Origin of the sequence: Pseudomonas sp. StFLB209 (assembly GCF_000829415.1) — a bacterium.
In the GTDB taxonomy this organism is placed as follows: domain Bacteria; phylum Pseudomonadota; class Gammaproteobacteria; order Pseudomonadales; family Pseudomonadaceae; genus Aquipseudomonas.
The window spans coordinates 2,501,283-2,558,953 of sequence record NZ_AP014637.1; the positions used below are offsets into that span (position 1 = coordinate 2,501,283).

A 57,671-nucleotide genomic window follows, 5' to 3' on the forward strand; every position below is an offset into this window, starting at 1 on the left:
GGCCAGGCCTTCGGTGCCGCCGCAGGTCAGGTCGGCATGATGATGTTCGGTCTGGTGCTGTGGGCTGCCGGTATCAGCAGCATGATCGGTGCCTCTTACACCTCGATGTCGTTCATCACCGTATTTTCCAAGAAGATCACCGAGCGGGCCCGTAACCTGGCCACCGTCGGTTTCATCATCATCGCCCTGATCGCCTACATGATCCTGGGCAAGCCGCCGGCTGCATTGCTGGTGTTCGCCGGTGGTTTCAACGGTCTGATCCTGCCGCTGGGCCTGAGTATCTTCATGTATGTCGGCTGGCGCCGTTCCGACCTCATGGGTGGCTACCACTACCCACGCTGGTTGCTGGTGCTGGGTGTGCTGACCTGCCTGCTGTCGTGGTTCATGGCCTTCAAGTCGGCCCGGGCGATCTTTGCCTTCATCGGCGCGGCCTGATTCAAGCGGAGAACAGAAAATGCGAGCGATCGATCTCAACAGTGACCTGGGTGAAAGCTTCGGCGCCTGGAGCATGGGCGACGATGCTGCGATCCTTGAAGTGGTCAGCAGCGCCAACGTCGCCTGTGGTTTTCATGCCGGTGACCCGGCCGGCATTCTGCGGACCCTCAAGGCTGCGGCTGACAAGGGGGTGGCCATCGGTGCCCATGTGGCCTATCCCGACCTGGTCGGTTTCGGCCGGCGCAACATGGATGTGCCCTCGACCGAGCTGACCGCCGATGTGATCTACCAGATCGGCGCGCTGCAAGGGTTGGCGCGCAGTGTTGGCGCACAGGTGAGCTACGTGAAACCTCATGGCGCGCTGTACAACACCATTGCTCATGACCGGCGCCAGGCGTCGGCAGTCATCGATGCGCTGGTACGCCTCGATCCGGCGCTCAAGCTGGTGTGCCTGGCCAACTCGCCGCTGCTCGACTGGGCGCAGCAAGCAGGTCTGGCATGCGTGTCCGAGGCCTTTGCCGACCGCGCCTACACCGCCGAGGGTACGCTGGTGTCACGCGCCAAGCCTGGTGCCGTGCTGCATGATGCCGAACTGATTGCCCAGCGCATGCTGCGCCTGGTCAACGAAGGTGTCATCGAGGCCGAGGATGGCAGCACCATCGCCCTGCAGGCCGATTCGATCTGTGTTCACGGTGACAGTCACGATGCGCTGACCATCGCCCGTACGCTCAAAGACTGCCTGCAGCATGCGGGCGTGACCATTCGTGCATTCAGCCAAGGCCAATCATCATGAACGCATTGCAACAAGCCCGTCAGTCTGCCGTCGCCGCCCGTGCCCGCTACCGTGGCGGAGAGATTGCACCCACCGCAGGCCAGGCGCCGGGCCTGACCCAGGCCAACATGATCTCGCTGCCGCGTGAATGGGCTTATGATTTTCTGCTGTTCGCCCAACGCAACCCGCAGGCCTGCCCGATCCTCGACGTGACTGAGCCGGGCAGCTACAGCACCGTGCTGGCCGAGCAGGCTGACCTGCGTACCGACCTGCCGCTGTACCGGGTCTGGCGCGATGGCCGCCTGGTTCAGGAGTTGCCCGATGCCACCGAGTTGTGGGCACAGCACACCGACCTGGTGAGCTTCCTGATCGGTTGCAGTTTTACCTTCGAGACCGACCTGCTCGAAGCCGGTATCGACGTACGCCACATCAGCGAAGGCTGCAACGTGCCGATGTATCGTACCAACCGCCAGTGTCGGCCAGCCGGTCGCCTGCAAGGCGAAATGGTCGTGTCGATGCGCCCGATCCCGGCCAGCCGGGTGGCGGAAGCGGCGAAGATCACCGCTCGCTACCCTGCGGTACACGGCGCGCCGGTGCATGTGGGCGAGCCGGCCCTGCTGGGTATCGAAGACGTTTCACAACCGGATTTCGGCGATGCGGTGTCGATCCGGCCCGGTGAGATCCCGGTATTCTGGGCCTGTGGTGTGACGCCGCAAGCCGTGGTCATGGCATCTCGCGTACCCTTTGCCATTACCCACGCGCCAGGCCATATGTTTATCACCGATGTGCCTGACAGCCATTACCACGTATAGGAGAGGCTCATGCGTTTCTATCCGGTCAACCTGGATGCGATCCTGGTTGAATTGGCAAACCTGGACGAGACCCTTGCCCTGTTCGATTCGCTGCAGCAGCAGCCGATCGCAGGGGTAACGGAAATCGTCCCGGCTGCCCGGACCCTGCTGGTGCAATTTCGTCCCGGCAGCATCCGCCGCGAGGTACTGGCCGCGCAGATCGCCTCGCGCGATATTCACGGCCCGGCGCGCCAGGCCGGGCGGCTGGTCGAGATCCCGGTGCATTACAACGGTGAAGACCTGGCCGATGTCGCTGCAGAACTGGGGATCAGTGTCGAAGAAGTCATCCAGCGCCATATCGGCAACGATTACAACGTGGCCTTCTGCGGGTTTGCGCCAGGGTTTGCCTACCTGAGCGGTGGCGCGGGTTTTGTGGTGCCGCGCCGCAGCACGCCGCGTACCCGCATTCCGGCCGGTGCCGTGGCGCTGGCCGGCGGCTTCAGCGGTATCTACCCGCAAGCCAGCCCGGGCGGCTGGCAGATCATCGGCGTTACCGGCCTGAAAATGTGGGACCTGCAGCGCGATGAACCGGCGCTGCTCAAACCGGGTTACCGGGTGCGTTTCTGCGACGCTGGTCCCTTGCCGCCGGAACGTGTGTCGGTCGCTGTGGCCGAGCGTCAGCCTGCGGCGGCGGTCAGTGGCGATTGCCTGGAAATTGTTACGCCGGGTCTGCAGACCCTGCTGCAGGATCTTGGCCGACCCGGCCGGGCCGGCGAGGGTGTTTCCGCCTCCGGCGCCATGGATCGCGGTGCGCTGCGCGCGGCCAACCGTGCGGTCGGCAACGAGCCATCCACGGCTTGCCTGGAAATCCTCATGGGCGGCCTGAACTTCACCTGCCATGGCCAGGCGTTGGTTGCGATAACCGGGGCCGAGGTCGAGGTCGAGCTGCGCAGCGCCGACGGCCAGTTGTTGCGCCCGGCGCTCTACAAGCCCTTTGCCTTGCAGGACGGCGATCAGGTCAGCATCGGCTCGCCCAGTGCCGGCTTGCGCAACTACCTGGCCATCCGGGGCGGCTTCAGCGTGACACCGGTACTTGGCAGCCTGTCTACCGATACCCTGGCGCATGTCGGGCCGGCAGCGCTGGCGGCTGGCGATCGGCTGGGCTTCGAGCGCACGCCGGGTGGTCTGGCGGTGTCGCTGGACGAGCAACCGGCCTTCGCCATGCCGCGCCGTGACCAGCTCATCACCCTGGATGTGGTCATGGGGCCACGCAGCGACTGGTTCACCCCGGCCGCGCTGGAACTGCTGGCCGAACAAACCTGGCAGGTCACGCCGCAGTCGAACCGCATCGGCATTCGCCTGGCCGGCGAGCAGACCCTGGAACGGGCGGTGGGCGGCGAGCTGCCCAGTGAGGGCACCACAGTCGGCGCCATTCAGGTCCCGCCCAGTGGCCAGCCGGTGTTGTTTCTCGCTGACCATCCGCTGACCGGCGGCTACCCGGTGATCGGCGCGGTCGCCACCTACCACCTGGACCTGGCTGGCCAGATCCCGGTCAATGCCCGTATTCGCTTCAACCCGCTGGGCGCTTTCGAACACGTGCTTCCTGCTACTTCAGACGAGACCCGGAACAAATGAAAAAGGTCCTGATTGCCAACCGTGGCGAAATCGCCGTCCGTATTGCCCGTGCCTGCCGTGATTACGGTGTCGCTTCGGTGGCGGTGTACGCCGACGCCGATATTGATGCCTTGCATGTGCGCCTGGCCGATGAGGCTTATGCCCTGGAAGGTGAACGCTCCACCGACACCTACCTGTGCATCGACAAGCTGCTGGCGATTGCCGCCCGCGCCGGTGCCGATGCCGTTCACCCAGGCTATGGCTTCCTGTCGGAACGGGCGGACTTCGCTCGCGCCGTGATCGACGCTGGCCTGACCTGGATCGGCCCGGACCCTGCGACCATCGACGCGTTGGGCGACAAAGTCGAGGCCCGCCGGATTGCCCTGAGAGTCGGCGCGCCACTGGTGGCCGGTACCGAGAACCCGGTGGCTGACGCCAGTGAGGTGGTCGCCTTCGCCGAGCAGCACGGTCTGCCGATCGCCATCAAGGCGGCGTTCGGCGGCGGTGGTCGTGGTCTGAAAGTCGCCTGGCAGCTTGAAGAGGTGCGTGAACTGTACGAGTCGGCGGTGCGTGAAGCCACGGCGGCGTTCGGTCGCGGTGAGTGCTTCGTCGAGCGTTTCCTGGATCGTCCGCGGCACATCGAGGCGCAGATCATTGCTGACCGGCATGGCCGTGTGGTGGTGGTCGGCACCCGCGATTGCTCGCTGCAGCGGCGCAACCAGAAACTGATCGAAGAAGCGCCGGCGCCTTATCTGGATGCCGGGCTGCGTCAGCGCATTCACGATTCGGCGCAGCGCATTTGTGCCGAGGCCGGCTATGTCGGTGCTGGCACCGTGGAGTTTCTGCTCAGCGCCGACGGCACCCTGTCGTTCCTGGAGGTCAACACTCGCTTGCAGGTGGAGCATCCGGTTACGGAAGAAACCAGCGGTATCGATCTGGTCATCGAGCAGTTGCGGGTTGCCGATGGCCTGCCGCTGTCGTTCGAAGGCACGCCAACGCCGCGCGGGCACAGCTTCGAGTTTCGGATCAACGCCGAGGACGCCGGTAACGGTTTCCTGCCGACGCCGGGCGCCATCGAGCGCTTCCAGGCGCCATCGGGGCCGGGGGTACGTCTCGACACGGGGGTTGGCGAAGGCTCGCGGGTGTCGCCGAATTTCGACTCGATGATTGCCAAGCTGATCGTTACCGGTGCGACCCGTGAACAAGCCATCCAGCGCGCCCGGCGTGCCCTGGCCGAGTTCAAGGTGGAGGGTGTGGCCACTGTGCTGCCGTTCCATCAGGCGGTCATGGATCACCATGACTTCACCGCGCCGCAGACCTTTGCGGTGCATACCCGCTGGATTGAAACAGACTTCGCCAGCCAGATCAGCATCGCCCCGCGGCCGGCGGCTGGCGCCGATGCAGGGGTGGTGCGCACCTTCATCGAAATCGACGGCAAGCGCCATGATCTGGGCTTGCCCGCCGCGCTGTTGCGCGGGGTGAGCGTCAATGCGACGGGCAGTGCCAGCCAGGATGAGGTCGTTCAGCAAGCCGTTGATCCACGTGCGGTACTCGCGCCGGTTGCAGGTAACCTGCATGCCTGGGTGGTCGAGAACGGCACTGCCGTCGAAGCCGGGCAGGTCATCGCGGTCATGGAAGCGATGAAAATGGAAACTTCAGTCTTGGCACCCTGTGCCGGCGTACTTGAGGTGAGTGAACAACCGGGTCGTTATATCGATGCCAAGTCGGTGATCGGGCGCATCGCAATGAACTAGCCGGTAAATGGCTGGTGTAGGAGCGGCTTTAGCCGCGAAGCCTTCGCGGCTAAAGCCACTCCTACGGGTTGTTCCTTATAAAACAATTATTCGTAATCTTGTTTGATGAGCGCTGCGTTCGCAAAGAAGCTATCGCAGCTAAAGCGGATCGCCGCCCGGCTGCGGCGTGCGGCTGCATGAAAGTAGTCAGAGTTGTCGCAATAACCATAAAAACAAACTTCTTCAATTGACGCTGCCATTATCAGGAGCATGACGTGATGTCGATCAATAAGAGTCTGGTGCTTACTTGCGCCTGCGTTTCCCTGTTGCCATTGAATGCCTCGGCAGACTTTATCGCCGATAGCAAGGCCAGTGTTGAACTGCGCAACTTCTACTTCAACCGCGACTTTCGCAACGGCCCGCCGACCGCCCAGCGCGACCCGGCGGCCGAATGGGCGCAAGGGGCGATCCTGCGGCTGGAGTCGGGTTATACCGCTGGCACTGTCGGCTTTGGCCTCGATGCCATGGGTATGCTGGGTATCAAGCTCGATGGCGGCGACGGCACCGGCGGCAGTGGCCTGTTGCCGGCCGACCTGAGTTCACGCAATGGCCGTGGCTCGCAGGACGAATACGCCAAGCTGGGGCTGACCGCCAAGGCCAGAATCTCCGAAACGGTGCTCAAGGTCGGCTCGCTGGCGTTTCGCAGTCCGGTGGTGTCGAGCAACGACACCCGCTTGCTGCCGGCCACCTTCGAAGGTGCCATGCTGACCTCCAAAGACATCGACAAGTTGACCCTGCAAGGCGGCCAACTGACTCAGATCAAGTTCAACAGTTCTTCGAACTATCAGGACTTCAGCGGTAACCGGGTGGGCGGCAGCAGCGATGCCTTTAACTTTGCCGGCGCCACTTACAGTTTCAGCAAGACGCTGAGTGCCAGCCTGCACTATGGCAATCTGGAGGATATTTATCGCCAGTACTACGGGGGGGTGATCTATGAAGTTCCCCTGGCTGCACAGCAGTCGCTGAAGTTTGATCTGCGGTATGCAAAAAGTACCGAGGATGGCAACTTTCGGGCGCTGGATAACCGGGCGGCCAACGGTTTGGTCGCGTACACAGTGGGCAGTCACGTATTGACCGCCGGCTACCAGCGTATGTCAGGTGATGATCCGTTTCCGTACATCGCCAACAGTGATCCGTACCTGGTCAACTTCGTCCAGATCAATGACTTTGCCAATATTGAAGAACGCTCCTGGCAGCTGCGTTACGACTACAACTTCGCCGCGTTGGGCGTTCCCGGCCTGACCTTCATGAGCCGCTATGTCAGCGGCGACAACGTGCGGGTGGCAGGCAGCAACAGCGGCAAGGAATGGGAGCGCAACACCGATATCGGCTATGTGATCCAGAGCGGCTCGCTGAAAAACCTCGGCTTCAAGGTGCGCAATGCCACGGTGCGTTCCAACTTCGGCAATGACCTGGACGAGACCCGCCTGATCCTCAGCTACACGCTGCCACTCTGGTAACAGGTTGCGGCGCGGCTTCAACGGGGTGCCTCTAAAAACGCTGCGATGGCAACGCAGGTCGTTTTCAGAGGTGCCCAACGCTCTGCCAGCAGGTGGAGCTATCTGATAACTCAGGAGCGAGCGTGATGAAACGTCTCAGGTTTAGCCAAAAGATTATCCTGATCGCCTCGCTGGTGATCATGTTGGTGTTTGCAGCCTTTTGCGCCGTCAATGATGTGCGCTTGCGTGACGACAGCCTGCAACGCATTGAAAGCGGCACCCGCAACCTGGCCGGCTCCATGGCCCATGACATCCAGAGCTGGCTGGACGGCCGGATGATGCTGATCAAGGGCGTCGCCGAGTTTCTCGAGCGTGATCCTTCGCCGGCCGGCCTGCTCGAAGTGCTGCGCAGCCCGGTATTGATGGACCACTTCGTGGCCAGTTATGTCGGCACTGCGGCGGGTGCATTCCTGATCTACCCACCCCGCGAGATGCCCGCCGACTACGACAGCCGACAACGCCCCTGGTACAAGGATGCGCTTGAGCACGGCGCAGTGATGACCGAGCCTTATGTAGGTGTCGGGATCGATTACCGGATCATCAGCCAGGCGGTGCCGATCCGGGCCGGCCAGCAGGTGCTGGGTGTGCTGGGCGTCAACCTGAGCATCGAGAACATTGCCAAAACCCTCAACTCACAAGACTTCGAAGGCAATGGCTATGCGTTTCTGGTCAACCGCCAGGGCAAGATCCTGGTGCACCCCGACAAGACCTTGATCGGCAAAACGCTCACTGACCTGTTTCTGGGCCAGGCGCCGCCGCTGAGCGACCAACTGACTGAAGTCAGTAGCGCCGATGGTGAAAAGCTCAGCTTGTTCGTGCCCATCAAGGGGCTGGCTTCGCAGGACTGGTACGTTGGCATCGCCCTCGATAAACCGGCCGCGCTGGCCAGCCTCAGCGCCTTTCGCAACTCGGCGATCATCGCCACGGTCATTGCGGTGCTGATCAGCCTGATACTGCTGGGCCTGGCCTTGCGGTTGCTGATGAGGCCGCTGCGTCAGATTGGTCATGCCATGGACGATGTGGCCGAGGGCGAGGCCGACCTGACCCGCCGCCTGGCCATTGTCTCGCACGATGAATTCGGCCAGTTGGCGTCAGGTTTCAACCGCTTCGTCGATCGCCTGCATGCCTCGATCAGCGACGTGGCTGCCAGCGCCAATGCCCTGAAACAAGCCACCGGCAGCGTGCTGGGGGCGTCCAATTCGTCGGTGGCCAAGGCCCGCAGCCAGGCCGGTTACACCACCAGCGTAGCGGCGGCCATCGAGGAACTGGGCGCCACGGCGCAGAACATTGCCGGCAGCGCCTCGGCAGCCTCGCGCGAGGCGTCGGCAGCGCGCCAGCAGGTCCAGACCAGTTGCGCCCTGGTGGACGACACCGTGCGCGCCATGCGCAGCCTGCAGGACAACATTGCCCTGACCCGGACGCAGATCGAAGAACTCAACGAACGCAGCGCCAATATCGGTACGGTGCTGGAGGTGATTTCAACGATTTCCGGCAAGACCAACCTGCTGGCCCTCAACGCTGCGATCGAGGCTGCCCGGGCCGGCGAGGCCGGCCGTGGTTTTGCGGTGGTCGCCGACGAAGTGCGCAGCCTGGCCCACCATACCCAGACCGCGACCGAAGAAATCCGCGGTGTCATCGAAGCGCTGCAACAAGGCGCGACCCAGGCTGCGCAAACCATGCTGACCAGCCACGAAATCGGCCAGCGCAGCGCCAACGTGGCCAGTCAGGCCGGCGCCAGCCTGCAAGCAGTGGTGCTGCGGATCGGCGAAATCGACGACATGAACCTCAGCGTGGCGGCGGCCACGGAAGAGCAATCCACCGCCGTTGACCAGTTGAACCGCGACGTACACGAGATCAACCAGCTCAACCAGCAAAGCGCCGCCAACCTCGACGACACCCTGCAAGCCTGCGCCCGGCTGGACGCCGAAGCAGGGCGCCTGCATGCGATTGTCGATACGTTCAAGTTGTGAGGGGATGAGATTATTTGCTTGCCTCTCGGCAGCCCTGAGTTCGCCCGCAGGGCGGACCCAAGCCAGGAGCAATACCTACTTTGGGCGTAACCAAAGTAGGTCGCCCGTCGGGGCGAAACCCGCAGTCCAGACAACCGCGGCAATAATATACACAGCAAGTCCAGCCGTTCGCGGCTAAAGCCGCTCCTACGGGGTTGTCAGCGTTTGGCTTCAGGCAGCTGCGGATCATCATCCTTTGGCAGCTTCTCCAGACTGACCGGAGCCACCTCACTAGCCGTACTCTCATGCGGATTGACCGGCACCAGCTTCAGCTCCCCGCCATGAGTATTCTTCAGGTAAACCTCCATCTGCCGGAACGAGATATTGATCTTCTGCCGCTTGAACTCACGATTGATAAAGCGGTTGATCTCATCGAGCACCGGGTTACGGTCGCCCAGATCACGCACATGCATGCGCAACTCATGATCCAGCGTGCTTTCACCAAAGTTCAGGAAGAACACGATCGGCTCGGGTTCCTTGAGCACCCGTGGATTCTCACGTGCCGCCTGCAACAGCAAGGTGCGCACCAGGTCCAGATCCGAGCCATAGTCGACCCCGACCTTCAGCGTCACCCGAGTGATGGTGTCGGTCAGCGACCAGTTGATCAACTGGCCAGTGATGAAGGTCTTGTTCGGGACAATGATGTCCTTGCGGTCAAAATCGGTAATGGTCGTGGCGCGGATCCGGATCTTGCTTACCGTGCCCGACAGGTTGCCGATGGTGATGGTGTCGCCGATCCGCACCGGGCGCTCGAACAGGATCATGATGCCGGAGATAAAGTTGGCGAAAATCTCCTGCATACCGAAACCCAGGCCGACCGACAGCGCAGCGACCAGCCACTGTAACTTGTCCCAACTGACCCCCAGCGTCGACAGCGTGGTGACGAACCCCACCCCGGCGATGGTGTACGACAACAAGGTGGTGGTGGCGTAGGCGCTGCCCTGGGCCAGATCCAGGCGTGACAGCACGAACACTTCGAGCAGGCCCGGCAGGTTGCGTGCCAGCACAAAGGTGATGGTGACGATCACCAGTGCGCCGAGCATGTCGCCGAGGCTGATCGGCACCATGCTCATGTTGGCGCCGGTACCGCTGGTGTATTCGTACAGGGTCACGTTATCCAGATAGGCAAAGACCGTGATCAGGTCGGCCCAGACCCAGTACATCGCGCCAATAAACGCGGCCATCAGCGCCAGGCGGATCAACCGCAGCGACTGCTGGTTGACCTGCTCGATGTCCAGCTTTGGCTCTTCGATCGGCACATCACTGTCGCCGTTGTCCCGCGCCGCCTGACGTTTGGCCATGGCGCGCTGATAGGCCAGGCGCCGCGCCGCGACGTTCAGGCCGCGAATGAACGCCGCTTCCACCACCAGCCAGAGCAACAGCAGGTACAGGGTGTCGATCAGCCGGTCTGTGAGTTTCAGGGCGGTGTAGTAGTAACCGAAGCACACCGCCACGAACAGCGCCGCCGGCAGGACGGTAAACGCCAGGCCCAGGGTCTTGCGAAACAGCGAGGCATTGTGGTGGGTGGGGCTGGCCAGCAGCAGGCGGCCCAGCAGCAGGGTCATCAGTGCGTAGCAACTGAGCACCACGCCAATCCCCAGCACGTCATCGGCCAAGGCGGCTGGCTGGTGTTCGGCCACTGCCACCACCGCGACCAACGCCAGTACCACCAGGCCCAGCCGGCGTACCCAGCCGCGCAGGAACTCGACCTGGGAAGGCTCCCAGCGAAAATGCAGTTGCGCCACGCCGTCAGGCGCCAGTACCCGGTAGGCGGTATAGAACATCAGCCAGGTGATGCCGATCTCCTGCAAGGCCAGACCCAGGCTGGCGTTCTGGCCGCGTGCATCGATTTGCAGGGCATAACCACACAGCATCAGGGTCAGTGCGACCGGCAGGGCCAGGAGAATGTTGATCAGCAGGGCCGCCGGGGTTTTCCATTGGTTGTCGCGGCGAAAGTGACCGATATCGGCGTGCAGATAGCCGAGCTTGTCGTACAGCGCCTTGCGTTTCCAGATCAGTGCGCCGATCAGCAACAGCAGCGGCAGAAACAACCAGGGGCGCTGGGTAAGGCCGTCGGACAGTTCGCTGACACTGGACGCCCACGGCAGTGTCGACACCTGCTTGGTCAGGCGCGGCCCGATGCTCTGGAACCATTCCAGGTCCAGCGGCTTGTTGCTGGGGATCCAGAACATCTGCTCATCGAGAGTGGCGCGCAGGCTGGTGCCGGTGCTGATCAACTGCTTCTGGTTGAGCTGCAGGTTGATCGACTCGTTGAGCATGGCGGCCAGCAGCCGGTTCAGGCGTTCAAGCAGATCGCTGCGGGTCACTGCCAGGTCCATCAGGGTACGGCGCAAGGCCGGCGTGACCTGTTCTGACGGCTGGCTGGCGAGCAGTTTCTCGACATAGGCCAGCGGCGTGCTGATTTGTTCACGCTGCTGGTTGACCTCGAACTGATACAGGCGGATATCGGCGATTTCATCGGCCAGGTTCTTGTCCACCTGCAGGTGCGGCAGGGACTGCTTTTGTTTGTAGAGGATCTTCGACAGCAACAGGCTGCCGCTCAGGACATTGATCTGCTCATCCAGGGCCTGGTCGGTCTGGGTCAGATTGTCCAGTTGCTGTTTGGTCTGCAGGTTGCGCTGGGTCAGCTCGTTGAGCCGCTCGGTGCCGCGCAGCAGGTAGTCAGAGAGCTTGAGGTTGGCGGCGCTTTCGCTGGCCAGCAGGCTGCTGCCACCGGCCTTCTGCGCTTCGGCGGCCAGTTCTTCGACGGTCTTTTGCGACTGGGCGCGGCGCTTGTCGTTGATCAGGGTCTGCAGGTCCTGGATTTCCTGATCCTGGCGCTGCACCTTTTCGGCCAGCAGGTCATGTTGACTGTTGCCCAGGTCCTGCAACTGGCTGTTGCCGGCCAGTTCCTGGCGGCGCAACTGGCTGAGCGCATTGAGCGAAGCGATCTCGGCGTTATACAGGTTGCGCTGATCGCCGCTGAGCGGCTTGCCGCCTTCCTTGCCGTTTTTGAGCAGGGTATTGAGCTGCTGCGTGCGGGTCTGGTTGTGGCTGATCTCTGCCTGAGCGCGCTCGGGACGGGTCTGGGCGGTGAGGATCAGGCTGTTGGCGTCGTTCAGAGCCTTTTGCAGGTCACTTTGCTGGGTACTGCGCTCGCTGAGCAACTGCTCCAGTTGCGGCACATCCAGATTGGCGTAGCGCTGGGCAATCGGCACCACCTTACTGGCTTTGAGGCGTTCGAGTTCACGCTGATTGTCGATAACCTGCTTGGGTGCCTTGTCCAGTTGCTGCTTGAGCGCCGCCAGCTTCTGCTGGCTGTCGTCTTGCGCGTCGAGCAGCGCCAGGGTCTGTTCCAGCACCTGCTGCAGGGCTTTCTGGTCGGCGTCAGGCAGCTTGCGCTCGGCGATCTTGTCCAGGCTTTGCTGGACGCTGTCGCGGTTGGGCGGGTCGGCGGCCAGGGCCGTAAAGGAATGGCTAAGGCACAGGCCGAGCAGGGCGGCCGCCAGGAAGGCGCGCAAGGAAAACATAGACACCGATCACTTGCAAAAACGGACAGGCGCGCAGTGTAAAGCAATGCCCCCGCGCACGGGAGCACTGCCTATCGCCTATCAGAGAAACAGCGCAGGACCGGGACGGGTGCCTTCGGGGAACTTGACTCCGACTTTCAGCAGCCGGTCGCCGTCCATGACGGCAGCGGTCCACAGGGTGCCGTTCCATTCGATCTGGTCACCGACGATCACCGGGCCGCGGTTTTTCTGCACGATGAACTGCCACAGCGGCATGTTCGGGTCCAGGCCGTCCAGTTTCAGGCCGTACAGCGCAGCGACCGCGCCCAGTTGTGCATCGCCTTCGAGTACGAAGTCACCGAAGAAGCGCAGGTCCTGGCCACGTTGCGGCGCCTGGCTGAACAGTTTGCCCAGCGCCGGCAAGTTGTGTTCGTGACCGATCACACACAACAGGTCATCGACTTCCAGGGTGGTACTGCCGGATGGATGGAGCAGTTGCTGGCCGCGAAACAGCGCCGCAATCCGTGTGCCTTCAGGCATTTTCAGCTCGCGCAGGGCGGCGCCGATGCACCATTTTTCTGCGCCCAGACGGTAGACGAACAACTCCCACTCGCTGGTGACGTGGACTTCCAGGGCCGAGCGGGAAATCGGCGCAGGATCCGGCGGCACCGTGACTTTGAGCAGTTTGGCCATCCACGGCAGGCTGGTGCCTTGCAGCAGCAGCGAGACCAGCACGATGAAGAACGCGAGGTTGAAATACAGTTGGGCGTTGGGCAGCCCGGCCATCAGCGGGAATACGGCCAGAATGATCGGCACCGCGCCGCGCAGGCCGACCCAGGCGATAAAGGCCTTTTCCCGGCCATGGAAGGCCTTGAAGGGGAGCAGGCCGACCAGCACCGACAGCGGCCGGGCCACCAGGATCATCCACAGCGCCAGGCCCAGGGCCGGCAGGGCGATGGGCAGCAGGTCATGCGGGGTGACCAGCAGGCCAAGCACCAGAAACATACCGATCTGTGCCAGCCAGGCCATGCCGTCAAGCATGTGCAGGATACCGTGGCGGCTGCGCACCGGGCGGTTGCCCAGCACCAGGCCAAACAGGTAAATGGCCAGGAAGCCGCTGCCATGGATGGCGTTGGTCAGGGCAAAGATCGCCATGCCCCCGGCAATGACCAGAATCGGATACAGGCCGGCGGCCAGGTTGATGCGGTTGACCAGTTGCAGCATCAGCCAGCCGCCACCCAGGCCCATCAGGCTGCCAATGCCGAATTCCTGAATCAGATGACCGAGCAGGCCCCAATGCAGCCCGGTCTGGCCGCTGGCAAGCATGCCGATCAGGGTTACAGTGAGAAACACCGCCATCGGGTCGTTGCTGCCCGATTCGATTTCCAGGGTGGCGGTCACCCGTTCGTTCAGGCCCTTGCCGCCAAGCAGCGAGAACACCGCAGCAGCGTCGGTAGAGCCAACGATGGCGCCGATCAGCAGGCCCTGCATGATGTTCAGGTCAAACAGCCAGGCGGCGACCATACCGGTCAGTGCCGTAGTGATCAGTACCCCGACCGTGGCCAGCGACAAGGCCGGCCAGAGTGCGACCCGAAAGCTCGAAACCCGGGTGCGCAGGCCGCCGTCGAGGAGGATGACTGCCAATGCCAGGTTACCGATCAGGTAGGCGGCGGCGTAGTTGTTGAAGATGATCCCGCCGCCGTCGACCCCGGCGACCATGCCCACGGCGAGGATAATGACCAGGATCGGGATGCCCAGCCGGGACGACAGCGAGCTGACCAGAATGCTTGCGCCGACCAACACCGCGCCGATCAGGAACAGGCTGTTGATGGTTGCGGCATCCAAGGGCAGTACTCCATGAGGGTAAGAATTAAGGCGCTTCTTGCGTAGCAAAACTCACTTATGCAGTCAGCGTGCCAACCGATTTAACCTGTTGAATTACATGGCTGTCAAAGGCTTGTCTGTATATCGAATGGGAAATGGCCTGTAGTTGACATCCTCCCCGTCCTAAAGGGCGGGGATTCCCACAACTGGACGCTCATGCCCGAGCGCGAGAATGTTCTTTGCGGCGTTGACGTCGCGGTCGTGGGTGGCACCACACCCACAACAAGTCCATTCCCTTATTCCAAGCCCTGCGATACCTCTCGGCCTCGAGTCCGGCAATTGCTTGCAGCTCGAACAGGTTTGGGTGGTGTTTATCTCGCTAACAACCTTGAAAACCGTGCCTGCGTGATCGCATTTGTATTCCAGCATGGTTTTCAATTGGCCCCAGCCGGCGTCCAGCACCGACTTGGCCATCCTGGTTTTCGCGAGTTTCAGTGAGTTCACATCGCCCACCACAATGACGCCACAACGCGCTACCAGCGCGTTGCTGAACTTATGCAGGCAATCCTTGCGGCGGTTCGCAATTTTGGCGTGAATCGCCCGCACACGGGCCTTCTTGCCAGCGCGCTGGGCCGTGCCCAGGGCGCTCTCCAGATCCCGGTAGAACCTGCCGCTTTCAAGGCGATCACCGTCGCTGCAGGTGGCGGTGGTTTTCAACCCAAGGTCGATACCCACGGCATCCTGGCCCGGCGACAGCTGGCGGTCGACCTCGACCACGACGTTGAAATACCAGCGCCCACGGCTGTCCTCGTTGAAGCTACCGGATCTGAATTTAAAACCCGCCAGGCCGTAGCTGTCCCAGACCTTGAAGTGCTGTTTGTTAAAGACGACCTGGCCGTTTTTCCAGACAGCAGCGCCGGCCTTGAGAGGTACCCAGCCCAGGCTGCGCCGAGCGCCGCCCGAGCAGCGCCAGCGTAGCTGGCGCTTTTTGAACTGCTTGCGCCGTGTGACATATTCGTCGGCAACAGCCTGCACCGATTGGCTGTGCAGTCCCAGGTCTTTGCCGGCCCCGTTGGTGTACTTATGAATGTCGAACGCCGACAGAAAACGACCGCGCTCACGCATCGAGCGACTGCTCAACTCGTTTACGTAGTTCCACACAAAATTCACAGCACGAGACGCTTCACGCAGCTGCGCTGCGTGCTTGTCTCGCACTCGAACCTTGAGGGTTTTGGTCGCTTTTATTTCAGTCATGAAACACAGGATAGGGCGGTTTTGTGGATTTTAACCCCTATGACCGCTTCGCGGTGGCGCTTTCATCCCCCACCTGAAGGAAGGGGCTTTTCGCGCCAGCTTGGTAAATAATTAACGCCCTGAAGGATTCCCGGTTTGCTTACGTGCATGGCTTTGCATAACAGGAACATTGCCATGTCACATTCAACCCATGATTTCTCGGCCGGTGTGGATCAGCACCGGTACATCTCGCAAGAAGTGCTGCTGCGCGAAAAGGCGCTGCAGTTCATTTCCGACTTCCCCGACGTGCACGCGATGGCCTGGGCGAGCGCCCGTAGCCTGATTCATGAACTCTCAGGCAAAAAGCTGAACCCGGACAAGGTCTGGTGGCATCGTTTTGACGGCGCGGCCAGTAGCTCGCGCAGCTATACCGGCTGGGAACATGCCGGCGCGCCTGTTGAGTCGATGACCCTGGTCGAGCTGGTCATGCATCGCTTCAATGCCCATGACCAGAGCGCCAGCGATGAGCTGGACCTGTACAGTGGCTTCTACACCGACGGGCCACAGCACGGCCTGTACGATGAGCGCAATGAAGTCCCCATGCTGGCGCGCCAGGTACTGCAAAAGTTCTGGGCGCTGGATTTTGCCGGGCTGTTCCAGCAGCGCGTCAATCAGTTCTGGCGCGTCCATGGAGCAACCTTTACTGAACTGGCCAAAGCCCGCTTGCTCGCCGCCGCAGGCCTGGCGGCGAGCAAGAGCGGATTGCCCGTGGCTGATCTGCAACGGCTGGTGCTGCTGCTCGGCCACGGCGACAACACGGTCGCCGCTCCTCAGCAAGTGGCCCGGCAGGGCCTGAGTATCCGCAGTTTTGATATTGGCGGGCACGAGTCGAGCTTGATCATCCGGATGGTCGATGCCGGTGGCCGGCAGATTCTGTATACCCCAGGGTTGAAACGGGTGTTTCACGTTTTCGAGGCTGAGCGGCAGTTACATGAGTGGGTGCGCCACCAATTGCGCGATGAACACCGCCGCCAGCGGTTCGAGGCGCTGTTTGTGTTCGCGCCGCAGGCCACCCGGGAGTTGCAGGCGTCATTGAGCGGCGTGCTGGATCAGCTTCGCGATCGCCCGTTCATGGCTGACCTCAATCTTATCGACCCTGTGGTTGCCGGGCTTTTCAATCGCAATGACCGACCGCTTACCGGTGATGTCTTCGCGCACTTGCGCGCCCGCGCCGAGGAGGAGATGCAGGAAGTGGCGCGTGCCCTGACCTCCAATGCCGACCTGCGCAAGCAGATCTGGATCGGCTACCTGAGTGCCTTCACCCGGATCATCGGGCCGCTGGCCATTGCCGGCTGGCCGTTGGCACTGGTGATGGTCGGCGCGGGGGTGGCCAATGTCGGGTTGAATGTCGATCAGGCCTTGCATGGCAAAAATGCCCGGCAGCGCCAGGCCGGGCTGGTGGGCGCGGTGCTGAACTCGATCTTTGTTCTGTTCAACATGCCCTTGTTGGTGGATGCGGCGGCTGGCATCCGGGTGAGTGCGGCGGATACCCCAGCAGTCACAGATTCAGGTATTGAATGGATTGCCCTGAGGCCCTTGAGCCATGAGCGGCTGCTGTCAGGCACTGTACCGATGCAAGGTGTCGAGCGTATGGCCTCGGGTGAAACCTGGATCTTGCTTGATGAGGTGCCGCAGCGGGTGCGGTTCAGCTCAAGGCTCAACACCTGGATAGTCATCGAACCTGACAATCCATTCGCCTTCTACGACGTCACGCCTGTGCGCCTCAATGAACAAGGGCAGTGGCAACGCCTGCCAGGATTGCGCCTGAGCGGTGGCATGGAGCCGATCAACCCAAGTGCGCCTTCGACCAGCCAGGCAAGCACCCCCGAACTCTCGACCGTGCAATCGCAGTTCTGGGACCTTTACATGCAGTTCAATCTGGATGAGGAAGAAACCCTGTCCATGCTGGCCTTGGATCGACAGAAAGCCGCCATCGATATTCGTGAGCTGCAGCCTGGCGATGAAATCGAGCGTGATACTGAGGGCGATGAGGTACTGGTCGATGCCTGGAACAACGAATACCGGGTATTTCGCAGTGCTACAGGGCGTTATGTCGGCGGCCGGGTGACGCGTTACACGGAGAACGAGCATGCGATCAACGACTATCTGCGCACTGGCGTGGCGGGTATCACCAATCAGGTGGAGATGATCGAAGAACTGCTGGAAGACCTGAACCTGATCGGGCTGGATAACCGCGTCAACCTGTATCGCGGTGGCAGTGGTGTGCGGGGTACATCGGGGATGACTTTTCGCAATGGGCATATCAAGGCCGGCGACGTGCTGGTCAATACCGATTTCACCTCGTTCAGCGAAAACCCTTACGTGACGCGCTCCTTCGCCAGCAGCCAGGCGGGGGCTCCGTCGTATGACTTCAGCGGCCAGGTCACCTTTGATGACACCTCGATCGTTTTCGAACTACCGGCCGGTCAGCATCTGGGGGCAACGCCCATTGCGCCTTTTTCGATCGAGGACGAGGAGGCCGAATCGCTATTTACCCCGGGGCATTATTTTCAGGTTCAGGGCATTCATGAGGTCGCCGGCTCCCAATACCGGTTCGTTCGGGTTCAGCTCAAGGAGGTCCCGGCGCCTGCGGCGGGGCGCACGCTGTATGAGATGCGCACGGGGCTGCCCTTTACCCGCGAGCAGTACGCCAGCAGGCTCGGGGCCGATGGTCAGCGGCTGGTCGAGCGCTTCTTCCCGCTGCCAGTTGACCTGAGCCTGCCTGCTACCCCGACACCGGCTGCTGAAGCACCCGGTGTCTAGCGTTTGATCCAGGCATGAAAAAGAGAGCCGAAGCTCTCTTTTTTCCGCAATCGTGCTGTCAGCCGATGGTCATCAGGCTGGCGTTACCGCCTGCCGCCGCGGTGTTGACGCTCAGGGCTCGCTCGATCACCAGACGCTCCAGGGCAATGCCGGTTTCGCCATAGGGCAGGCCCTGTACGCCGACGATAGCGCCGCCGCGTTGCGCGACCTGCTTGCAGAGGGCGCGCAACTGATCGCTGTCGCCATGGTGCAGCACGGCATCGAACACCACCTGCTCACTGTTCCAGTCTGCCACCAGTTGCAGGCGTGCCTGCACTTCGCGTGGCAAGCGGTTGCGCACCGAACGTGCCGGTTCGCCATCGATCAGCACGGCTTTGCTGCCCACAGCCAGAACGGCGGCGATCTGCGCAAGCAGGTCGCCTTCGTCTTCGGCCAGGCACAGTACCTGGTCTCGTGGCAGGATGGTGTAGCTGTTGCGCTCGCCGGTCGGCCCGGCCAGCAGGCGGCTCACACCGCTCTGCGACTGGGTCGCGAACTGCTCGCACAGGCTGACCAGTTCGCTGCGTTGCTGGCTGGCCGCCCAGGCCTTGAAGGCTTCCAGCGGTTTGAGCAGCGCTTCGCGCAGGCGGGTGTCCGGTGCTACACGGGCATCGGTTGCGGTGAAGGAATTGGCGATCGCATCCTGTGGACGAGTGCTCAGCAGGCGGTACAGGTACAGCGGGCCACCTGCTTTCGGGCCGGTCCCCGACAGCCCCTCGCCACCGAACGGCTGGACACCGACCACCGCGCCGACGATGTTGCGGTTGACGTACAGGTTACCGGCGTGAGCCTTGTCGATGACCTTGGCAATGGTCTCGTCGATACGGGTATGCACACCCAGGGTCAGGCCGTAGCCCGATGCGTTGATCTGCCCGATCAATGCATCCAGGTCTTTGCGGGCATAGCGCACCACGTGCAGCACCGGACCGAAGATCTCGCGTTGCAGTTCATCGAAGCTTTCCAGTTCGATCAGGGTCGGCATCACGAAGGTGCCGCGCTTGATCTGCGGGGTATCGGCCAGCGCCATCTGGTACACACTGCGGCCTTTGTCGCGCATGGCCTGGATGTGCTTCTCGATACCGGCCTTGGCTTCGGCGTCGATCACCGGACCGATGTCGACGTTCAGGCGCTCGGGGTTGCCCAGCCGGCTTTCGGCCATGGCGCCCTTGAGCATCTCGATCACGCGGTCGGCGGAGTCTTCCTGCAGGCACAGCACCCGCAGCGCCGAGCAGCGCTGACCGGCGCTGTCGAAGGCCGACGAGACCACGTCGATGACCACTTGCTCGGTAAGCGCTGACGAGTCGACGATCATGGCGTTCTGGCCGCCAGTCTCGGCGATCAGCGGAATCGGCCGGCCCTGGCTGTCCAGGCGCCCGGCGACGTTGCGCTGCAGCAGGCGCGCCACTTCCGTGGAGCCGGTGAACATCACCCCTTTGACCCGCTCATCACCGACCAGCCCGGCACCGACGGTTTCGCCACGGCCCGGCAGCAGTTGCAGCACCCCTTCAGGAATGCCGGCTTCAAGCAGGATGCGCACGGCCTGGGCCGCGACCAGCGGGGTCTGTTCGGCAGGCTTGGCCAGTACCGGGTTACCGGCGGCCAGCGCTGCCGCGACCTGACCGCTGAAGATCGCCAGCGGGAAGTTCCATGGGCTGATGCACACCACCGGGCCCAGCGGACGGTGGGCGTCGTTGTTGAACTCGCTGCGCGCCTGCACCGCGTAGTAACGCAGAAAATCCACTGCCTCGCGCACTTCGGCGATGGCGTTGAGGTAGGTCTTGCCCGCTTCACGGACCAGCAAGCCCATCAGTGGCTGGATTTCGCTTTCCATCAGGTCGGCGGCGCGCTCCAGAATGGCTGCGCGCTCGGCGGGCGGGGTGGCCTGCCAGATGGGACCTGCGCTCATGGCACACTGGATGGCGTTGTTGACGTCAGCCACGGTGGCTTCTTGCACCTGGCCCACTACATCGCGGTGGTCGGCCGGGTTGAGCACCGCTTGCGCAGGCTCTGCGCTGGACGTGCAGCCCAACAGCGGCGCAGCTTTCCAGGCATGGTTGGCGCTGGCCAGCAGGGCGCAGGACAACGACGCCAGACGGTGTTCGTTGGCCATGTCGATCCCGCTGGAGTTGGCCCGCTCAAGGCCATACAACTCACGCGGCAGAGGGATGCGCGGGTGCGGCAGGCCGCACTGGCCTTCCTGGGTGGCCATGCGTTCGATGCTGCTGACCGGGTCGGCGACCAGTTCCTGGATCGAAATCGACTGGTCGGCGATGCGGTTGACGAATGAGGTATTGGCGCCGTTTTCCAACAGGCGACGAACCAGATAGGCCAGCAGGGTTTCGTGGGTGCCAACCGGGGCGTACACCCGGCATGGACGGTTCAGCTTGCCATCGGCAACCTTGCCCACCACTTGCTCGTAGAGCGGCTCACCCATGCCATGCAGGCACTGGAATTCGTACTGGCCGGGGTAATAGTTCTGCCCGGCAATATGGTAGATCGCTGCCAGGGTATGAGCGTTGTGGGTGGCGAACTGTGGATAGATGACTTCCGGGGCGGCCAGCAGTTTGCGTGCGCAGGCAATGTAAGAAACGTCGGTGTACACCTTGCGGGTGTACACCGGGTAGCCTTCCAGGCCATCGAGCTGGGCGCGTTTGATCTCGCTGTCCCAGTAGGCACCTTTGACCAGGCGGATCATCAGGCGGTGGCGGCTGCGGCGCGCCAAGTCGATCACGTAGTCGATCACATACGGGCAGCGCTTCTGATAGGCCTGGATCACGAAGCCGATGCCGTTCCAGCCAGCCAGTTGCGGCTCGAAGCACAGGCGCTCAAGCAGGTCCAGCGACAGCTCCAGGCGGTCGGCTTCCTCGGCATCGATGTTCAGGCCGATGTCGTATTGCTTGGCCAGCAGGGTCAGCGCCAGCAGGCGTGGGTACAGCTCTTCCATAACGCGCTCGTACTGGGCGCGGCTGTAACGCGGGTGCAGGGCCGAGAGCTTGATCGAGATGCCCGGACCTTCGTAGATGCCACGGCCATGGGAGGCTTTACCGATCGAATGGATCGCCTGCTCGTAGGAGGCCAGGTATTTCTGCGCGTCGTGCTCGGTCAGCGCGGCTTCGCCGAGCATGTCGTAGGAATAGCGGAAGCCCTTGCTCTCGAACTTGCTGGCGTTGGCCAAGGCTTCGCCGATGGTCTCGCCGGTGACGAACTGTTCGCCCATCAGGCGCATGGCCATGTCGACACCCTTGCGGATCATCGGCTCGCCGCTCTTTCCGATGATCCGGCTCAGGGAGGAGGTGAGGCCGGTTTCGTTGTGGGTCGAAACGAGTTTGCCGGTCAGCAGCAGACCCCAGGTGGCCGCGTTGACGAACAGCGAGGGGCTGTTGCCCAGATGTGGTTGCCAGTTACCGGTGCTGATCTTGTCGCGGATCAGCGCGTCACGGGTGCCTTTGTCCGGAATGCGCAGCAGGGCTTCGGCCAGGCACATCAGTGCCACGCCTTCCTGGGACGACAGGGAAAACTCCTGTAGCAAGCCCTGGACAATCCCGGCCCGGCCGCCGGCGCTCTTCTGGTGGCGCAGTTTGTCGGCAATCCCGGCCGCCAGTTTGTGCGTGGCGTCGGCCAGCGGCGCGGGCAGGCGGGCCTGCTCCAGCAGCATCGGCACCACTTCCTGTTCAGGGCGGCGGTACGCCGAGGTGATGGCGGCGCGCAGCACCGACTGCGGCAGGATGCTTTCGGCAAATTCGAGGAACGGCTGGTAGCCAGTGTCGGCTGGCGCATCGACGCGCTCGTCACCGTCTTTGTCCTGGCCATTGAGTTCCGACAGGGTTGCGCCACTCTCGAGCTTTTCGAGGTAATTGAAAATCGCCTGCTTGATCACCCAATGCGGGGTGCGATCAATGGTCTGCGCAGCGGTTTTCAGACGGTCGCGGGTCTGGTCGTCGAGCTTGACGCCCAAGGTGGTGGTGGCCATGTCTTATCCTCGTAAGCGCCATCAGGGCAATGGCGTCCGGTTTTTGCCGCAGATTAGCTGTGAGTGCGCCAAGGTGCAACCAGGTGCAACCGAAAATTTCCAGGCTTTCATTTACCGTCTCTTGTTGGTGCTTCAGGCGCGAGTTCAAAGCCTGATGGCAGAGCCCTCGCGGTGTTGCCGACGGCAAGTCGCCCTGTCTTGGTGCGCAGCGTATTTTGCAAACGGGCGCCCATCAGGGTGCAACTTTGTTGGTAAATCGGTTGCACCGTTTTGCGTATGTTGTCTAGGATGCCGGTCTTGCGGTGCAACCGTAGCGCTTTCTTGCGGGCTCGCGTCAGCGATGTGTCGGGTGCCAGGTGCTGAGTCTGACCTTCCGGGGTCAATCGCCCAGCCTTGGGCCAGACGCTGTATAACAACAACGCCAAGGCAGAACATATGAGTCTTACCAACCCCACTCTGATCACATTCGTGATCTACATCGCAGCAATGGTCCTGATCGGCTTCTGGGCCTATCGGTCCACCAATAACCTTTCCGACTACATCCTTGGCGGACGCAGCCTGGGCAGCGTGGTCACGGCGTTGTCGGCCGGCGCTTCGGACATGAGCGGCTGGTTGCTGATGGGCTTGCCCGGCGCCATCTACATGTCGGGTCTGTCGGAAAGCTGGATTGCCATCGGCCTGATCGCCGGTGCCTACCTGAACTGGCTGTTCGTCGCCGGCCGTCTGCGGGTGCAGACCGAGTTCAACGGTGATGCCCTGACCCTGCCGGATTACTTCACCAGCCGTTTCGAAGACCGTAGTGGCGTGCTGCGGATCATCTCGGCCATCGTGATCCTGATCTTCTTCACCATCTACTGTGCTTCTGGCATCGTCGCCGGTGCACGGCTGTTCGAAAGCACCTTCGGCATGTCCTATGAGACAGCCCTGTGGGCCGGCGCTGCCGCGACCATCGCCTACACCTTCGTCGGTGGCTTCCTGGCGGTGAGCTGGACTGACACCGTGCAGGCTTCGCTGATGATCTTCGCCCTGATCCTTACGCCGATCTTCGTGGTACTGGCCACCGGCGGCGTCGATCCGGCGTTCCTGGCCATCGAAGCGCAGATTTCGGGCAGCTTCGACATGCTCAAGGGCACCACATTCATCGGCGTGGTTTCGCTGCTGGCCTGGGGGCTGGGTTATTTCGGCCAGCCACACATCCTGGCGCGTTTCATGGCTGCCGATTCAGCCAAGTCGATTGTCAATGCCCGGCGTATTTCCATGGCCTGGATGATCCTGTGCCTGGGCGGCGCAGTGGCGGTGGGCTTCTTCGGTATCGCTTACTTTGCGGCCAACCCGGATGTGGCCGGTCCCGTGACCGAGAACCCGGAGCGGATCTTTATCGAGTCCTCCAAGCTGCTGTTCAACCCGTGGGTGGCCGGTGTGCTGCTGTCGGCCATTCTGGCGGCGGTCATGAGTACCCTGAGTTGCCAGTTGCTGGTGTGTTCCAGCGCACTGACTGAAGACTTCTACAAAGCCTACCTGCGCAAGGGCGCGAGTCAGCGTGAACTGGTCTGGGTGGGACGTGCGATGGTGCTGCTGGTGGCAGTGATCGCCATCATGCTGGCAGCCGACCCGAACAACCGGGTATTGGGTCTGGTCAGCTACGCCTGGGCCGGGTTCGGTGCCGCGTTCGGCCCGGTGGTACTGTTTTCGCTGTTGTGGAAAGGCATGACCCGTAACGGGGCGCTGGCAGGGGTAGTGGTCGGTGCCGTCACGGTGGTGCTGTGGAAGCAGTTCACCACCTTTGGCCTGTACGAAATTGTGCCGGGCTTCATCTTTGCGAGCATCGCCATTGTGCTGTTCAGCCTGCTCGGCGAGAAACCTTCGGCGGCCATGCGCGAGCGCTTCGAAGCGGCCGACAAGGCCTATAAAGAGGCTGTTCGCTAAACCTTGCGTCATTGACATCCTCCCCGGCCTGAAGGCCGGAGATTCCTACGGCGCTCAGGCGCGGCATCGAGCCGCCCCCGAGTCGCTTCGGTGGGTTCCTGCTGCTGGCGCCATGACCTCTGCGCTCACTTCACAGGCTAACCGGGCGTGTCCCGCCCTTAGTACATTGATCGCGCCGACCACATCGGCGTTGCCTTCGAAACCACATCCCACACACCTGAACAGCGCCTGCGTCTGGCGGTTAGCCGCCGACACATGGCCGCAACAAGGGCACGTGCGGCTGGTATCTCGCGGCGGTACGGCAATCAGCCAGCCGCCGCGCCACGCCAGCTTGTAGTCCAGTTGGCGGCGGAACTCGAACCAGCCCTGATCGAGAATGGCCCTGTTCAGGCCAGACTTGGCCCGAACGTTTCTTCCCGGCGCCTCGGCCGTACCTGCCGCCGACCTGGACATATTGCGTACCTGCAAGTCCTCGATACACACCATCGCGTGGTTTTGGCTGATCGTGGTGGAGCACTTGTGCAGGTAGTCGCGGCGGGTATTGCCGATGCGCGAGTGAATGCGCTGGACGCGGGCTTTCGCCTTCTTCCAGTTGCGGCTGAATCTGACCTTGCGGCTCATCGCCTGCTGCGCTTTGCACAGCGCGGTTTCATGGCGTTTGAAGCTGTTCAGTGGTGCGTAGAACGAGCCATCCGAAAGCGTGGCGAACCGGGCAATGCCCATGTCGATGCCGACTGCCGCACCCTGCGCCGTGGGCTGCTCATCGATCTCGCGTTCGGTCTGGATGCTCACGAACCACTTGCCACACGACTGACTCACGGTGATGTTCTTCACAGTACCCAGCGTCTTGCGGCTGTTGCGGTAACGCAGCCAGCCCAGCTTTGGCAAGAACAGGCGGCTGTTGGGCTGGTCGAGCTTGATCTGTTTCGGGTCGGGATAGCGGAAACTGTCGCGCTGCCCCTTCTTCTTGAACCGGGGAAAGTCGGCTCGCTTGGCGAAGAAGTTGGTGTAGGCCCGCTCCAGATCCTTGAGGCTCTGTTGCAATGGGTGAACAGGCGCATCGGCCAGCCATGCGGTTTGCGGGCTATTGCGCCACTCGGTCAGCAACTTGCACAGGCCCGCATAGCCGAGCTTCTTCTCGCCTTGCTCGTGGCGCTCCTTCTGCAACGCCAGCGCCTTGTTGAAGACGAAGCGGCAGGAGCCCGCAAAGCGGCGCATTTGCCGCTCCTGCCGGCCGTCTGGCATGAGTTCGTGCTTGAAGGCTTGAAGTCGTTGCATGCTGCTCTTGAGCCATGAGCAATGAAGGCGACATTAGGCGCGGACGGCACGGTGTTTTCAAGGTGCATGCCCACTGGGTCTTTGTAACGAAATACCGCTGTAGAAGGGCATCTGTGTCGCCATGTTACTTCGCATCATCCTGTGGCGGTGCGTCCATCGAACAGCAGCAGACACCCCATTGCAACCAGGGACGGCTACGCCGTCCGCGCTATCCTTCCCCGCCCTGAACGGCGGGGCTTGTCGCGCCCTGATGGTCAATGAAACGGCCCGCAGATGCGGGCCGTTTTCATTTGTTATGGTCGATATCCAGTTTGTAAAAGGTCGCCTTGCCGCCTTCTGAGGTGTAGCCGGTGTTGTCCTGGGTATAGACACCGGCCTTGAAGTACAGCGGCTTGTCGCGCCAACTGGCCCCGATGTCAGTTTTCCAGTTCATGTCCCGAGCGCTGACGCTCAGTTCACCGCCACGGCTGAGGTGGATGATGTACTTGAAGCGTTCATTGAGTTCGACGCCTTCGGCTACGCGGATCACCCGCGCGGTTTTGTCGTCGAAGCGCTGACGCACCTTGGCGACGATCGCACCGGTCTGCAGCCGTTCCTTGTACTGGTATTCGACCTTGAGCATCGGTCGGGTGCTGTCCTTGGCGTGGATCTGGCCGATCACGATCTTGCCGCTGGAAGGAACCTGATTGACGGTCAGGGTCGCGCGCAGATAGTTGTCCGCCTGAGGGAATAGCCAGTTGTGCGGGGTGCCATCGGACCAGGTTTCACGCAGTTCACTGCGCGGGAACTTGGCATTGGCGGTCTTGGTGCCGGTCACTGGCGACCAGAAGAAGATATGTTCGCTGTGGGACTCGAAGTATTTACCGTCGTAACCGCGTTTGAGTTCTGAGGTTTCGACAGTTTTGGGGGGCGAACCCACCGGTATGCTGAGGTTCCATGAACCGAGATCGATCATCCGGGTTATTCCGCAAGTTGTTGTTATCTCCCGGAAAAAATTACTCAGGAGACGCGCAGCGTTTTTATACGGATATATACCTTGGTTGTTAATCGCTAATTGGAATGAAAAATGGAATCAATCTGCTGGCAACGGGTCTGTGAAGCACGAGTCTAGAGGGCTTGGGCGGATATACCGTTAGTCGGCTGGAAATGACTTTTGTAATGGCAATCCGCTTGCTTGCTTACCCTTTTGCCGAGACCGGTCTACAGTGAAGTCACTTTGCCGACTGCCAGCTGGCGTCGGGTATTGGGACCAAGAGATTCGAAAAGAGAAGTTGCATGGAACGCGCTCAAGATAATTCCAATGATAGCGCTTCGGTCTTATTGGTCGTCGATGACTATCCTGAAAACCTCGTGACGATGCGCGCGGTGCTGCAGCGCGCTGACTGGTGCATCGTGACCGCCAGTTCAGGGTTCGAAGCATTGAATGTTTTGCTTGAGCGCGAAGTTGATCTGGTGCTGCTGGATGTGCAGATGCCCGGCATGGACGGCTTCGAGGTCGCGCGGCTGATGCGTGGCAGCCAGCGAACCCGTCTGACCCCGATCATTTTCCTGACCGCCAACGAGCAATCCCAGGAAGCCGTACACAAGGGCTATGCCAGCGGCGCCACTGATTATCTGTTCAAGCCGTTTGACCCCAATGTCCTCAAGCCCAAGGTTCAGGCGCTGCTGGAGCAGCAGCGCAATCGTCGCGCATTGCAAAAGCTGACCCATGAACTGGACGCCGCCCGGGCATTCAACGAGTCGGTGCTGTCCAACGTGGCCGAAGGCATTGTGGTGGTTGACGAAGCCGGGGTGATTCGCTTCGTCAATCCGGCAATCTGCCGTTTGCTCGATGCCAGCGAGCAGCAACTTAGTGGCTCTTCATTGCTCGACCATGTCTGCGAGCCGCAGTCCGGGCATTGGCTGGAGTCGGGTTTTCATACCTACTACCGCCGCAACGAAACCTGGCGGGTGCACGATGCAACCCTGCTGACGCGCACTGGCGGCCATCTGCCGGTGACGTTCTCGTGTGCGCCGCTGCCCTCCGAGCAGGCCGGCATGGTGCTGAGCGTTCTCGACATGTCGGTAGAGCGCGACCTGTACCGGCAACTGGAGCAACAGGCGGTCACTGATGCGCTGACCGGGTTGCTCAACCGCCGCGGCCTTTACAAGGCTGTGGAGAACATGTTGCAGCGTAACGAACGGACGCATCGTTGCCTGGCCGTGTTGTACCTGGATCTTGATGGGTTCAAGCGTATCAACGACTCGCTCGGCCATCAGGCCGGCGATCAGGTATTGCTTTGGGTGGCCGGGCAGCTGCGTGAGTGCATGCGTCCTTACGATGTGCTGGCGCGCATTGGTGGTGACGAATTCGCTGTAGTAATAGAAGGTCTGGAACACCCCGAACAGGCAGCCAAGGTCGCGGAAAAACTCATCGAACGGGTATCGGTTCGTCGGCATGTCGATGGTATCGACGCCACGCTGGGGGTGAGCATCGGTATCGCGACCCATCCGGCCTGTGGCAGTAACCTTGATGAGTTGCTGCGGGTGGCCGATACCGCCATGTATGAAGCCAAGCGTGCCGGGCGCCAGCAATACCGTTTCTACGACCAGAACATGAATGGCCGTGCCCGGTCGCGGCTCATGCTTGAAGAAAGTGTGCGTAACGCTATCGAAGACCGGCAGTTCTCGGTGCTTTATCAGCCGCAGGTGCATGTCGCGGACGGTCGTTTACGAGGGTTTGAATCCATTCTGCACTGGCAGCATCCGGTGGTTGGCGACGTGCCACGGGATCTGTTCATGCCATTGCTGGAGGAAACCCGGCTGATCAACCGTCTCGGTGACTGGATGTTCGATCAGAGTGCCGAGCAGCGCCGCGCCTGGGGCCCGCTGTTCGACGCTGATCTGGTGGTGAGTGTCAGCATCGGCCCCGCGCAGTTCTGTCTGCCCAACCTGGCGGCGCAGCTGCAGGCGGCGATGCAGCGCCACGGGATCAATGCCGGGCAGATCGAAGTGGAAATCTGCGAGCGCTCGCTGCTGCATAACCTCGCCCACAGCCGCAAGCAATTGGGCCAGTTACATGATATTGGCGTGCGCGTGGCCCTGGACGATTTTGGGGTGGGCGACTGTTCGCTGTTGCACCTGCGCAATCTGGAACTCGACACCCTCAAGCTCGACCGGCACTTTATCGCTACCTTGCTGGACTCACCGCGAGACGCGGCAATGGCACACAGCATCATCGAGCTGGCGCGCAACCTTGGCATTCTGGTCATGGCCGACGGTGTCACGACCCAGGCGCAACTGCACTGGCTGAGCGAAAACGGCTGCCAATTGGTGCAAGGCCCGTTGCTGGGTGCGCCGATGGGCGTCGAACAGGCCGGTCAGTTGCCCCGTCAGACGAGCCTTGCTGCGTTGTGCGTGCGTTGAGTGGTGTAGACTGCAGCGCTCGATCCGCTACCGCTATTTTGTGATGACCAGCAGTCCTCAGCCACCACTCAAGTACCTGCAAGCCTACCCTGCGACCCTGCAGGATCAGGTGCGTCAGATGATTGCCCGACAGCAGTTGGGCGACTACCTGCAGCAGCGCTATCCAGGCCGTCACGCTATTCAGAGCGACAAGGCGCTGTATGCCTATGCGCTGGAACTGAAAAACCAGCACCTGCGCAATGCCCCGCCGATCGACAAGGTGCTGTTCGACAACCGTCTGGACCTGACCCATCGGGCGCTGGGCCTGCATACCACGGTGTCACGGGTGCAGGGCGGCAAGCTCAAGGCCAAGAAGGAAATCCGCGTAGCCTCGCTGTTCAAGGAAGCGGCCCCTCAGTTTCTGGACATGATCGTGGTCCATGAGTTGGCGCACTTCAAAGAGTCCGAGCACAACAAGGCGTTCTACAAGCTTTGTGAGCACATGCTGCCCGGTTACCACCAACTGGAATTCGACCTGCGCGTCTATCTGACCTGGCGCGATCTGCAGGCCGGCTGAGACGAGAACCCGGCATGGACGTGAGCAAGACCAAAAGCAGCTTCTACCGGCGCCTTTACGTGGCCTGGCTGATTGACAGTGGCCAGGCCTGCAGCGTGCCGGCCCTGACCGAAGCCACCGGCATGCCCCGGCGTACCGCGCAGGACACCATTGCGGCACTGGCCGATCTGGATATCGTTTGTGAGTTCGAACAGCGCGAAGGTGCCCGGCATCAGGCCGGTGATTATCGTATTCATGATTGGGGGGCGATTGACCCGTGCTGGATCGAGCGCAATCTGGCGGGCATCAAGCAGGTGCTGGGTTATCCGTAGTGGTTATTCCAGGTCGCGGCGCATGCCGATATGCGCGATACCGTCTTCCAGATACACCTCGCCCACGGCATTGAAACCATAGCGGCTGTAGTAGCCCTGCAGATGGGCCTGCGCCGATAGATAAATGGGTTGGTCCGGCCATTTGCGCTCGGCCTGTTCAAGGGCCTGGACCATCAACTCATGGCCCAGCCCCTTGTTGCGGATCGTCGGGGCTGTCACCACCCGGCCAATGGTCACATCGCCGCCCTGCTGGATCGGGTCCAGCAAGCGCAGATACGCCACCAGCTGGCCTTCCTGCCAGCCCATCACATGGCAGGTGTCACCGATCAGGTCCATGCCGTCCACATCCAGATAGGCACACTGCTGCTCGACGACGAACACCTCGGCACGCAGGCGCAGCAGCGAATAAAGCTGCTCTATGCTCAAGTCGGTATGGTGTTTGCAGATCCATTTGATAGACATGTCGCTGACTCGGAGAAAAACCTGAACAGGATTCTAAACCCATCGGACGGTATTCCCAATAAAACCCTCTGCCACCCGCTGTCTGGCGCGTTGTGTGGCGCAGGGTAAAGGGTGCTTGCCTGTTTCACTGTGAGTGGATCGGTAGCATCTGCACAGCTGAGGCGGGCGTCGCATCGAACAGTGATGAGTGGATTGGAAGCGTTATGGACGACAGGCCCCTTCAGGTATCGCGCATGCGGCGATGGATTCGAATCATGGGAGTGGCGGGGCTGCTGTTGATAAGCGGGGCCAACGCCGCCGAACGTCTGCGACTGGTGGCTGACCCTTGGGCGCCATTCACTGACGTCAATTTGCCCAATGGCGGTCTGGCCACCGATATTGTCAGCACTGCGCTGGCCCGGGCGGGTTATGTCACCAGTTACGATCAGGTGCCTTGGGCCCGAGCCATACTCGGACTTGGCGAGGGTCGCTACGATGTCTTGATCAATGCCTGGTACACCGATGAGCGCACGCGTATAGGTCACTTTTCAGGCGAATACCTGCTCAACCGGGTCCGTTTTCTCAAGCGCCGGGACGCACCGTTCGACAGCTGGACACCCAGCATGCTGCATCGCTATCAGGTCGGTGTGGTGCGCGGTTATGCCTACTCGCCGGGGTTTGACGCCGACGCCCAGGTACGCAAGGTGCAGGTACAGAACTTCTCGATCGCGGCGCGGATGCTCGCCGCCGGGCGCATCGACCTGATTCTCGAAGACGAATACGTCGCCCGCAATCACCTGGCGCTGGAAGAGCCCGATGTCCGTGATGCGCTGGAGTTTCTGGCCCAGCCGCTGAGTGAAAACAGCCTGCACATTCTGGTCAGTCTCAAACGCCCCGATCATGCCCGTGTCGTGGAGCGCTTCGATGCGGCGATTGCCGCGATGAAGGCCGACGGCAGCTATTACGAACTGTTGCGTCGGCACGGCTTCTGATCGGCGCTCAGAGGGTGTTTACAAAATAGGCGAACGAAGGCAAGACAAGGCGAAATCGAACGAAAAAGCGCTGTGTACATAAGTACATGAGCATTTTGACCGGGCTGGCGATCCAGGCCGATTTCAACGCCGTATTGCCGAGTGCAGCCATTTTGTAGAGATCCTCTCAGGCCGGCTCCGGCTGCTTGACCAGGTGCGCGGCCAAGGTGCGCAGTGGCGCCAGTTGCCGGCAAATCAGCGCCAGTTGGGTCTGTACCAGGCGCTGGCTTTCTTCCAGTTCATCGGTGACTTGCTCAAGCTCATTGGCCAGTGCTTCTTCAGCGTCGCTCTGGACGGCGACCGGCTGACGTTCGGCCAGACAGCGGGCAATGTCTTCGATGCTGGCTGCCAGGGTTGCGCCGGCGCCATCGATCAGGTGCTCATGGACCGTCGGCGGCAACTGGGTATCGCGGTGCGCACCCAGGCCCGACAGGTAACTGAGCAAGGTGTGCGACAGCACCAGAAAGCGAAAGCCCACATCGGCTTCCTTACGAAAATGCCCAGGCTCCTTGAGCATGTTGGCCAGCGTGGTAGACAGCGCCGCGTCGGCGTTGTGGGCGTTACGCCGGGCCAGGCGATAGGCCAGGTCGTCGCTCTTGCCCTTGGCGTACTGCTGCATGATCTGGCGCAGGTAGACGCTGTTGCAGGCCAGGGTATTGGCCAACACCTTGTTCAGCCGCCGGCCCTGCCAGTCAGGCAGGAACAGGAACACCGCCAGGCCCGCAATCAGGCTGCCGAGCAGGGTATCGAACAGGCGTGGCAACAGCAGCCCGTAACCGTCGCCAACCTGATTGAAGCAGAACAGCACCATCACCGTGATGGCAGCGGTCGACAGGGTATAGCGGGTGGTGCGATTGACGAAGAACACCACGCCGGCCAGTACCGCGCACATCGATTGCAGAATCGGACTGGTGACCAGGCCGAACAGCGCCCATCCCGCGACCAGGCCAATGGCGGTGCCGATGATCCGCTGGCCCAGCTTGATCCGCGTGGCGCCATAGCTGGGCTGGCAGACAAAGACCGTGGTCAGGATGATCCAGTAGCCGTTGGCCGGATGAATCAGATGCACCATGGCGTAGCCGACCGACAGCGCCAGCGGCAGGCGCAGTGCATGGCGAAACAGCAGTGAGGTCGGCGTCATCTGCAGGCGCAGGCGGTTCCAGACATCCTTGAGGTTGCGCGGTGAGCGGTCCAGCAGGCTGCTGTCGCTGGCATCGGCCAGGGCGTCGGGATTGCTGGCGTCACTGATCAGGCGGTCCAGGGTTTCCAGGTTGGCAGCCAGCGCCCGCAGCGAGCGCAGCAGGCTGCGCCAGGCCGGGTTGCTTTGCAGGCGCAGGTGCTCCAGCGAGGCGCGCAGGTCTTCCATGGCCTCGGCAAAGTTGGCGTCATAGATAAACGGCTGGCGCATCTGGATTGATTCGGACAGTGCCTGGCAGGCCGAGCCTTGCTGGCGTAGCAGGCGCTGGCAGCGAAACAGCACGTCGCTGTGAAAGAATGCGTCGGTCAGCGCGTTGTAGGGGTAGTGCGACGAGCTGGCGCGCTCGTGGATGTCCTGGGCAATAAAGTACAGCTTCAGGTAGCGGCTGACCTTGGAGCCGGGCCGGTTGCTGCCGACCCGGTGCAGGATGATCTCTTTGGTGGCATTGAGTGCGGCGACGACCTTGCCGTTCTGCTGCGCCAGCTCCAGGCGCCGGGCCTCGATATCCAGGCCGCGAATCGGTTCGAACAGGCTCGACTTGAGCTTCAGGTACAGGCCCAGCTCGCGAAACAGCCGGGCCAGCGCCTGCTGGACGGGCTGGTTGGAGAACAACAACTGCCAGAGCACCGACAGCAAACCGTACCAGGCCGCGCCGGCCACCAGCAGCATCGGTTCGTGCCAGAAGTCCAGCACCTCGCCGCCGCGCTGATCGACGCCGATCATGGTGTACACCGACAGGATCAAGGTGCCGTAGGCAATCGCGCCATAGCGCTCGCCAAGGGCGCCGAGCATGGTCAGGCAGAAGCTGGCCAGCGCCAGGGCAATGGCAAAGATCCATGGGTAGGGAAACAGCAGCTCGACGGCCAGCGCGGCGATGCTGAAGCACACCAGCGTCACGGCCAGGGCGTTGAGCCGGCCCTGCCAGTTATCGTCGGTCTCGGCCAGGGCGCAGGCGATGATTCCCAGAAACAGCGGAATCAACAGGCCCATCTCATTCTGATACCAGCACAGCGCCATGCTGCCGGTCAGGGCGATAAACACCCGGATGCTATAGGCAAACTTGTCCTGCGCCCACAGGCGGCGGAAGGTATGACTCAGGGATTTCGATGCCATGAATGCGCTGACAGCCTTTTTCGCGAGTGCAGATGGATATTTACAGCGCCGCAGGCAAGCTGTACATCCGCATTAGCAAAATATATTCCGGTTGGTTCGGTTGCGACCTGGCTGCGACACCGTGTCACACATACTGCGCTGCCGCGTAACCGGACGCCCAGGCCCACTGGAAATTGAACCCGCCCAGGTGGCCGGTCACGTCCAGCACTTCACCGATGAAGTACAGCCCTGGCGATTTCAGTGACTCCATGGTCTTGGATGACACTTCGCGGGTGTCGATACCACCCAGCGTCACTTCCGCCGTGCGATAGCCCTCGGTGCCGGCCGGCACCACTTGCCAGTCCGCCAGTTTTTCGGCGATCGCGGCCAGCTCGGCGTGGGGGTACTGCTTCATCGGTCTGGAGCTGAACCAGTGATCGGCCAGCAGGTTGGCCATCTTCTTGGTGAACACCTCGCCCAGCAGGGTTTTCAGCTCGCTATTGGGCCGTTCGGCTTGTTGCTGCTTGAGCCATTCATGGGCATCGCGGTCGGGCAGCAGGTTGATGTGTACCGTGTCGCCAGGTAGCCAGAACGAGGAAATCTGCAGCACTGCCGGGCCGCTCAGGCCGCGATGGGTGAACAGTATGTTTTCGCGAAAGCTGACATCGTTGCAGCTGACCAGACAATCGACGGAGGTGCCGGACAACTCGCTGCACAGGGCCTTGAGCTGATCGGTGATAGTAAATGGCACCAGGCCGGCACGGGTCGGCAGCAACGTGTGGCCGAACTGCTCACCGACCTGATAACCGAAGCCGGTGGCGCCCAGGGTCGGAATCGACAGGCCGCCGGTGGCGATGACCAGTGAGGCGCAGTCCAGGCGTCCGAGGCTGGTCTGCAACCGATAGCCTGTGTCGGTCTTGTCGATCTTCTGCACGGCGGTGTCCATGTGTAGGCTGGCACCGGCCTGCTGGCATTCATGCAGAAGCATTTCCAGAATGTCGCTGGACTTGTTGTCGCAAAACAGCTGGCCGAGCTTTTTCTCGTGGTATGGCACGCCGTTGCGCAGCACCATGTCGATGAAATCCCACTGCGTGTAGCGCGCCAGTGCCGACTTGCAGAAGTGCGGGTTGTGCGACAGAAAGTTGGAGGGCTCGGTGTACATGTTGGTGAAATTGCAGCGCCCGCCACCGGACATCAGAATCTTCTTGCCCGGTTTATTGGCATGGTCGATGACCATCACCCGCCGTCCGCGAGCTGCGGCAGTCAGGGCGCACATCAGGCCGGCGGCGCCGGCGCCGATGATTACAACGTCAGTAACGGACAACGAAAGATCCTCGTGAATAGATGGGCAGACGCCGTTGCAGCAGACCTGTCCCGGCTTTTGTGGGAGGGGCCGGCCGGCGCCCCGGTCTGCCCGCGACAGGGTGTGAGCAGTCGCCAGCAGAGCTGCCTCCCATAAGTCGATGGCCAGAGGTTGCGGTGCGATCAGATGATTCGCACGCGCAGCGATTTGCCCTTGATCTTGCCTTTGTTCAGGCGATCGAGCGCCTGCTGGGCGACGGCGTGCTCAACGGCGACATACGACTGGAAGTCGAAAATCGCGATCTTGCCGACCTGTTTACCCGCAATGCCCGCGTCGCCGGTCAGGGCGCCAAGAATGTCGCCAGGACGCAGTTTGTCCTTGCGGCCCGAGGCAATGCACAGGGTGGTCATCGCCGGTTGCAGGCGAGCGCCGCCCTTGGTGGTCAGGGCGTCGTACTGTTGCCAGTTCAGTGGCGTCTTTTGCAGCGATTCGATGGCTCGCGCACGAGCACTTTCCGGCGGTGCAACCAGGCTGATCGCCACGCCTTTTTCGCCTGCGCGGCCGGTACGCCCGACCCGGTGCACGTGGATTTCCGAATCGCGGGCCAGCTCGACGTTGATCACCATGTCCAGCGCATCGATATCCAGGCCGCGTGCCGCCACGTCGGTGGCCACCAGCACCGAGGTGCTGCGGTTGGCGAACATCGCCAGCACCTGATCGCGGTCACGCTGTTCCAGATCACCGTGCAGCGCCACGGCCGACATGCCCTTGGCGGTCAGATGGTCGACCACTTCCTGGACCTGCTGCTTGGTGAAGCAAAAGGCCACGCAGGAGGCCGGCTGGAAGTGATTGAGCACCCGCACTACCGCTTCAAGACGTTGCTCGGGGGCGATCTCGTAGAAAATCTGCTGGATCTGGCTGTCGGCGTGCAGGGTCTGGACCTTGACGATCTGCGGCTCACGCATGAACTGCGCGGCCAGTTGCTTGATGCCGGCCGGGTAGGTAGCCGAGAACAGCAGGGTCTGGCGGCGCTCAGGGGTGTGTTCGACGATCTCGGTAATGGCTTCGATAAAGCCCATGTCGAGCATCCGGTCGGCTTCATCGAGCACCAGGGTGTTGACGCCGTCGAGCACCAGCGAGCCTTTGCGCAAGTGCTGTTGAATACGTCCGGGCGTGCCGACGATGATGTGTGCGCCGTGCTCCAGCGAGCCAATCTGCGGACCGAACGGTACGCCGCCACACAGGGTCAGCACCTTGATATTGTCTTCGGCGCGGGCCAGGCGACGAATCTCCTTGGCCACCTGATCGGCGAGTTCGCGGGTCGGGCACATGACCAGTGCCTGACAGCCGAAAAAGCGCGGGTTGATCGGTTTGAGCAGGCCGATGCCGAAGGCTGCGGTCTTGCCGCTGCCGGTCTGGGCCTGGGCGATCAGGTCCAGGCCCTTGAGAATCACCGGCAGACCCTGCGCCTGGATCGGCGTCATCTCGGCATAGCCCAGCGACTCCAGGTTGGCCAGCATGGCGGCAGACAGCGGCAAGGTATTGAAAGCGGTTTGTGTCACGACGGCAGGACCTGCAAAACAAAAATGTCGCGCAGTGTAGCAAATCACGAGGTCGCGTAGGAGCGGCTTCAGCCGCGAAGGGCTGTCCTACGCCTTGCGCCCCGGAAGCTGCAGGAAGATCCCCGCCGCCAGCATCGACATCACCCCGACACTGAGAAAGGTCAGCTGGAACGCACCCAGCACGCTGTTGGCTTCGCCACCACTCACGTCGCTGCTGAACCCGCCCAGCAGCGCTGCTGCACAGGCCACGCCCAGGCTCAGGGCCAGTTGCGCGACCACTGACAACAGGCTGTTGCCGCTGGCCGCGCTGGCATCGTCCAGGTCGATCAGGGTCACGGTATTCATCGCCGTGAACTGCAGCGAGTTGACCGCCCCGAGCAGCGCCAGATGCACCAGCAATACCCAGTACGGGGTCTGCGCATCCACCAGCGCCAGGCTGGCCAGCAGTATGCCCAGCAGCAGCGTGTTGCCGGTGAGGATGATCCGGTAGCCCAGCGCGTCGATCAGCCAGCGCGCGATGGTCTTGGCGAACATTCCTGCGGCCGCCAGTGGCAGCATGCTCATCCCGGCCTGGGACGGCGAATAGCCCAGCGCGACTTGCAGCAGCAAAGGAATCAGAAACGGCAGCGCGCCGCTGCCCAGGCGGGCGAACAGATTGCCGAGGATACCCACCGCGAAGGTCCGGGTGCGAAACAGTGTCGGCGAGAACAGCGGTGCCTCGACATGCCCGGCGCGCAGCCAGTAAGCGGCCAGACAACCCATGCCGGCAAACAGCAACAGCACCACCCGCATGTGTGGCAAATGCAGCTCGCCCAGCCCTTCCATGGCGGCGGTGATCAGCAGCATGGCGGCGCCGAACAACAGGAAACCCAGCGTGTCGAAGCGCGTACGCCCGCCGCCGGGGATGTCCGGGATGTAATGCTTGACCGCATAGCAGCCGAGGATGCCCACCGGAATGTTGAGCAGGAAAATCCAGTGCCAGCTCATGTACTCGACCATCCAGCCGCCCAGGGTCGGTCCCAATAGCGGACCGAGCAGGGCCGGGACGGTGATGAACCCCATGATCCGCACCAGCTCCGAGCGCGGGTAGGCACGCAGCACGATCAGCCGGCCGATCGGTAGCATCAGCGCGCCGCCCAGCCCCTGGATGATCCGCGCCCCGACCAGCATGTCCAGGGTCCATGACACGGCGCAGAGCAACGAGCCAATGCTGAACAACAGGATCGCGCTGAAGAAGATGCGCCTGATACCAAAGCGGTCAGCGATCCAGCCCGAGGCGGGAATCAGCAGCGCGATGGTCAGCATGTAGGCGATCACCACCGACTGCATGCGCAGTGGGTCTTCCTTCAGTGACTGGGCCATGGACGGCAATGCGGTGTTGAGAATGGTGCCGTCCAGGCTTTGCATGAAGAAGGCGATGGCGATCACCCACGGCATCCAGCGCAGGGTCTTTTCATCCAGAACAGGTGTCGATGTGCTCATGCGCTCCTTACAGCGTCAGGGTCAGGCGTTTGATCAAGGCGCCGGGCAAGCGGGTCGAGGATGTCTGGCGCTGCTCATAGGTGCTGGTCGACAGAATCAGCTCGCGTTCCCGGGTCAGGGCTTCTAGCTGATCGCCCAGCATGCTGTAGGCGCTGTCGTCGAAGCGCATGGTATTGACCGGTGCACTGATCCGACCGTCCTCGACCCAGAAGGTTGCGAAGCGGGTCATGCCGGTCATGCGCGCAGCGGGCTGGTCGGAGAAGTTCAGGTACCAGAGGTTGCCGATGTACAGGCCGGTGCCGAGCTGCTGAAGGATATCTTCCTGGGCCAACTCGCCAGCCGCCATGCTCAGCGCGCTGGGCCATTCGCCGCCGTTGGCGCCGTTGGCAGGCAATTGGTATTCGGCGGCGCTACTGGAGTCCACCAGGCGCTCGCCGGCCTGGCCGGCGCTGATCAGGCCCAGGTCGCGGCGCGGGTAGCCTTCGCCGGAGAACGCTGGCGACAGCGAGCCGCTGACGTGCTCATTCAGGCTCACCAGCGGGCTGAGGTGCGCCTCGCCGTCGTACAGGCGTTGCAGCGGGCTTTGTTTGCTGGCGATGGCCTGTGCCGAGAAGCCACCCCAGGCCAGCATGCTCATGATTTCGTCCAATGCGGCGGGCGCCAGATAGGCGCGGTATTGTCCGGGCGCCAAGGTGATTGCCGGCAGGCCCAGGTACTGCAATTGCTCGCGAGCCTGTTCGAACTGGCGGACGCAGGCTGCGTTGTCCCAATGCAGCCCTGCATAGTTGGCTTTTACCGCCTGGCCGTTGGCATGGAACAGGCTCCAGTCGAAGTTGAAGCTGTTGGCCTGATGCCAGCCCAGGGCGCCCCAGGAACTGGCAAAGCCGCGGTAGATGGGGCCGGCGGCATAGATACCGACCAGATCCAGGCCACGGGCCATTTCGCTGATCTGCGCCACTACGCTGCTGCTCTCTGGCAATGGCGTGGTTTGCCAGCTCTCGGTACTCCAGGCTTCGGTATTGGGCAGCAGGTACGGGTCGACAGGTAGCAGTGGCAAGGTTTCGCGCAACTGGCGCAGCGCCTGTTCCAGACGCAGACGGTCCTCTGTCGGGGCGTCAGCCAGGGTCAGGCTGAGGTCGGCATGGCGACCGTCGTGGATCAGTTTGAGGCTGACGCTGGCCTGTTGCACGTGCCCGGCCTGACGCACCTGGCCGTGATTGAAACGGATGAAGTCCGACGCCTCGGCGTCATAGCTCAGGGTGAACTGCTCAGCGCTCTCGCAACCGGCCTTGAGCACGGCCACCAGGGCTTCGAATTGTGCTTGGCGGTCCATCAGGCGTCTCCTCCGAATACATCTACATCACTGAATACGCAGGCCGGTGAAGCATGACCAACCCGCACCACCTGATTGGGTTCGCCCTTGCCGCAATTGGGCGTGCCCAGCACCTCGAAGGTACTGGCGTCGCCCACCGCACTGAGATTGCGCCAAAACTGTGCGGACACGGCCCGGTAGTTGGGGTTCTTGACCACGCCCTTGAGCTGGCCGTTTTCGATCAGTTGTCCCCATTCGCAGCCGAACTGGAATTTGTTGCGAGCATCGTCGATGGACCAGGAGCGGTTGTTGGACATCAGGATGCCGTGTTCGATACCGCCGATCAGGCTGTCCAGCGACTGATCGCCTGGCTCGATATTCAGGTTGGCCATACGATCGATGGGCGCGCGGTTCCAGTTACAGGCGCGGCTGTTGGCCACCCCCGGCAGGCCACTGCGCTGTTGCGACAAGGCGCCGCCCAGTGGCCGCTCCAGCAGACCGTTGCGAATCAGGTAGTGCTTGCTGGCCGGTGTGCCGTCGTCGTCATGGCTGTAGCTGGCCAGTTGTTCGGGTATCTCCGGGTCAAAGGTCACGTTGAGCAGGCTGGAGCCATACTGCAGGGTGCCGAAATCTGACGCCTTGACGAAGCTGGTGCCAGCGTAATTACGCTCATCACCCAGGATGCGGTCCAGTTCCAGAGGATGACCGATCGATTCGTGGATCTGCAGAATCATCTGGTCGGGCATCAGTAGCAGGTCCCGTGCACCACTGGGGGTATTGGGCGCCAGCACCAGTTGCAAGGCTTGGTCGGCTACCCGTGGGGCTGCGCCGGGCAAGCCGCAACGCTGGATGATTTCGGCGCCGCCCTGCTGGCCGAAGTTGCTGCCGCCCAGGCTGCGGGTCTGGCTGTCGTGGCCGTCCCATGCAGTGACGCTCAGGCCCGGATAAACAAAGCGCTGGGCCTGACGCAACTGCGCGCCGGCGCTGTTGAGGTAGATCTGCTCCAGGGTTTCCAGGCCCAGACTGGCTCGCCAGTCGACCAGACGCTGGTCTTTGGGCACGCTGGCCGATTCGTCGAGCAGCAGTTGCAGGGCGTCGCCCAGCGCGGGAAACGCCTGGTCCAGATGTGGCGACAGGTAATCGGCCTGGGCACTGGAGACCGGTTGTGCGCTGAGGTCGAGCAGCGCATGCGGCGCCAACTGGCGGGCCAGCGCTTCGGCGCGCTCCAGCGCCGCCTGCAAACCCTGTTGTGACAGGTCGTGGGTCGCCGCGTAGGTTTCCACGCCCGCCAGGCGTACGGTAATCATTGCCCCCTCGTCCTGACCCAGCGACAACGGCTGGGCGACGTTGCGGCGTACCGAAAGGTATTGATGGGTACGTTTTACGTGGCGAATGGAAAAGAACGACGCTTCACTGCGCAACGCCGCGAAGCGCTGCTTGAGGATGGCGTGGAAGTCGAACATGCGGCGCAGGCTCCGTTAAAGGCGTTTTGCTTCTATATGGCCAGATTAACCCGCCTCATTGGCAGAGGCGAGCCTGCGCGCAGCAAACACGGGGCCCTGTAGGAGCAGCTTTAGCTGCGAAGCTTCGCTGCTAAAACTGATCGCCGCCCGACGGATCGCCGCCCGAGCGCTCCTTCAGGCTGTCGCTGCCTTGGCCAGTTGCATATCCAGATACTCGAACGCGATGCGCTGCGCCTGCTCGGTATCGAACCCATCACCCGACAGCGCGCCGCGCAGCCACAGGCCATCGATCAGGGCTGCCAGGCCGCGGGCGGCGCTGCGTGCCTGATCGACAGGCAGGGCACGGCGGAACTGCCAGCACAGATTGGAGTACAGACGATGGTCGTTGATGCGTTGCAGGCGATGCAGCGAGGTGTGGTGCATGCTGGTGGCCCAGAACGCCAGCCAGGTTTTCATCGCCGGGCCATTGACCTGGCTGACGTCGAAGTTGCCTTCAACAATGACCCGCAGGTGTGCTCTGGGGCTATCGTCGACAAGGGCCTGGCGACGCGCCGCCGTGTTGGCGCTCAGAGCGTTCATCAGATGGCGCATGGTGGCCTCGATCAGGCCATTCTTGTCTTTGAAATAGTGGCTGATGATGCCGTTGGAGACACCGGCCAGACGCGCGATCAAGGCGATGCTGGCGTCGCCCATGCCGACCTGATCAATCGCGGCCAATGTGGCCTGGATCAGTTGTTGGCGACGGATGGGTTGCATACCGACCTTGGGCATGGGGCGGGGTCTCCTGGGTCACAGTGACGAAACGGCCCCGCAGTCTAGTTATTTTTCTCCGGTCGATAAATCATTAAAAACAGTAGGGATATGAAAAAAGCCGCGAACTCCGAGGAATTCGCGGCTGATTTCAGGCTACTTGCAACTCATTCTCAGCTGTTATGCCCTGCGCACGGTGCACAGGGCAGGTGGGCATCAGCCGTGGTTTTTGCCCAGCAAGGCGTGATACAGCTCGGTGTCGCCGAGAATCCCCACCACCCGGTTACCGTCCTGCAGGACCAGCTTGTTGCCGGTCTGGTAACGAATCTGCAGCGCGTCACGCATGCCGATGTTGGAGTCCACCAGGGTCGGGATACGCTGCAGGTCCGCGACGTTCTGACCAGGCTGCCAGTTCTGTACCGAAATCGGTGCGGCGCCCTGACGTACGCCTTTGATCACATTGCCTTCGGCCAGATCAATCCAGGAATCGCCACCCGGATCCAGGCATACCGAGCCATTGATCCGCTTGCAGTTGTCCAGGGTGCGCATCAGGCTGCGCCCGCACAGCACGTTGAGCGGGTTGGTGTGGGCAACGAAATTGCGCACATATTCGTCGGCCGGGTTGAGGACGATTTCTTCCGGCACGCTGTACTGGATGATCCGCCCGTCTTTCATGATTGCGATGCGGCTGCCCAGTTTCAGCGCTTCGTCCAGGTCGTGGCTGACGAAGACAATGGTTTTGCTCAGCTTGCTTTGCAGGCTCAGCAGTTCATCCTGCAGGCCCTGGCGAATCAACGGGTCGAGGGCCGAGAAGGGTTCGTCCATCAACAGAATGTCGGCGTCCATTGCCAGTGCACGGGCCAGGCCGACACGTTGCTGCATGCCGCCAGACAACTCATCGGGCTTCTTGTTGCGCCATTGGGTCAGGCCCACCAGTTCGAGTTTCTCATCGACCAGTTTGCGCCGCTCCTTTTCCGGTCGTCCCTGCATTTCCAGGCCGAAGCTGATGTTCTCGCGCACAGTCAGCCAGGGCATCAGGGCAAACTTCTGGAACACCATGGCGATACGCTTGGTGCGCATCATCTTCAACTCGGCTTCGGTGCAGTTGGCAATGTCGATTTTCGAGCCTTCGTGCTCCACCAGCAGCGAGCCGCGGCTGACCGTGTTCAGGCCATTGATGCAGCGCAGCAGGCTGGATTTGCCCGAGCCGGACAGGCCCATCAAGACGCAGATCTCGCCCTTGTTGATATCCAGGTTGGCCTTTTCGACGCCGACGATCTGACCCAGCTCCTGGAGGATTTCGCCGCGCGTCTTGCCCTGGTCCAGCAGTTTGAGTGCGGCACGTGGGTCCTTGTTGAAAATAACGTCCACGTTTTCGAATTTGATGATGCTCATGCGTCGGCTCCCACCTTGGCTTCAGGCTGTTTGCAGATACGATCGAGCATGATGGCCAGCAATACGATCGCAAGGCCGGCTTCGAAGCCAACCGCGATATCGGCAGTGTTCAGTGCGTTGACCACAGGTTTGCCCAAACCGTCGGCGCCCACCAGGGCGGCGATCACCACCATCGACAGCGACAGCATGATGCATTGGGTGATACCGGCGGCGATGCTCGGCATGGCATAGGGCAGTTCGATACGGGTCAGCAACTGGCGACGCGAAGAGCCGAAGGCCTTGCCGGCGTCGAGCAGTTCCTGAGGGACGTCGCGAATCCCCAGATAAGTCAGGCGCACCGGTGCGGCAATCGCAAACACCACCGTAGAGATCAGACCGGGTACCACGCCCAGGCCGAACAGGGTCAGGGTCGGGATCAGATAGACGAAGGTTGGCACGGTCTGCATCAGGTCGAGAATCGGTCGGATGCAGGTGTAGAACCAGGGCTTGTGCGCGGCAATGATGCCCAGCGGCACGCCGATGATCACGCACACCAGGGTGGCGAACAGCACCTGGGCGAGGGTTTCCAGAGTTTCTTGCCAATAGTGCAGGTTGAGGATCAGCAGGAACGACAGAATCACGAAGACGGTCAGGCCCCACTTGCGCTGGATGAAGTGGGTCAGGGCGGCGATCAGGCCGATCAGTACGTAAGGGTTGAACCAGGCCAGGGAGAACGTCAGGCCGTGGATCATCATTTCAAGGCTGTAGGCAATGGCGTCGAAGTAGTTGGCGCCATGGCGAATCAGCCAGTCGACAAAGGCGGAAATATACTCGCCCAGGGGGAGCTTGTGATCGGTCAACATGATATCGGGTGTCCGCTTGCGGGTGCCTTTGAAAATGACCGGCGTTGCCACTGCCAGGGATTTTCAGAAGCACCTTTACGTGAAGATTGAATGCGGCAGGCCCGGAGAGCCTGTGCTCTGGGTACTACTGGGTCAGCTTGGCCCTGGCGGCTTCCAGACCCGGTTTGCCGTCGACGGTGGTAACGCCGGACAGCCAGGTGTCGAGCACCTGCGGGTTGGCTTTCAGCCACTGCCTGGCGGCCGCGTCAGGTTTTATCTTCTCGTCCAGCACCTTACCCATCAGGGTGCTCTCCATGTCCAGCGTGAACGATAGATTCTTGAGCAATTGGCCCACGTTGCTGCATTGCTCCGTGTAGCCCTTGCGCGTGTTGGTATAGATGGTTGCCTGGCCAAAGTTGGGGCCGAAGAAGTCGTCGCCGCCGGTCAGGTACTGAATCTTGAAGCGGGTGTTCATCGGGTGTGGTTCCCAGCCGAGAAACACCACGTCGCCGCCTCTGCGGTTGGAGCGGTCGACCTGCGACAGCATGCCGGCCTCGCTTGACTCGACCACCTTGAAACCGGCGTCTTTCAGGCCGAAGGCATTCTTGTCGATCATGCTCTGGATCAGGCGGTTGCCATCGTTGCCCGGTTCGATGCCATAGATCTTGCCGCCCAGTTCGTCTTTGAATTTGACGATGTCGGAGAAGTCTTTGAGGCCCTTGTCATACAGCGATTGCGGCACCGCGAGGGTGTATTTGGCGTTTTCCAGGTTGGCCCGGACGGTTTCGACTGTGCCGGCTTCGCGGTAGGCCTTGATGTCGTTTTCCATGGTCGGCATCCAGTTGCCGAGGAACACGTCCATGTTCTTGCCTTCGGCCAGCGACTTGTAGGTCACCGGCACCGAGATCATGGTGGTCTTGGTCTTGTAGCCGAGTGCTTCAAGCACCTCACTGGTGACGGCGGTGGTCACCGTGATGTCGGTCCAGCCGACGTCGGAGAAGTTGACGGTATGACATGCCTGGGGTTCTGCAGCGTGGGCCAGCATCGGCAAACCGAGGGTGGCGACCAACAGCAACGACGTTGAACCTTTCATGGGGGAGCTCCTGTGATCTTTTTCTCATCGTCGTCCCGTCTGCGGGGATGACGTGGCTTCTTTGGGCGCAGGCTTCTTGAGAAAGCCCATCACGGTGCCTTGCGATCGAGTCGGGTCGATCATCTACCAGCAAAAAACAAACGCCTACAGGGGGCGTCGTAACCAGTGCGGGAGGGGTCGCATCCAGTGTGTGCGACGTCGTTTCCAGTTTCTTTGGCGTTGTCCGGGCCTCTTGCGGATACCTGAAAGCGCCTGACAGCCTCGGTTTTTAAGCTCTATTGCGGGGCTTTCAGGTGGCGGCGTTGCTGAGCATGAGTGCGTCGGTGTGGGACGGCGTGCAATGGCTGAAAAGGCTGATGATTTGGCCATAACAGCGAACTGCAGTGGCTGGTGTACGCCAAATCGGCAACAGATCCAGCGTAGCAGCTACGCCCATAAAAGCGCCCCGGCGCTAATAAAGACCTGATGATGGAGCTTGGCGACAATGGCAATCAGCGTGTTTGACCTGTTCAAGATCGGCGTGGGACCTTCCAGTTCACATACAGTAGGGCCGATGCGCGCCGCCGCGCTGTTCGTCCAGGGTTTGCGTGACAGCGGCAAGCTGGAGAGCATCGAACGCATCGAAGTGCGCCTGTACGGTTCGTTGTCAGCCACCGGCGTCGGCCACGGCAGTGATAATGCGGTGATTCTCGGCCTGATGGGCCAGTGGCCGGATGCTATCGATCCGGCAATGATCGGCCCGGCCATCGACACCCTGAAAAGCACCGATACGCTGATGCTCGATAGCCGCCTGCCGATCTCGTTCGTGTGGTCGCGGGACATGCTGCTGCTCGACGAGAACCTGCCGTTTCACCCCAACGCCATGACCCTGATTGCCGAAGGCCGGGGCGGCGAGATCTATCAGGACACCTACTACTCCATCGGTGGCGGTTTCGTGGTCGACCAGGTTCAGGCCGACAGCGGCGAGATGGACGGTGATCGCACCGAGCAGCCCTACGAATTTTCCAGTGCCCGGGAACTGCTGCAGTTGTGCCGCCAGCACGGTCTGCGGGTGTCCGAGCTGATGATGGCCAATGAAAAAGTCTGGCGCAGTGAGGCTGAAATTCGCGCCGGGATCATGAAGCTGTGGGCCGCCATGCAAGAGTGCGTGGATAACGGCCTCAAGCACGACGGCATTCTGCCCGGCGGGCTCAATGTGCGCCGCCGGGCGGCAAAGCTGCACAAGAGTCTGCAGGAGCTGGGCAAGCCCAATGTGATCGGCTCGACCCTCAACGCCATGGAGTGGGTCAATCTGTTCGCCCTGGCGGTCAACGAGGAGAACGCCGCCGGTGGGCGGATGGTCACCGCACCGACCAACGGCGCGGCCGGGATTATCCCGGCGGTGCTGCATTACTTCGTCAAGTTCAGCCCGGACGTCAATCAGAGCAATGTGGTGGATTACTTCCTCGGTGCGGCGGCCGTAGGCATCTTGTGTAAAAAGAACGCCTCGATCTCCGGTGCCGAAGTCGGCTGCCAGGGCGAGGTCGGTTCGGCCTGTGCCATGGCGGCGGCGGGGCTTGCCGATGTGTTGGGCGCCACACCTGAGCAACTGTGCAACGCCGCAGAAATCGGCCTGGAGCACAACCTGGGCCTGACCTGTGATCCGGTCGGCGGTCTGGTGCAGGTGCCGTGCATCGAGCGCAATGCCATCGCTGCGGTAAAGGCCATCAATGCCGCACAGATGGCGCTGCGCGGTGACGGCGAGCACTTTATCTCTCTGGATCGGGTGATCCGCACCATGCGTGACACCGGCGCGGACATGCACGACAAATACAAAGAGACCTCGCGCGGCGGCCTGGCGGTCAGTGCCGTCGAGTGTTAACCGCAGCTTCGATCGATCGGGGCCTGTTTCACGGATGAGTCCGCTCCTGCGCAGGGCCGCAGGAGGGGCTTGAGCCCCGACGCATAAGCGGCGCGCCGGCTCTGCTCACTTTTGGCTCAGGGCGGCGCAATGACGCCTTGTTTCAGCGCAAAAAGACCTTCCAGAGTGTGCGGGTAGTGACACTTGTCAAAGCCCCACTGTTTCTTGCCTTGTCCGAGTGCTACCGAATTGCTCAGTGGTTCCAAGTGATTTGCGAGCCTGTCGCATTTGAATATGCAGGTCGCTGTCGTGGTTACGCTTAGCGACGTCGCTTTTGGGTTTTTTGTCGTTCACAGACAAATTCAGGCATGGGAATTGCGATGCATTTGGTACAGCCCTGCAATGCGTAGGGCAATAAGAATGAGAGCCTCCAGTGAGGCCACCTACCGCTCAAGTGCGAGGAGATTCCGTGATGACTTCGTTCAATGCCGGGGCAGCCCCCCAGAACCGCGCTCCACAGTCCATCGGCTTTTTGTTGCTCGATAATTTCACGCTTATTTCCCTCGCGTCGGCGGTCGAGCCGCTGCGCATGGCCAACCAGCTGTCGGGTCGCGAGCTGTATCGCTGGACCACCCTGAGCCTTGATGGCAGCCAGGTCTGGGCCAGCGACGGTTTGCAGATCACTCCCGATGCGGCGATGCACAAGGCACCGGCCCTCGATACCGTGATCGTCTGCGGCGGTGTCGGCATCCAGCGCACCGTAACCCGTGAGCACGTCAGCTGGCTGCAATCCCAGGCCCGTCAGTCGCGGCGTTTGGGTGCGGTGTGTACCGGCAGCTGGGCGCTGGCTTGCGCCGGCCTGCTCGATGGCTTCGATTGCAGCGTGCACTGGGAATGTCTGGCCGCGATGCAGGAGGCTTTCCCGCGGGTGACCATGAGCACCCGCTTGTTCACCCTGGACCGGAACCGCTTCACCAGCTCCGGTGGCACCGCGCCGCTGGACATGATGCTGCACCTGATCAGCCGTGATCACGGTCGCGAGCTGTCGGCGGCGATCTCGGAAATGTTCGTCTACGAACGCATCCGTAACGAGCAGGACCACCAACGCGTGCCGCTCAAGCACATGCTCGGCACCAACCAGCCCAAATTGCAGGAAATCGTCGCGCTGATGGAGGCCAACCTCGAAGAGCCTATCGACCTTGACGAGCTGGCGGTGTACGTGTCGGTGTCGCGCCGGCAACTGGAGCGGCTGTTCCAGAAGTACCTGCACTGTTCGCCATCACGCTACTACCTCAAGCTGCGCCTGATCCGTGCCCGGCAACTGCTCAAGCAGACGCCGATGTCGATCATCGAAGTGGCTTCGGTGTGCGGGTTTGTCTCGACGCCGCACTTTTCCAAGTGCTATCGCGAGTACTTCGGCATTCCGCCACGCGATGAGCGGGTAGGTTCCAACACTGCCCAGCAGGTTTCCATGCTGCCGATCCCGCAGGCCATGGTACTGGCGCCGCTGTCCGGGCCGATGTCGGCGCTCAACCAGGCGCGCAACGAGTCGACCTTCGCCAGCGTGCGTATCTGACAATCGCCCCCGGTTGTGTCAGGCAACCGGGGGCGATGTCGGTCAGTCAGGCGTGGGTTTGTTTGTAGGCCACCAGCGCCGGCAGCAACTGTTGATCAATGGCCTGGCGCACCGCCGGCAGGATGGTCGCACTGCCGGCCAGCATGCTTTCAACCAGTTTGCGCAACGCGATCGCGCGGTCATCGGTAAGGCCGCGCACTGCCTGGGCACAGGCCTGCTCCGGGGTCGCACCTGAGGGCGTTTCAAAGCCCAGCGCCCTGAGTTTGCCGATCAGGTCGTCCTGGTCAATCAGGTCTGCGTGCATCATGGCGTTGTTCCTTCGACAGGGTGGTAACTGATTCTGGTAGGCCTTCACAGCCTGGGCAAGGGCTTGTAGAGGTGATGGCAGGATTACCTAAGAACAGGTCGTTTTCGGCTAACTCCTGTTTCAGCAGCCAGAGCAGACTGAAATCCTTCGACGTGTACTCTACAAGGGCTTGGTCACCCGATGTCACGTTCGGTCCCCGGTTTTGTGACGGCTTTACCGGGGTTTTTCATGTCTGGTGTAAACTGGGCGGCCTTCCAGGAGCTGCCATGAATTATCGTCACGCCTTCCATGCCGGCAACCATGCCGACGTCTTGAAACACATTGTTCTCACCCGGCTGATTGCGCTGATGTCGCGCAAGGAGCAGCCGTTCGCCTACATCGACACCCATGCCGGGATCGGTCTGTATGACCTGCAGGGCGATGAAGCGACCCGCACCGGTGAGTGGGTCGCAGGCATCGGCCGCTTGTGGGAGGCCACTGACCTGCCTGCGGCCGCGGCCGGTTATATGGATGTATTGCGGCACATGAACCGCAAGACCGGCGAACTGCGCTACTACCCAGGCTCCCCTGAGCTGGCCCGGCGCCTGAGCCGTGAGCAGGACCGCGTATTGCTTAATGAAAAGCACCCCGATGACGGTGCGCTGCTTAAAGACAACATGAAGTTCGACCGCCGCGTGGCGGTGCATCTGGGCGAAGGCTGGCACGTGCCGCGTGCGTTGCTGCCGGTGCAGGAAAAGCGCGCGGTGATGCTGATCGACCCGCCGTTCGAGCAACTCGATGAACTCAAACGCTGCAGCGTAGCGCTCAAGGAGGCCATCGGGCGCATGCGCCAGACCGTTGCGACCATCTGGTACCCGATCAAGGACCCGCGCCAGCTCAAGCGTTTTTATCAGGACCTGGCTGAAACCGGCGCGCCCAAGCTGCTGCGCGTGGAACTCTACGTCCACCCCCTGGAAACCCAGGCCAGCCTCAACGGCTCCGGGCTGGCCATCGCCAACCCGCCGTGGGGGCTTGAAGAAGAGCTGCGCGAGTTGCTGCCCTACCTGGCCGAAAAGCTGGGCCAGACCCAGGGCGGCTGGAAAATGGATTGGTTGATCGCGGAGTAGGACCGGCCGGGCGACGCCAAGGCGACGGGCGATCTCCTGCTGCAAGCTTAGGCTGGCAGGCACACCCCGGTGCCGCCAATCCCGCAATAGCCTTGCGGGTTCTTCGCCAGGTACTGCTGGTGGTAGCCTTCGGCGAAGTACAGGGTCGGCGCCTCGGCGATTTCGGTGGTGATTTCACCCAGGCCAGCCTTGGTCAGCTCGGTCTGGTAACGCGCTTTGCTGTCCAGGGCCTGCTGCAGTTGTTCGGGTTTGGTGCAGTAGATGACCGAGCGGTACTGGGTGCCAATGTCATTGCCCTGACGCATGCCTTGGGTCGGGTTATGCAGTTCCCAGAACATCTTCAGCAGGGCCTCATAGCTGACCTTCGCCGGCTCATAGACGACCAGGACGATTTCGGTATGCCCGGTCAGGCCTGAGCAGACTTCTTCGTAAGTCGGGTTGGGGGTGAAGCCGCCGGCGTAACCCACCACGGTGCTGACCACTCCCGGGGTCTGCCAGAAGCGCCGCTCTGCGCCCCAGAAACAGCCCAGGCCAAAGATCGCGAACTCGACCTCTTCGAAGAACGGGCCGAGCAGCGGCGTATCATGGACGAAATGCTTCTCGGGGAGCTGGATATGGCTATCGCGGCCCGGCAGGGCTTGTTCGGCGGTAGGCAAGACGTTCTTGTTTACCAGGATTTCCGAGCGCAGGGTCATGAGCAAGTCCTCTGAATAGGCAGGCTGGCGCACGTAAACAGCGGCTGCGCCATACACTGTAAAAAACGGACATACAGTTTGCCCCAGAGGTCTGGGACAGGGAAGGGGCCTCAGAGCAGCGGCTTGTGCGGGTAACGGTGCAGCCGTTCGATCAGATCGTCGCCGCAAATCGGCTTGTCGAACAGGTAACCCTGGCCGATGTCGCAACGATGACGGCGCAGGAACGCCAGTTGGGCTGCGGTTTCGATACCTTCGGCAACCACTTTGAGCTTGAGGTTGTGAGCCATGGCGATTACCGCTGAAGTGATCTCCATGTCGCCTTCATCATCCGGAATATCGCGGATGAAGCTGCGGTCGATCTTGAGCACGTCAATGGGGAATTTCTTGAGGTAGCTCAGCGACGAATAACCGGTACCGAAGTCGTCCATGGCCAGTGACAGGCCCAGGCGCTTGAGCATGTCCAGTTGCTGTCGGGTGTCTTCGGTGGCTTCGAGCAGCAGACCTTCGGTGAGTTCAAGTTCCAGCAGCGACGGGTCGAGTGCCTCTTCCTTGAGGATATTGGCAATCGAGGACACCAGCTCGGGATCGGAGAACTGTTTGGGAGAGACGTTGATCGCCACTTGCAGCGGGCCGAAGCCGGCGGCCGTCAGGGCTTTGCTCATCCGGCATGACTCGCGCACCACCCATTTGCCGATCGGAATGATCAGGCCGGTCTCTTCGGCGACACTGATGAACTGATCCGGGCGGATCATGCCCTTTTCCGGGTGGTTCCAGCGCAGCAGGGCCTCCAGGCCGGTGAGGCGGCCGGTCAGCAGACACAATTTGGGCTGGTAGAACACTTCCAGCTCGCTCTGGCTCAAGGCCCGGCGCAGGTTGTTCTCGACGAACAGCTTGTAGCTGGCTTCGGCATTCAGGGCTTCGGTAAACACCTGGACCTGATGTTTGCCATTGGCCTTGGCTTTGTGCAGCGCCAGCCCGGCATTACGCATCAGGGTCTGCGGATCACGACCGTGGAGCGGCGCACAGGCCAGGCCCACAGAGCCGGTAACGCTGATCAACTGATTGTCGACGAACAACGGCTTGTCGAGGGTCATCAACACTTGGTGAGCGATGCTTTGTCCGGCCTCCGGGCCGGTCTGGTCGAGCAGTACGGCAAATTCGTTACTGGCAAAGCGGGCCAGTACATCGACTGGGCTCAGGGTATTGCGCAGGCGTCGGGCCAGGCTGATCAACAGTTTGTCACCGGTCTGGTGGCCAAGGCTGTCGTTGATGCGCTTGAAGTTGTCGATGTCTACCAGCAGCAGGCTCATCGGCGTGTCGCTGTCACGGGCGAAGCGCTCGTCCAGATGACGAATGAACGCCGGGCGATTGCCCAGGCTGGTCAGGTTGTCGGTGTAGGCCAGGCGCTCGATGCGCTGCTGGGCCAGCTTGCTCTGGGTGATGTCTTCGTAGATGCCGATGTAATGGGTCAGCTCGCGATTGTCGCCGTATACCTTGGAAATTGACAACTGCCCCCAGTAGGGCTCCAGATTTTTGCGCCGGCTTTTGAACTCACCTTGCCAGCTATTGTTGTTGGCCAGGCTTGAGTGGGCATCGAACAGGCTGCCGAGGTTTTCCAGAGCAGGAAGCTCGGCGAGCTTGTGACCATGGACTTCTTCGGCGGCGTATTGAGTGATGGCGGTAAAGCTGGGGTTGACGTATTCCACTACGCCGTCGCAGTTGACCAGCAGAAAAGCATTGGCGCTCTGTTCCACCGCTCTCTGGAACAGATGCAGGGCGCTGGTGGCGGTACGTCGGTTGTGGTTGTTGATGACCAGCGCAAACTGGTCAGCCAGTTCGCCGGCAAAGGCCACCTCATCCGTAAGCCACTGACGCGTTGCACCGGTCTGCTCCAGGCACAGTACGCCGACCAGTTGCCCGTCCAGGCGGATGCTGGCATCGAGCAGGGCGCGCACATCACGTGGCTCAAGGCTGCTGGCCAGCTCCAGCGTGCGCGGGTCTTCGCGGGTGTTGCTGGCATCGATGGCGCGACTGTTGAGCAGCGCCTCGTGGTAGGCCGGTGAGTTGCTGATATCGATGGGCGATGGCTGGCGGTGCTCGCCGCTCTCGCGCACGTATTCAGTGACGGGCACCAGCGTCTGGCCTTCCAGATTCCAGATACTGGCACCGGCGACATCGTAGATCTCGCAGGCCGTCTGGGTAATCAGTTGCGCCGCTTCCTGCACCGAATTACCCGAGTAACGATGACGGGCCAGCCGCAGGATCAGTTCCTGCTGGGCGCGTGCGCGCTGCAGTTGGGCAAACGGGCTGAGCGGATTGACATGCCTGCCTGCCGGATCGCTGTCATCAGCGTTGAATGCAGGCCCGTCGATGACCACAAAATAGCCGCGCAACAGTTGGCGGTTGTGCTGTTTGAATGCCTCGCCCATCTCCAGTAGCCCCAGCGGGCCATTGACCGTGTGCAAGGTGTAGCGGATCAGATAATGCGATGCCCGGGTCAGTTGCTGCTGCAGATCATCGTGCAGCCGATAACGTGCCTCCGGCTCCATCAGGCTGGCGAAAGGAGAACTGATCAGTGAGCACAGCTCCACTGCTGGCATGCCGAATGCTTGTTCACAGTTCGGATCAAGATATAGCAGCGCCCAACTGGCTTCATTCAGCCGTTCGAAACGCAGCATGCCCAGGCGCGAAGGCACCGGCAATTGCGTCACTACCTCGGCTGCCGTTCTGGCGGCAGCATCGGGCTGGCTTTTCATGAACAAACTCGCTTTCCGAATTCTGGTCGCGCGGGCATTGGCCCTGATAACTTTCGCGCCCGGCAAGGTTGCATGATGCAGCACTGCCTTACAAGAGAGCGCGGTGGCTTAGTGCTATAAAAGTATCAGAGTAATGTGTCCACTGTTCAATCCATTCGGACCGGTCGCCGCGTACAGGGTTTCATGTAACGACAGGGTATCGGCCATGTATCGCAGAACTGCTGTCTGAAGTTGTGACACAGGACAAAAAAGCCCCGCTTGCGCGGGGCTTTTGGTGCGGCAGCCAGATGTTCGGCAGTCGGCCCCGCGCAAACGGGGCCGCTGATGCCTTACAGCAGGATGGTGCGGATGTCGGCCAGCAGTTCGCTCAGACGCTTGGTAAAGCGTGCCGCGGCGGCGCCGTTGATGACACGGTGGTCATACGACAGCGACAGTGGCAGCATCAGGCGCGGCTGGAATGCCTTGCCGTCCCAGACCGGCTGCATGGATGCCTTGGAGACACCCAGGATCGCCACTTCCGGTGCATTGACGATCGGCGTGAAGCCGGTGCCGCCAATGTGACCGAGGCTGGAGATGGTGAAGCAGGCGCCCTGCATGTCGTTGGCGGTCAGCTTCTTGTTGCGGGCTTTTTCGGCCAGCGCAGCCGCTTCGGCCGCCAGTTGCAGCAGGTTCTTCTGGTCGACGTCGCGGATCACCGGGACCAGCAGGCCATCCGGGGTGTCCACGGCAAAGCCGATGTGCACGTACTTCTTGCGGATCACCGCTTTGCCGCTTGGTGCCAGCGATGCGTTGAAGTCCGGCAGTTCCTTGAGCAGGTGCGCGATGGACTTGAGCAGCAGTGGCAGCACAGTCAGCTTGACGCCAGCCTTTTCCGCCACGGCTTTCTGCGCCACGCGGAAAGCTTCCAGGTCGGTGATGTCGGCCTGGTCGAACTGAGTCACGTGCGGGATGTTCAGCCAGCTGCGGTGCAGACCGGACGCGCCCAGTTGCATCAGGCGGGTCATCGGCACTTCTTCGATTTCACCGAAGCGGCTGAAGTCGACTTCCGGAATCGGCTGGATACCGGCACCGCCAGTGGCGCCGCCTGCGGGTGCTTCCTTGGCCTTTTGCAGCTGGGCCTTGACGTAGACCTGCACGTCTTCTTTCAGTACACGACCGTGCGGGCCGGTCGCGGTCACTGCGCTCAGCTCGACGCCGAACTCACGGGCCAGTTGACGAACGGCAGGGCCGGCATGGACCTTGGCGCCATCTTTGGCTGGGGCAGCGGCCGGAGTGGCAGCCGGAGCCGGTGCGGCTTCAGCTTTTGCTGCGGCAGGTGCGGCGGCCGGAGCCGATGCAGCAGGCGCCGGAGCGGCAGCAGCAGGGGCAGCAGGGGCAGCAGCAGCCGGAGCGCTACCTGCGATTTTCAGGCGCAGGATCAGATCGCCAGTACCGACTTCCTGTTCCAGCTTGACTTCAACACTCTCGACCACGCCAGCGGCAGGCGATGGAATTTCCATGCTCGCCTTGTCGGATTCGAGGGTGATCAGCGACTGGTCGGCTTCGATGCTGTCGCCTGGCTTGACCAGCAGTTCGATGATCTTGGCCTTGCCCGACGAACCGATGTCCGGTACGTGGATGTCCTGCACGCTGGCCGCAGCGGCAGGTGCCGGTGCAGCCGCCGGCGCTTCAGCAGCCGGAGCAGGGGCCGCAGCGGCTGGCGCGGCAGCAGGTTCTGCGGCTGGCGCTGCGGCGGCTTCGCCACCTTCACTTTCCAGCTCGAACAGCTCGTCGCCTTCTTTCAGGCGGTCGCCCAGCTTGACCTTCAGGGCTTTGATGACGCCGCCCTTGGGGGCAGGGATTTCCATGCTCGCCTTGTCCGACTCCAGGGTCAGGACGCTCTGGTCCGCTTCGATGCGGTCGCCGACCTTGACGAACAACTCAATGACTTCACCTTCACCGTTGCCGATGTCGGGTACGCGAATTAGCTCACTCACTATGCTTCTCCTCAGGAGAACCTGTTCCAGACTGTATATTGCGCGGCTGTTTGCAACGAAACAGCCTCGGATGCTCATTTGCCGGGGGCAAATTCCGCATCGTCGGCTGTTTCCAGGCTTGAGCCTGCGCTATGGACGAATCCGGGACAGACTCTTAGCAGTCCAGCGGGTTGCGTTTCTCTGGGTCGATACCGAACTTGGCGATGGCTTCTGCCACCACTTTAGGCTCGATGTCGCCACGGTCTGCCAGGGCTTCCAGTGCGGCCAGCACCACGAAGTTGCGGTCCACTTCGAAGAAGTGACGCAGCTTCTTGCGGCTGTCGCTGCGGCCGAAGCCGTCGGTGCCCAGCACTTTGAACTCTTTGGACGGAACCCACTGACGGATCTGTTCGGCGAACAGCTTCATGTAGTCGGTCGATGCGACAACCGGGCCTTTACGGCCGGTCAGGCATTGCTCGACGTAAGTCTGCTGAGGCTTCTGGCCAGGGTGCAGGCGGTTGTGACGCTCGACCGCCAGGCCGTCACGACGCAGTTCGTTGAAGCTGGTCACGCTCCAGACGTCGGCACCGACGTTGAACTCTTCGCGCAGGATCTTCGCCGCTTCACGGACTTCACGCAGGATGGTGCCCGAGCCCAGCAACTGGACGTGGTGCGCAGCCGCCTTGGTGTCTTCCTCCAGCAGGTACATGCCCTTGATGATGCCTTCCTCGGCGCCGGCCGGAATGGCTGGCTGGGTGTAGGCTTCGTTCATCACGGTGATGTAGTAGAAGATGTCCTGTTGTTCTTCGGTCATCTTCTTCATGCCGTCCTGGATGATCACCGCCAGCTCATAGCCGTAGGTCGGATCATAGGTGCGGCAGTTCGGCACGGTGGCAGCCAGGATGTGGCTGTGACCGTCTTCGTGCTGCAGGCCTTCACCGTTGAGGGTGGTACGGCCGGCGGTACCGCCGATCAGGAAGCCACGGGTGCGGCTGTCGCCAGCGGCCCATGCCAGGTCACCGATACGCTGGAAGCCGAACATCGAGTAGAAGATGTAGAACGGCAGCATCGGCTGGTTATGGTTGCTGTACGCAGTACCGGCAGCGATGAACGACGACATGGCGCCGGCTTCGTTGATGCCTTCTTCGAGGATCTGGCCTTTCTTGTCCTCGCGGTAGAACATCACCTGGTCTTTATCGACTGGCTCGTAGAGCTGGCCGACCGACGAGTAGATGCCCAGTTGGCGGAACATGCCTTCCATACCGAAGGTACGGGCTTCGTCCGGGATGATCGGCACGATGCGCTGGCCGATTTCCTTGTCCTTGACCAGTTGCGCGAGAATCCGCACGAACGCCATGGTGGTGGATATTTCGCGGTCGCCGGAACCGTCCAGGATAGCCTTGAGGGTATCGAGTGGCGGGGTCGGGATGCTGAAGCTCTTGGCGCGACGTTGTGGTACGAAACCACCCAGTGCAGCGCGGCGCTCAGCCAGGTAACGGGCTTCGGCGCTGCCTTCTTCCGGACGGTAGAACGGCAGGCTTTCCAGGTCGGCGTCCTTGATCGGCACGTCGAAACGGTCGCGGAAGTGACGCAGGCTGTCGACGTCGACCTTCTTGGTGTTGTGCGCGGTGTTCTTGGCTTCGCCAGCACCGGTGCCGTAACCCTTGATGGTCTTGGCCAGGATGACCGTCGGCTGGTCCTTGTGGTTGACCGCCTGATGGTAGGCTGCATAGACCTTGTACGGGTCGTGGCCGCCACGGTTGAGCTTCCAGATCTCGTCGTCGGACAGGTCTTCGACCATGGCCTTGAGTTCAGGCGTGTTGAAGAAGTGCTCGCGCACGAACGCGCCGTCTTTGGCTTTGTAGTTCTGGTACTCGCCGTCGATGACTTCGTCCATGCGGCGCTGCAGGGCACCGTTGGTGTCCTTGGCCAGCAGTGGATCCCAGAAGCGGCCCCAGATGACCTTGTTGACGTTCCACTGGGCACCACGGAACACGCCTTCGAGTTCCTGGATGATCTTGGCGTTGCCGCGAACCGGGCCGTCGAGGCGCTGCAGGTTGCAGTTGATGACGAAGATCAGGTTGTCCAGCTTCTCGCGGCCGGCCAGGGCGATGGCGCCCAGCGATTCCGGCTCGTCGGTCTCGCCGTCGCCCAGGAAGCACCAGACTTTCTGCTTGCCTTCCGGAATGAAGCCGCGGCTTTCCAGGTACTTCATGAAGCGGGCCTGGTAGATCGCCTGGATCGGACCCAGACCCATCGAAACGGTCGGGAACTGCCAGAAATCAGGCATCAGCCATGGGTGTGGGTAAGAGGACAGGCCCTTGCCGTCGACTTCCTGACGGAAGTTGTTCATGTTCTCTTCGGTGATCCGGCCTTCCATGAACGCACGGGCGTAGACGCCTGGCGATGCGTGACCCTGGAAGTAGATCAGGTCGCCGCCGTGCTCGTCGGTCGGGGCCTGGAAGAAATAGTTGAAGCCGATGTCGTACAGCGTCGCACTGGAGGCGAAGCTGGAGATGTGGCCGCCCAGATCCGGGTCGTTCAGGTTGGTCTTGACGACCATCGCCAGCGCGTTCCAGCGAACCAGAGAGCGGATGCGGCGTTCCATGAACAGGTCGCCAGGCATGCGGGCTTCGTGAGTTACCGGAATGGTGTTGCGGTACGGCGTGGTGATGGCGTACGGCAACTGCGAACCACTTCGTGTGG

37 protein-coding genes and 2 pseudogenes (2 of these 39 cut by a window edge) are annotated in these 57,671 nt (G+C 61.6%); 16 read left to right on the plus strand and 23 right to left on the minus strand.

Going from position 1 to position 57,671, the window contains the following annotated elements; translation table 11 throughout:
- From PSCI_RS11460 to PSCI_RS11490, 7 genes are all read left to right on the plus strand, one after another.
- Positions 1-435, plus strand: partial view of an NRAMP family divalent metal transporter gene (locus PSCI_RS11460; RefSeq protein WP_045486615.1) — the end only. Its footprint begins 798 nt before the window's first position; only the last 435 of its 1,233 coding nucleotides appear in the window; its start codon lies beyond the left edge, outside the window; it ends in the stop codon at positions 433-435.
- A gap of 19 nt (positions 436-454) precedes the next feature.
- Positions 455-1,228 (plus strand): LamB/YcsF family protein, encoded by a 774-nt coding sequence (locus tag PSCI_RS11465; protein WP_045486619.1) that lies wholly within the window; start codon positions 455-457, stop codon positions 1,226-1,228.
- Entirely contained in the window at positions 1,225-2,019 is a 795-nt protein-coding gene (locus tag PSCI_RS11470) for a putative hydro-lyase (RefSeq protein ID WP_045486621.1), read from the plus strand. The genes PSCI_RS11465 and PSCI_RS11470 overlap by 4 nt, the downstream gene beginning before the upstream one ends.
- A gap of 9 nt (positions 2,020-2,028) precedes the next feature.
- Positions 2,029-3,633, plus strand: a complete 1,605-nt coding sequence (locus PSCI_RS11475) for a 5-oxoprolinase/urea amidolyase family protein (RefSeq protein ID WP_045486624.1) — start codon at positions 2,029-2,031, stop codon at positions 3,631-3,633.
- Positions 3,630-5,366 carry an acetyl/propionyl/methylcrotonyl-CoA carboxylase subunit alpha gene (locus PSCI_RS11480; protein ID WP_045486627.1) on the plus strand — a complete coding sequence of 579 codons (1,737 nt, stop codon included), beginning with the start codon at positions 3,630-3,632 and terminating at the stop codon, positions 5,364-5,366. The genes PSCI_RS11475 and PSCI_RS11480 overlap by 4 nt, the downstream gene beginning before the upstream one ends.
- Positions 5,367-5,623: 257 nt before the next feature.
- The gene (locus PSCI_RS11485; RefSeq protein ID WP_045486630.1) at positions 5,624-6,865 is read left to right on the plus strand and encodes an OprD family porin; all 1,242 of its coding nucleotides are present in this window, start codon (positions 5,624-5,626) and stop codon (positions 6,863-6,865) included.
- Between the two features lie 125 nt (positions 6,866-6,990).
- Entirely contained in the window at positions 6,991-8,874 is a 1,884-nt protein-coding gene (locus tag PSCI_RS11490; protein ID WP_052483386.1) for a methyl-accepting chemotaxis protein, read from the plus strand.
- Positions 8,875-9,071: 197 nt separating this feature from the next.
- On the opposite strand, the gene mscK is transcribed toward PSCI_RS11490, so the two are convergent.
- The 3 genes from mscK to PSCI_RS11505 form a co-directional block, all read right to left on the minus strand.
- A complete protein-coding gene (mscK, locus tag PSCI_RS11495) occupies positions 9,072-12,443 on the minus strand; it encodes a mechanosensitive channel MscK (protein WP_045486635.1) in 3,372 nt (1,123 codons plus the stop codon).
- A gap of 81 nt (positions 12,444-12,524) precedes the next feature.
- Positions 12,525-14,267: a potassium/proton antiporter gene (locus PSCI_RS11500; RefSeq protein ID WP_045486638.1), complete on the minus strand. Its 1,743-nt coding sequence runs from the start codon at positions 14,265-14,267 to the stop codon at positions 12,525-12,527.
- Between the two features lie 162 nt (positions 14,268-14,429).
- The gene (locus PSCI_RS11505) at positions 14,430-15,500 is read right to left on the minus strand and encodes an RNA-guided endonuclease InsQ/TnpB family protein (RefSeq protein ID WP_045486641.1); all 1,071 of its coding nucleotides are present in this window, start codon (positions 15,498-15,500) and stop codon (positions 14,430-14,432) included.
- A gap of 174 nt (positions 15,501-15,674) precedes the next feature.
- On the opposite strand from PSCI_RS11505, the gene PSCI_RS11510 reads away from it, so the two are divergent.
- Positions 15,675-18,302, plus strand: a complete 2,628-nt coding sequence (locus tag PSCI_RS11510) for a dermonecrotic toxin domain-containing protein (RefSeq protein ID WP_045486644.1) — start codon at positions 15,675-15,677, stop codon at positions 18,300-18,302.
- Between the two features lie 58 nt (positions 18,303-18,360).
- Here the strand turns inward: PSCI_RS11510 and putA are convergent, their stop codons facing one another.
- Positions 18,361-22,311: a trifunctional transcriptional regulator/proline dehydrogenase/L-glutamate gamma-semialdehyde dehydrogenase gene (gene putA / locus PSCI_RS11515; RefSeq protein WP_045486647.1), complete on the minus strand. Its 3,951-nt coding sequence runs from the start codon at positions 22,309-22,311 to the stop codon at positions 18,361-18,363.
- Positions 22,312-22,746: 435 nt separating this feature from the next.
- Here putA and putP point away from each other — a divergent pair, with 435 nt between their 5' ends.
- Positions 22,747-24,237, plus strand: coding sequence for a sodium/proline symporter PutP (gene putP, locus PSCI_RS11520; RefSeq protein ID WP_045494147.1), 1,491 nt, complete (start codon positions 22,747-22,749; stop codon positions 24,235-24,237).
- Positions 24,238-24,291: 54 nt separating this feature from the next.
- Here the strand turns inward: putP and PSCI_RS11525 are convergent, their stop codons facing one another.
- Together PSCI_RS11525 and PSCI_RS11530 are read right to left on the minus strand one after the other, a co-directional pair.
- Complete coding sequence (locus PSCI_RS11525) at positions 24,292-25,515, minus strand: RNA-guided endonuclease InsQ/TnpB family protein (RefSeq protein WP_045486648.1); 1,224 nt, start codon at positions 25,513-25,515, stop codon at positions 24,292-24,294.
- A 286-nt stretch (positions 25,516-25,801) separates the two neighbouring features.
- Entirely contained in the window at positions 25,802-26,470 is a 669-nt protein-coding gene (locus PSCI_RS11530; protein WP_045486650.1) for a polysaccharide lyase family 7 protein, read from the minus strand.
- A gap of 320 nt (positions 26,471-26,790) precedes the next feature.
- Between PSCI_RS11530 and PSCI_RS11535 the strand changes: the two genes are divergently transcribed.
- From PSCI_RS11535 to PSCI_RS11545, 3 genes are read left to right on the plus strand one after another with little or no spacing between them, the layout of a single operon-like run.
- The gene (locus PSCI_RS11535) at positions 26,791-28,920 is read left to right on the plus strand and encodes a putative bifunctional diguanylate cyclase/phosphodiesterase (protein WP_045486652.1); all 2,130 of its coding nucleotides are present in this window, start codon (positions 26,791-26,793) and stop codon (positions 28,918-28,920) included.
- 43 nt (positions 28,921-28,963) lie between these two features.
- The gene (locus PSCI_RS11540; RefSeq protein ID WP_045486654.1) at positions 28,964-29,476 is read left to right on the plus strand and encodes a YgjP-like metallopeptidase domain-containing protein; all 513 of its coding nucleotides are present in this window, start codon (positions 28,964-28,966) and stop codon (positions 29,474-29,476) included.
- A gap of 14 nt (positions 29,477-29,490) precedes the next feature.
- Positions 29,491-29,787, plus strand: coding sequence for a winged helix-turn-helix domain-containing protein (locus PSCI_RS11545; RefSeq protein ID WP_045486657.1), 297 nt, complete (start codon positions 29,491-29,493; stop codon positions 29,785-29,787).
- A 3-nt stretch (positions 29,788-29,790) separates the two neighbouring features.
- Here PSCI_RS11545 and PSCI_RS11550 read toward each other — a convergent pair whose 3' ends face one another.
- Positions 29,791-30,249 (minus strand): GNAT family N-acetyltransferase, encoded by a 459-nt coding sequence (locus PSCI_RS11550; protein ID WP_045486660.1) that lies wholly within the window; start codon positions 30,247-30,249, stop codon positions 29,791-29,793.
- A gap of 233 nt (positions 30,250-30,482) precedes the next feature.
- On the opposite strand from PSCI_RS11550, the gene PSCI_RS11555 reads away from it, so the two are divergent.
- Entirely contained in the window at positions 30,483-31,220 is a 738-nt protein-coding gene (locus PSCI_RS11555; RefSeq protein ID WP_045486663.1) for a substrate-binding periplasmic protein, read from the plus strand.
- Positions 31,221-31,386: 166 nt separating this feature from the next.
- Here the strand turns inward: PSCI_RS11555 and yccS are convergent, their stop codons facing one another.
- The 10 genes from yccS to PSCI_RS11605 all read right to left on the minus strand — a co-directional run bounded on the left by yccS (position 31,387) and on the right by PSCI_RS11605 (position 44,730).
- Positions 31,387-33,570: a YccS family putative transporter gene (gene yccS / locus PSCI_RS11560; protein ID WP_045486666.1), complete on the minus strand. Its 2,184-nt coding sequence runs from the start codon at positions 33,568-33,570 to the stop codon at positions 31,387-31,389.
- 124 nt (positions 33,571-33,694) lie between these two features.
- On the minus strand, positions 33,695-34,873 hold the full coding sequence (locus tag PSCI_RS11565) for an NAD(P)/FAD-dependent oxidoreductase (RefSeq protein WP_084709939.1): 1,179 nt from the start codon (positions 34,871-34,873) through the stop codon (positions 33,695-33,697).
- Positions 34,874-35,034: 161 nt separating this feature from the next.
- Complete coding sequence (dbpA, locus tag PSCI_RS11570) at positions 35,035-36,414, minus strand: ATP-dependent RNA helicase DbpA (protein ID WP_045486668.1); 1,380 nt, start codon at positions 36,412-36,414, stop codon at positions 35,035-35,037.
- A gap of 87 nt (positions 36,415-36,501) precedes the next feature.
- On the minus strand, positions 36,502-37,896 hold the full coding sequence (mdtD, locus tag PSCI_RS11575) for a multidrug transporter subunit MdtD (RefSeq protein WP_045486671.1): 1,395 nt from the start codon (positions 37,894-37,896) through the stop codon (positions 36,502-36,504).
- Positions 37,897-37,903: 7 nt separating this feature from the next.
- Positions 37,904-39,229, minus strand: a complete 1,326-nt coding sequence (locus tag PSCI_RS11580; protein WP_045486674.1) for a TldD/PmbA family protein — start codon at positions 39,227-39,229, stop codon at positions 37,904-37,906.
- A complete protein-coding gene (locus PSCI_RS11585; protein ID WP_045486676.1) occupies positions 39,229-40,671 on the minus strand; it encodes a TldD/PmbA family protein in 1,443 nt (480 codons plus the stop codon). Before PSCI_RS11585 ends, PSCI_RS11580 begins: the two co-directional genes overlap by 1 nt.
- Positions 40,672-40,845: 174 nt before the next feature.
- The gene (gene betI, locus PSCI_RS11590) at positions 40,846-41,442 is read right to left on the minus strand and encodes a transcriptional regulator BetI (RefSeq protein WP_045486679.1); all 597 of its coding nucleotides are present in this window, start codon (positions 41,440-41,442) and stop codon (positions 40,846-40,848) included.
- A 195-nt stretch (positions 41,443-41,637) separates the two neighbouring features.
- Complete coding sequence (choV, locus tag PSCI_RS11595) at positions 41,638-42,816, minus strand: choline ABC transporter ATP-binding protein (protein ID WP_045486681.1); 1,179 nt, start codon at positions 42,814-42,816, stop codon at positions 41,638-41,640.
- A complete protein-coding gene (gene choW, locus PSCI_RS11600; protein WP_173426713.1) occupies positions 42,813-43,661 on the minus strand; it encodes a choline ABC transporter permease subunit in 849 nt (282 codons plus the stop codon). The genes choV and choW overlap by 4 nt, the downstream gene beginning before the upstream one ends.
- A gap of 121 nt (positions 43,662-43,782) precedes the next feature.
- Entirely contained in the window at positions 43,783-44,730 is a 948-nt protein-coding gene (locus PSCI_RS11605) for a choline ABC transporter substrate-binding protein (RefSeq protein WP_045486684.1), read from the minus strand.
- 484 nt (positions 44,731-45,214) lie between these two features.
- Between PSCI_RS11605 and PSCI_RS11610 the strand changes: the two genes are divergently transcribed.
- Together PSCI_RS11610 and PSCI_RS11615 are read left to right on the plus strand one after the other, a co-directional pair.
- Positions 45,215-46,591, plus strand: a complete 1,377-nt coding sequence (locus PSCI_RS11610; protein ID WP_045486687.1) for an L-serine ammonia-lyase — start codon at positions 45,215-45,217, stop codon at positions 46,589-46,591.
- A gap of 451 nt (positions 46,592-47,042) precedes the next feature.
- Positions 47,043-48,146 (plus strand): GlxA family transcriptional regulator, encoded by a 1,104-nt coding sequence (locus PSCI_RS11615; protein WP_045486690.1) that lies wholly within the window; start codon positions 47,043-47,045, stop codon positions 48,144-48,146.
- Positions 48,147-48,192: 46 nt separating this feature from the next.
- Here the strand turns inward: PSCI_RS11615 and PSCI_RS11620 are convergent, their stop codons facing one another.
- Positions 48,193-48,453, minus strand: coding sequence for a hypothetical protein (locus PSCI_RS11620; RefSeq protein ID WP_045486692.1), 261 nt, complete (start codon positions 48,451-48,453; stop codon positions 48,193-48,195).
- A gap of 266 nt (positions 48,454-48,719) precedes the next feature.
- Here PSCI_RS11620 and PSCI_RS11625 point away from each other — a divergent pair, with 266 nt between their 5' ends.
- Positions 48,720-49,559 (plus strand): 23S rRNA (adenine(2030)-N(6))-methyltransferase RlmJ, encoded by an 840-nt coding sequence (locus tag PSCI_RS11625; protein ID WP_045486693.1) that lies wholly within the window; start codon positions 48,720-48,722, stop codon positions 49,557-49,559.
- A 47-nt stretch (positions 49,560-49,606) separates the two neighbouring features.
- Here the strand turns inward: PSCI_RS11625 and msrA are convergent, their stop codons facing one another.
- The 5 genes and pseudogenes from msrA to aceE form a co-directional block, all read right to left on the minus strand.
- Positions 49,607-50,254, minus strand: a complete 648-nt coding sequence (gene msrA / locus PSCI_RS11630) for a peptide-methionine (S)-S-oxide reductase MsrA (RefSeq protein WP_045486695.1) — start codon at positions 50,252-50,254, stop codon at positions 49,607-49,609.
- Between the two features lie 110 nt (positions 50,255-50,364).
- Positions 50,365-52,554 (minus strand): annotated as a pseudogene (locus PSCI_RS11635) (putative bifunctional diguanylate cyclase/phosphodiesterase); the annotation flags it as partial.
- A gap of 63 nt (positions 52,555-52,617) precedes the next feature.
- Positions 52,618-53,010 (minus strand): annotated as a pseudogene (locus tag PSCI_RS30145) (diguanylate cyclase); the annotation flags it as partial.
- A gap of 329 nt (positions 53,011-53,339) precedes the next feature.
- Positions 53,340-54,986: a dihydrolipoyllysine-residue acetyltransferase gene (gene aceF, locus PSCI_RS11640; protein WP_045486699.1), complete on the minus strand. Its 1,647-nt coding sequence runs from the start codon at positions 54,984-54,986 to the stop codon at positions 53,340-53,342.
- Between the two features lie 154 nt (positions 54,987-55,140).
- Positions 55,141-57,671 carry the 3' portion of a pyruvate dehydrogenase (acetyl-transferring), homodimeric type gene (gene aceE / locus PSCI_RS11645; RefSeq protein ID WP_045486701.1) on the minus strand. 115 nt of this gene lie beyond the right edge of the window, so only the last 2,531 of its 2,646 coding nucleotides appear in the window; its start codon lies beyond the right edge, outside the window — the gene reads right to left on this strand; it ends in the stop codon at positions 55,141-55,143.

Bases quoted from the DNA above. Each gene is read 5' to 3' on its own strand.
- PSCI_RS11465 (WP_045486619.1), top strand. From the start codon at position 455: ATGCGAGCGATCGATCTCAACAGTGACCTGGGTGAAAGCTTCGGCGCC.
- PSCI_RS11470 (WP_045486621.1), top strand. From the start codon at position 1,225: ATGAACGCATTGCAACAAGCCCGTCAGTCTGCCGTCGCCGCCCGTGCC.
- PSCI_RS11475 (WP_045486624.1), top strand. From the start codon at position 2,029: ATGCGTTTCTATCCGGTCAACCTGGATGCGATCCTGGTTGAATTGGCA.
- PSCI_RS11480 (WP_045486627.1), top strand. From the start codon at position 3,630: ATGAAAAAGGTCCTGATTGCCAACCGTGGCGAAATCGCCGTCCGTATT.
- PSCI_RS11485 (WP_045486630.1), top strand. From the start codon at position 5,624: ATGTCGATCAATAAGAGTCTGGTGCTTACTTGCGCCTGCGTTTCCCTG.
- PSCI_RS11490 (WP_052483386.1), top strand. From the start codon at position 6,991: ATGAAACGTCTCAGGTTTAGCCAAAAGATTATCCTGATCGCCTCGCTG.
- mscK (WP_045486635.1), bottom strand. From the start codon at position 12,443: ATGTTTTCCTTGCGCGCCTTCCTGGCGGCCGCCCTGCTCGGCCTGTGC.
- PSCI_RS11505 (WP_045486641.1), bottom strand. From the start codon at position 15,500: ATGACTGAAATAAAAGCGACCAAAACCCTCAAGGTTCGAGTGCGAGAC.
- PSCI_RS11510 (WP_045486644.1), top strand. From the start codon at position 15,675: ATGTCACATTCAACCCATGATTTCTCGGCCGGTGTGGATCAGCACCGG.
- putA (WP_045486647.1), bottom strand. From the start codon at position 22,311: ATGGCCACCACCACCTTGGGCGTCAAGCTCGACGACCAGACCCGCGAC.
- putP (WP_045494147.1), top strand. From the start codon at position 22,747: ATGAGTCTTACCAACCCCACTCTGATCACATTCGTGATCTACATCGCA.
- PSCI_RS11525 (WP_045486648.1), bottom strand. From the start codon at position 25,515: ATGCAACGACTTCAAGCCTTCAAGCACGAACTCATGCCAGACGGCCGG.
- PSCI_RS11530 (WP_045486650.1), bottom strand. From the start codon at position 26,470: ATGATCGATCTCGGTTCATGGAACCTCAGCATACCGGTGGGTTCGCCC.
- PSCI_RS11535 (WP_045486652.1), top strand. From the start codon at position 26,791: ATGGAACGCGCTCAAGATAATTCCAATGATAGCGCTTCGGTCTTATTG.
- PSCI_RS11540 (WP_045486654.1), top strand. From the start codon at position 28,964: ATGACCAGCAGTCCTCAGCCACCACTCAAGTACCTGCAAGCCTACCCT.
- PSCI_RS11545 (WP_045486657.1), top strand. From the start codon at position 29,491: ATGGACGTGAGCAAGACCAAAAGCAGCTTCTACCGGCGCCTTTACGTG.
- PSCI_RS11550 (WP_045486660.1), bottom strand. From the start codon at position 30,249: ATGTCTATCAAATGGATCTGCAAACACCATACCGACTTGAGCATAGAG.
- PSCI_RS11555 (WP_045486663.1), top strand. From the start codon at position 30,483: ATGCGGCGATGGATTCGAATCATGGGAGTGGCGGGGCTGCTGTTGATA.
- yccS (WP_045486666.1), bottom strand. From the start codon at position 33,570: ATGGCATCGAAATCCCTGAGTCATACCTTCCGCCGCCTGTGGGCGCAG.
- mdtD (WP_045486671.1), bottom strand. From the start codon at position 37,896: ATGAGCACATCGACACCTGTTCTGGATGAAAAGACCCTGCGCTGGATG.
- PSCI_RS11580 (WP_045486674.1), bottom strand. From the start codon at position 39,229: ATGGACCGCCAAGCACAATTCGAAGCCCTGGTGGCCGTGCTCAAGGCC.
- PSCI_RS11585 (WP_045486676.1), bottom strand. From the start codon at position 40,671: ATGTTCGACTTCCACGCCATCCTCAAGCAGCGCTTCGCGGCGTTGCGC.
- betI (WP_045486679.1), bottom strand. From the start codon at position 41,442: ATGCCCAAGGTCGGTATGCAACCCATCCGTCGCCAACAACTGATCCAG.
- choV (WP_045486681.1), bottom strand. From the start codon at position 42,816: ATGAGCATCATCAAATTCGAAAACGTGGACGTTATTTTCAACAAGGAC.
- PSCI_RS11605 (WP_045486684.1), bottom strand. From the start codon at position 44,730: ATGAAAGGTTCAACGTCGTTGCTGTTGGTCGCCACCCTCGGTTTGCCG.
- PSCI_RS11610 (WP_045486687.1), top strand. From the start codon at position 45,215: ATGGCAATCAGCGTGTTTGACCTGTTCAAGATCGGCGTGGGACCTTCC.
- PSCI_RS11615 (WP_045486690.1), top strand. From the start codon at position 47,043: ATGACTTCGTTCAATGCCGGGGCAGCCCCCCAGAACCGCGCTCCACAG.
- PSCI_RS11620 (WP_045486692.1), bottom strand. From the start codon at position 48,453: ATGATGCACGCAGACCTGATTGACCAGGACGACCTGATCGGCAAACTC.
- PSCI_RS11625 (WP_045486693.1), top strand. From the start codon at position 48,720: ATGAATTATCGTCACGCCTTCCATGCCGGCAACCATGCCGACGTCTTG.
- msrA (WP_045486695.1), bottom strand. From the start codon at position 50,254: ATGACCCTGCGCTCGGAAATCCTGGTAAACAAGAACGTCTTGCCTACC.